Origin of the sequence: Nitrosomonas oligotropha (assembly GCF_009833085.1) — a bacterium.
GTDB lineage: Bacteria > Pseudomonadota > Gammaproteobacteria > Burkholderiales > Nitrosomonadaceae > Nitrosomonas > Nitrosomonas oligotropha.
On record NZ_QRBZ01000036.1, the window covers coordinates 1 to 57671 of the forward strand.

At 50.1% G+C, this 57671-nt stretch carries 48 protein-coding genes (1 of these 48 running past the window's edge); 37 read left to right on the top strand and 11 right to left on the bottom strand.

Going from position 1 to position 57671, the window contains the following annotated elements:
- The 7 genes from ABD07_RS11770 to ABD07_RS11800 all read left to right on the top strand — a co-directional run.
- On the top strand, window positions 1–957 hold a 957-nt coding region (locus ABD07_RS11770), incomplete at its 5' end, for a contractile injection system tape measure protein (protein WP_205010690.1).
- Between the two features lie 34 nt (window positions 958–991).
- Complete coding sequence (locus ABD07_RS11775; RefSeq protein ID WP_160818433.1) at window positions 992–2335, top strand: ATP-binding protein; 1344 nt, start codon at window positions 992–994, stop codon at window positions 2333–2335.
- Between the two features lie 7 nt (window positions 2336–2342).
- Entirely contained in the window at window positions 2343–4952 is a 2610-nt protein-coding gene (locus ABD07_RS11780) for a hypothetical protein (protein WP_160818434.1), read from the top strand.
- Window positions 4953–4997: 45 nt separating this feature from the next.
- Window positions 4998–5639: a class I SAM-dependent methyltransferase gene (locus ABD07_RS11785; protein WP_160818435.1), complete on the top strand. Its 642-nt coding sequence runs from the start codon at window positions 4998–5000 to the stop codon at window positions 5637–5639.
- Window positions 5640–5675: 36 nt separating this feature from the next.
- Window positions 5676–7985 (top strand): hypothetical protein, encoded by a 2310-nt coding sequence (locus tag ABD07_RS11790; RefSeq protein WP_160818436.1) that lies wholly within the window; start codon window positions 5676–5678, stop codon window positions 7983–7985.
- A gap of 83 nt (window positions 7986–8068) precedes the next feature.
- Window positions 8069–9448, top strand: coding sequence for an eCIS core domain-containing protein (locus ABD07_RS11795; RefSeq protein ID WP_205010691.1), 1380 nt, complete (start codon window positions 8069–8071; stop codon window positions 9446–9448).
- A 99-nt stretch (window positions 9449–9547) separates the two neighbouring features.
- Entirely contained in the window at window positions 9548–10255 is a 708-nt protein-coding gene (locus tag ABD07_RS11800) for an eCIS core domain-containing protein (RefSeq protein WP_205010692.1), read from the top strand.
- Between the two features lie 75 nt (window positions 10256–10330).
- On the opposite strand, the gene ABD07_RS11805 is transcribed toward ABD07_RS11800, so the two are convergent.
- Window positions 10331–11227: a DUF6279 family lipoprotein gene (locus tag ABD07_RS11805; protein ID WP_160818437.1), complete on the bottom strand. Its 897-nt coding sequence runs from the start codon at window positions 11225–11227 to the stop codon at window positions 10331–10333.
- Between the two features lie 137 nt (window positions 11228–11364).
- On the opposite strand from ABD07_RS11805, the gene ABD07_RS11810 reads away from it, so the two are divergent.
- Window positions 11365–12003, top strand: coding sequence for a DsbA family protein (locus tag ABD07_RS11810; RefSeq protein ID WP_160818438.1), 639 nt, complete (start codon window positions 11365–11367; stop codon window positions 12001–12003).
- A 125-nt stretch (window positions 12004–12128) separates the two neighbouring features.
- Entirely contained in the window at window positions 12129–13472 is a 1344-nt protein-coding gene (gene yjjJ / locus ABD07_RS11815) for a type II toxin-antitoxin system HipA family toxin YjjJ (RefSeq protein ID WP_160818439.1), read from the top strand.
- 19 nt (window positions 13473–13491) lie between these two features.
- Here yjjJ and ABD07_RS11820 read toward each other — a convergent pair whose 3' ends face one another.
- From ABD07_RS11820 to dapE, 3 genes are all read right to left on the bottom strand, one after another.
- Window positions 13492–13917 carry a hypothetical protein gene (locus ABD07_RS11820; RefSeq protein ID WP_160818440.1) on the bottom strand — a complete coding sequence of 142 codons (426 nt, stop codon included), beginning with the start codon at window positions 13915–13917 and terminating at the stop codon, window positions 13492–13494.
- An 80-nt stretch (window positions 13918–13997) separates the two neighbouring features.
- Entirely contained in the window at window positions 13998–15020 is a 1023-nt protein-coding gene (locus tag ABD07_RS11825) for a phospholipase D-like domain-containing protein (protein WP_160818441.1), read from the bottom strand.
- Window positions 15021–15187: 167 nt separating this feature from the next.
- Complete coding sequence (dapE, locus tag ABD07_RS11830) at window positions 15188–16390, bottom strand: succinyl-diaminopimelate desuccinylase (protein WP_160818442.1); 1203 nt, start codon at window positions 16388–16390, stop codon at window positions 15188–15190.
- A 241-nt stretch (window positions 16391–16631) separates the two neighbouring features.
- On the opposite strand from dapE, the gene ABD07_RS11835 reads away from it, so the two are divergent.
- The 4 genes from ABD07_RS11835 (at window position 16632) to ABD07_RS11850 (ending at window position 21960) form a co-directional block, all read left to right on the top strand.
- Window positions 16632–19121, top strand: coding sequence for an acyl-CoA dehydrogenase (locus tag ABD07_RS11835; RefSeq protein ID WP_160818443.1), 2490 nt, complete (start codon window positions 16632–16634; stop codon window positions 19119–19121).
- A 76-nt stretch (window positions 19122–19197) separates the two neighbouring features.
- Window positions 19198–21009 (top strand): AMP-dependent synthetase/ligase, encoded by a 1812-nt coding sequence (locus ABD07_RS11840; protein ID WP_240142538.1) that lies wholly within the window; start codon window positions 19198–19200, stop codon window positions 21007–21009.
- A gap of 48 nt (window positions 21010–21057) precedes the next feature.
- Entirely contained in the window at window positions 21058–21417 is a 360-nt protein-coding gene (locus ABD07_RS11845; protein WP_108698088.1) for a YajD family HNH nuclease, read from the top strand.
- A 117-nt stretch (window positions 21418–21534) separates the two neighbouring features.
- Window positions 21535–21960, top strand: coding sequence for a helix-hairpin-helix domain-containing protein (locus tag ABD07_RS11850; protein ID WP_160818445.1), 426 nt, complete (start codon window positions 21535–21537; stop codon window positions 21958–21960).
- On the opposite strand, the gene sixA is transcribed toward ABD07_RS11850, so the two are convergent.
- Window positions 21955–22485, bottom strand: coding sequence for a phosphohistidine phosphatase SixA (gene sixA / locus ABD07_RS11855; protein WP_240142539.1), 531 nt, complete (start codon window positions 22483–22485; stop codon window positions 21955–21957). The two genes, ABD07_RS11850 and sixA, sit on opposite strands and share 6 nt — an antisense overlap.
- Before the next feature lie 40 nt (window positions 22486–22525).
- On the opposite strand from sixA, the gene ppx reads away from it, so the two are divergent.
- From ppx to ABD07_RS11870, 3 genes are all read left to right on the top strand, one after another.
- Window positions 22526–24010 (top strand): exopolyphosphatase, encoded by a 1485-nt coding sequence (gene ppx / locus ABD07_RS11860; protein ID WP_160818446.1) that lies wholly within the window; start codon window positions 22526–22528, stop codon window positions 24008–24010.
- A gap of 161 nt (window positions 24011–24171) precedes the next feature.
- Complete coding sequence (locus tag ABD07_RS11865) at window positions 24172–25821, top strand: FecR domain-containing protein (RefSeq protein WP_160818447.1); 1650 nt, start codon at window positions 24172–24174, stop codon at window positions 25819–25821.
- Entirely contained in the window at window positions 25776–28664 is a 2889-nt protein-coding gene (locus ABD07_RS11870) for an EAL domain-containing protein (RefSeq protein ID WP_160818448.1), read from the top strand. The genes ABD07_RS11865 and ABD07_RS11870 overlap by 46 nt, the downstream gene beginning before the upstream one ends.
- Here the strand turns inward: ABD07_RS11870 and ppk1 are convergent.
- The 3 genes from ppk1 to ABD07_RS11885 all read right to left on the bottom strand — a co-directional run bounded on the left by ppk1 (window position 28646) and on the right by ABD07_RS11885 (window position 34170).
- On the bottom strand, window positions 28646–30730 hold the full coding sequence (gene ppk1 / locus ABD07_RS11875) for a polyphosphate kinase 1 (RefSeq protein WP_160818449.1): 2085 nt from the start codon (window positions 30728–30730) through the stop codon (window positions 28646–28648). The genes ABD07_RS11870 and ppk1 overlap by 19 nt on opposite strands.
- 136 nt (window positions 30731–30866) lie before the next feature.
- Window positions 30867–31979 (bottom strand): PQQ-dependent sugar dehydrogenase, encoded by a 1113-nt coding sequence (locus tag ABD07_RS11880; RefSeq protein WP_160818450.1) that lies wholly within the window; start codon window positions 31977–31979, stop codon window positions 30867–30869.
- Between the two features lie 76 nt (window positions 31980–32055).
- Window positions 32056–34170 (bottom strand): TonB-dependent receptor family protein, encoded by a 2115-nt coding sequence (locus ABD07_RS11885; protein ID WP_160818451.1) that lies wholly within the window; start codon window positions 34168–34170, stop codon window positions 32056–32058.
- A 115-nt stretch (window positions 34171–34285) separates the two neighbouring features.
- Here ABD07_RS11885 and ABD07_RS11890 point away from each other — a divergent pair, with 115 nt between their 5' ends.
- The 4 genes from ABD07_RS11890 to ABD07_RS11905 all read left to right on the top strand — a co-directional run bounded on the left by ABD07_RS11890 (window position 34286) and on the right by ABD07_RS11905 (window position 37642).
- Window positions 34286–34702, top strand: coding sequence for a TA system antitoxin ParD family protein (locus ABD07_RS11890; protein WP_160818452.1), 417 nt, complete (start codon window positions 34286–34288; stop codon window positions 34700–34702).
- Window positions 34699–35292, top strand: a complete 594-nt coding sequence (locus ABD07_RS11895; protein WP_160818453.1) for an ATPase — start codon at window positions 34699–34701, stop codon at window positions 35290–35292. The genes ABD07_RS11890 and ABD07_RS11895 overlap by 4 nt, the downstream gene beginning before the upstream one ends.
- A 30-nt stretch (window positions 35293–35322) precedes the next feature.
- Window positions 35323–36780, top strand: coding sequence for a KAP family P-loop NTPase fold protein (locus ABD07_RS11900; RefSeq protein WP_160818454.1), 1458 nt, complete (start codon window positions 35323–35325; stop codon window positions 36778–36780).
- A 73-nt stretch (window positions 36781–36853) separates the two neighbouring features.
- Window positions 36854–37642: a hypothetical protein gene (locus ABD07_RS11905; RefSeq protein WP_160818455.1), complete on the top strand. Its 789-nt coding sequence runs from the start codon at window positions 36854–36856 to the stop codon at window positions 37640–37642.
- A gap of 31 nt (window positions 37643–37673) precedes the next feature.
- Here the strand turns inward: ABD07_RS11905 and ABD07_RS11910 are convergent, their stop codons facing one another.
- On the bottom strand, window positions 37674–38576 hold the full coding sequence (locus ABD07_RS11910) for a hypothetical protein (RefSeq protein ID WP_160818456.1): 903 nt from the start codon (window positions 38574–38576) through the stop codon (window positions 37674–37676).
- A gap of 257 nt (window positions 38577–38833) precedes the next feature.
- On the opposite strand from ABD07_RS11910, the gene fabF reads away from it, so the two are divergent.
- The 7 genes from fabF to ABD07_RS11945 all read left to right on the top strand — a co-directional run bounded on the left by fabF (window position 38834) and on the right by ABD07_RS11945 (window position 43880).
- Window positions 38834–40051, top strand: a complete 1218-nt coding sequence (gene fabF / locus ABD07_RS11915) for a beta-ketoacyl-ACP synthase II (protein WP_160818457.1) — start codon at window positions 38834–38836, stop codon at window positions 40049–40051.
- A 15-nt stretch (window positions 40052–40066) separates the two neighbouring features.
- Window positions 40067–40321, top strand: coding sequence for an acyl carrier protein (locus tag ABD07_RS11920; RefSeq protein ID WP_108698075.1), 255 nt, complete (start codon window positions 40067–40069; stop codon window positions 40319–40321).
- Window positions 40322–40437: 116 nt separating this feature from the next.
- A complete protein-coding gene (locus tag ABD07_RS11925) occupies window positions 40438–41241 on the top strand; it encodes a DUF2971 domain-containing protein (RefSeq protein WP_160818458.1) in 804 nt (267 codons plus the stop codon).
- Window positions 41242–41493: 252 nt separating this feature from the next.
- Window positions 41494–41748 carry an AbrB/MazE/SpoVT family DNA-binding domain-containing protein gene (locus tag ABD07_RS11930; RefSeq protein WP_160818459.1) on the top strand — a complete coding sequence of 85 codons (255 nt, stop codon included), beginning with the start codon at window positions 41494–41496 and terminating at the stop codon, window positions 41746–41748.
- Window positions 41748–42071 (top strand): type II toxin-antitoxin system PemK/MazF family toxin, encoded by a 324-nt coding sequence (locus ABD07_RS11935; protein ID WP_193566059.1) that lies wholly within the window; start codon window positions 41748–41750, stop codon window positions 42069–42071. The genes ABD07_RS11930 and ABD07_RS11935 overlap by 1 nt, the downstream gene beginning before the upstream one ends.
- 99 nt (window positions 42072–42170) lie before the next feature.
- Window positions 42171–42617: an SRPBCC family protein gene (locus ABD07_RS11940; protein WP_160818461.1), complete on the top strand. Its 447-nt coding sequence runs from the start codon at window positions 42171–42173 to the stop codon at window positions 42615–42617.
- Window positions 42618–42680: 63 nt separating this feature from the next.
- Window positions 42681–43880 carry an alpha/beta fold hydrolase gene (locus tag ABD07_RS11945; RefSeq protein WP_160818462.1) on the top strand — a complete coding sequence of 400 codons (1200 nt, stop codon included), beginning with the start codon at window positions 42681–42683 and terminating at the stop codon, window positions 43878–43880.
- 132 nt (window positions 43881–44012) lie between these two features.
- Here ABD07_RS11945 and ABD07_RS11950 read toward each other — a convergent pair whose 3' ends face one another.
- Both ABD07_RS11950 and ABD07_RS11955 read right to left on the bottom strand, forming a co-directional pair.
- The gene (locus ABD07_RS11950) at window positions 44013–45737 is read right to left on the bottom strand and encodes a methyl-accepting chemotaxis protein (RefSeq protein WP_160818463.1); all 1725 of its coding nucleotides are present in this window, start codon (window positions 45735–45737) and stop codon (window positions 44013–44015) included.
- A gap of 42 nt (window positions 45738–45779) precedes the next feature.
- Window positions 45780–46292 (bottom strand): chemotaxis protein CheW, encoded by a 513-nt coding sequence (locus ABD07_RS11955; protein ID WP_420813533.1) that lies wholly within the window; start codon window positions 46290–46292, stop codon window positions 45780–45782.
- Between the two features lie 717 nt (window positions 46293–47009).
- Here ABD07_RS11955 and ABD07_RS11960 point away from each other — a divergent pair.
- The 10 genes from ABD07_RS11960 to ABD07_RS12005 all read left to right on the top strand — a co-directional run.
- Window positions 47010–48098 carry a response regulator transcription factor gene (locus tag ABD07_RS11960; RefSeq protein ID WP_160818464.1) on the top strand — a complete coding sequence of 363 codons (1089 nt, stop codon included), beginning with the start codon at window positions 47010–47012 and terminating at the stop codon, window positions 48096–48098.
- A gap of 21 nt (window positions 48099–48119) precedes the next feature.
- A complete protein-coding gene (locus ABD07_RS11965) occupies window positions 48120–48494 on the top strand; it encodes a hypothetical protein (RefSeq protein WP_160818465.1) in 375 nt (124 codons plus the stop codon).
- Window positions 48495–48560: 66 nt separating this feature from the next.
- Window positions 48561–49934, top strand: a complete 1374-nt coding sequence (locus ABD07_RS11970) for a hypothetical protein (RefSeq protein ID WP_160818466.1) — start codon at window positions 48561–48563, stop codon at window positions 49932–49934.
- A gap of 95 nt (window positions 49935–50029) precedes the next feature.
- Window positions 50030–51139 carry a S8 family serine peptidase gene (locus ABD07_RS11975; protein WP_160818467.1) on the top strand — a complete coding sequence of 370 codons (1110 nt, stop codon included), beginning with the start codon at window positions 50030–50032 and terminating at the stop codon, window positions 51137–51139.
- 67 nt (window positions 51140–51206) lie between these two features.
- A protein-coding gene (locus ABD07_RS11980; RefSeq protein WP_193566060.1) for an IS5 family transposase occupies window positions 51207–51955 on the top strand; the annotation gives its coding sequence in 2 pieces (ribosomal slippage) (window positions 51207–51450 and window positions 51450–51955; 750 coding nt in all).
- A 151-nt stretch (window positions 51956–52106) separates the two neighbouring features.
- A complete protein-coding gene (locus ABD07_RS11985; RefSeq protein ID WP_160818469.1) occupies window positions 52107–52466 on the top strand; it encodes a cupin domain-containing protein in 360 nt (119 codons plus the stop codon).
- A 6-nt stretch (window positions 52467–52472) separates the two neighbouring features.
- Window positions 52473–52826 carry an arsenate reductase family protein gene (locus ABD07_RS11990; protein WP_160818470.1) on the top strand — a complete coding sequence of 118 codons (354 nt, stop codon included), beginning with the start codon at window positions 52473–52475 and terminating at the stop codon, window positions 52824–52826.
- 140 nt (window positions 52827–52966) lie between these two features.
- Window positions 52967–55495 (top strand): 3-hydroxyacyl-CoA dehydrogenase NAD-binding domain-containing protein, encoded by a 2529-nt coding sequence (locus ABD07_RS11995; protein ID WP_160818471.1) that lies wholly within the window; start codon window positions 52967–52969, stop codon window positions 55493–55495.
- A 23-nt stretch (window positions 55496–55518) separates the two neighbouring features.
- Window positions 55519–56718: an acetyl-CoA C-acyltransferase gene (locus ABD07_RS12000; RefSeq protein ID WP_160818472.1), complete on the top strand. Its 1200-nt coding sequence runs from the start codon at window positions 55519–55521 to the stop codon at window positions 56716–56718.
- A gap of 420 nt (window positions 56719–57138) precedes the next feature.
- Window positions 57139–57671: the 5' portion of an EAL domain-containing protein gene (locus ABD07_RS12005; protein ID WP_160818473.1), read on the top strand. 1108 nt of this gene lie beyond the right edge of the window; the window shows 533 of its 1641 coding nt (coding positions 1–533); its start codon is at window positions 57139–57141; its stop codon lies beyond the right edge, outside the window.

Sequence of the window (57671 nt, forward strand, 5' to 3'; positions counted from 1 at the left end):
GCTTACCTGCTGGCACCGCAAGTAGCGGTGCTGAATGAACATCTGCTGGCGCAGACAGATAAGTTATGCCGGGTAACCGGACTAGCCGGACAAAGCAACCGGCAGCAATGGCAACAGCGCTTATGGGCTGCCAGTCTACGGTATTTGTTGACCCTGAACACCGCCGAGATTACCCCGACGGCTTACTTGCGGGCACTCGCACGCAATGTATCGGACGAGACTGATGCGCAGATCACGCTACGGGCTTGGCATGAAGCGCTGGCGGGAATTAAAACTGCCGCTGCGATTCGTTTATTGTTACAGGCAGTGATCGAGACCCCGGTTGAATCGCTGCACAGCGAGAAGGAAAATCCACTGGTGAAAACCGGAACTAATCCTTCGTTGCCGCTTGAGCAAGCAGCGGCCATCGATTGGGATGCCTTGCTGAATAGAGCTGAGTCGACCGGTGTCACCGAGGAGATTTATATCGAAAATGCCGGACAGGTGCTGGCGGCACCGTATTTGTCACGGCTTTTCAGCGTGCTGAAACTGGTCGAGGAAGGCGCTTTTGTCGATCGCCAAGCAGCGGAGCGTGCGGTGCACTTGCTGCAGTTTATGGTCAATGAGCAAACGCAATCGCCGGAATTCCAGCTGACACTGAACAAAATTCTTTGCGGGGTATCGACCGGCATTCCGATCTGCCGCGAAATCACTATTAGCGTGCAGGAACAGGAAACGATCGAAGGGTTGATCCGCGGCATGATTCAGAACTGGACAACCATCGGTAATACCTCCATCAGCGGTTTGCGCGAGACATTCCTGCGGCGTAAAGGGAAGTTGCAATTAAAAGAGGATGGCATGTGGTATTTGACGGTCGAACCTGGCGTGTTTGATATGCTGCTGGATAGCTTACCGTGGAGTTTTTCCGTCATCAAGCATAGCTGGATGGAACGGGCGGTGCATGTCACCTGGCGCTAATCGGATCAATTTTATAGGGGAAGCATAGTCAGCGATGGAAAGTAGTGTAAACGCAGCTGCGCTGGAAAAGGAAATAGCCTGGTTCAAGGCGGTGCTGACGGCACGCTGTGACATTTATTTCTGCCGGGAAGGTGCTATTGAAGATATTCATCAGTTACCACCACCGGATGTGACCGTGGAGCAGTCCGAATATGCGCAGCTGGTGCGGGAATATGCCATGGGATTCGATGAGCGCCTGGTGATTATTCTGGCGCTGCTGCCGCATATTCAGCCGCATGTGCTGGACACTTTTTTATTGAGCAACCAAGAGACCGCGCGAGGGTTTACCGAATTTGGCGGATGGAAAGGCAAAGGACACAGCGGATTTTTACCTACTTGCGAGACGGCTGTTTTCATTCTGGCGGGAGACGATCTGGCAAAACGTTTTGACGTGATGCGCTTGTTTCAGCCTGATCATTATTTATCCAAACAGCAAATTATCAAGGTGGAACATATCGCCAGCGGCGAGCCCTTTTTGAGCGCCATGCTGATGATGTCGGTGGAGTATTTGAACCGGTTGACGCTGGGGCGTCACGACAAACCCGATTACGGTATTCATTTCCCGGCCAAGCTGATTAGCACCTCGTTGACGTGGGATGATCTGGTGCTCGATCCGGAAGTGATGGATGAAATCGACAATATCAACACCTGGCTGCGGCATTCGCACACCATTTTGCAGCAATGGAATCTAGGCAGGAATATCAAGCCGGGTTACCGCGCGTTATTTTATGGTCCGCCCGGCACGGGAAAAACGTTGACGGCGACTTTGATCGGATCGAGCATCGGCGTCGATGTGTACCGCATCGATCTGTCGATGGTGGTATCCAAATATATCGGCGAGACCGAAAAGAATCTGGCGAATGTGTTCGATCAAGCGGTAAACAAGAATTGGATTCTTTTTTTCGATGAGGCGGATGCGTTATTCGGTAAACGAACGCAAACCAGCAGCTCGAATGACCGCTACGCGAACCAGGAAGTATCGTATTTATTGCAGCGCGTCGAGGATTATCCCGGTGTGGTGATTCTGGCGACCAACTTGAAAACCAACATCGACGAGGCGTTTGCCCGGCGTTTCCAGACCTCGGTGCATTTCGCGATGCCGGATGCCGACCAGCGATTAAGATTGTGGCAAGGTATGTTTGCCATCAGCCGCTTACTGGCGGCGGATGCCGATTTGGCAAAACTGGCGGAGAGCTATGAGCTTTCGGGCGGCGCTATTACCAACGCGGTGCGCTATGCCGCCATTCAGGCGATACGGATGAAACGCGATGTGATTATTCAGGATGATCTGATCAAAGGCGTGATAAAAGAATTGCTAAAAGAAGGCCGAACACTGTGAGTATGCGATGAAAAAATATTTCCTTTGCTGGATGGTATGCGTTTTTTTAAGCTGCTGCGTTTCCGCTGCGCTGGCAGTGGATGCGCAGTACGATCGCCTGCTCGATCAAGAAAAATTCAAACGGCTGGATAAACCCACCGTCACTCGCATACAGCGCAATCTGGCGTTGATTTATCAAGGTGACCGGGACTGGAGCAAAGATGTTGCGCTGAGCCAGCGTCCGCTGACAGACGGATTGATGGGGCCGGTGACGCTGTACTGGCTGCAACGGTTTATTCACGATTTCAAGATAGAGCCTATTGGTCACTATGTGAATGAAACCAAAAACCGCCTGGAGCGTTTCGCGTCTTTCACGAATATGTTCCCGGAGGAAGCGAAAGTACTGATCAGCGCGGATTTTGCGTTGTGGAATGACGATCAGCCGGAAGCGCAGAAGAATAGTTATTACAAGGTGCGGCGCAGCGGAACCGATCAAGCACTGCTCGATCTCGTGTACCTCTATCTACAGGTGTTTGATCCGCAGCCGGAAACGATAACGGTGAGCAAAAATCAGCCGATGATCAATTTCTATCAGCTGGCAGCGGAAGATTTCAAAATACTGCAAGGTAAAGGCCAGATCTATGCGCAATTGTCCAAACTGGTGAATAAGAAATTCGATAACGTAGCGGCTTTGCAAGCGGCCATCGCGGAGGCGCTTAAGGATTATCCCGATCTGGTGGATAAATTGACGCCGGTGATCCAGCAATATTACCGTTATGCCGATGCCGTCATCAGCCAGAGCTTCCTCGATGTGCTGATGGGCGATGCGTTGTTTACTTCACTCAACGACGTTCTCATTGCGTTGTTGGATAAATCGATAAAAGGTGTCGTCTATCCCGATAAACATCTGTTTGAGCGGGCGGCAAAGTCGAAAATTTATGCAGGCATCGGTGCCTGCCAGGATATCAATAAGCAGAACGCTTATATTGCCGGTTTAAAAATCAGCGATGACAATTTTAAAAAATTGACCGAGGACTTGCTGACCGGTCCCTATCAGGGAATGCGCGATTTTTCTCAGCAATTGAAGGAGATTGATTTATTGCGCTTGCATCCGAAAGAGGATTGCGAAGACCACGACTTGGCATTGATTGATGAATTTGTCGCCGGTTTGTATGCGCAAGTGGTTCAGCCTGCCATCGCACCGTTGTACAAGAAAAGCCCGGTTTATCGCGCGGCATCGCCCGTTCAATGGGATGGCAGCGGCTGCGGTTGTGTGCTGGATGATTTATCCGGCACGGTGTACGGTTTTTATCCGTTCTGGCTGGCTGGGGAGAAACAAACGGTCAATTTCAGCGTGTTGTCCAGAGTCGCTTATTACGGGCTTTCTTTCGATGAAGACGGTGTTATCAAGCACGCGAATAATGTGCATAACGAAAGCACGATATTATCGCCGGGTGATGCGGGCCGGGATGCGCAAACTGCATTTATCCAGACTGCCCGCAAACACAACAGCAAAGTCGATTGGGTCATCCGCAATGATAAATCCTACTGGGAGCGCTGGAAGAAGCTGACCAATCCGTCCAAAGCATCGGTTTTTGAAACGTTGACGGAAAACATTGTGAATCTGCTCACCAGTCAATTAACCGATCGTTTCACCACAATACGGCAGAATATAACCTTCGGCATGATTCCGCCGCCCGCGCTGGGCGATGGCGTTACGCTGTATTTCGATGGTTTCCCGGATGATCGCGAGTCGGTTGAATTGTTCAACCGCTTCTTTACCGAGTTGCAGAAAAGATTGTTTATGCAGGGAGGCGACTATTTTGTCAATATCCTGGTGCCGCAATCCGCACTCGGCGGCGGTATTTACCGTTATGCCAACTTATTTGCCTGGGTTGATAATACCAAGCCTTCCAGCAGCGCGGATACATCGTTTGCAACCGATGCGCGGACTGACGTGAGAACCAAGATTCTGATTCTCATTGAGGAACCGACCACGGACTCCAAGAAGAAATTGAGATTGGATATCGAAAATGGCGAATTGCATGGCATCGAACGCGGCATATTGCTGAGACATATCGTGCCGGTCATCGAATTCGACGGCAGGGATTGGAAGCAACTGGAAGACGATATTGTGTACTTTAAAAATAACTTCGGCGGAATCGGGTTCTGGCCTTTATGGGCCAACGAGCCGGAGGTGGTCGAGGAAATGCCGTTCCGTTGCGATGAGATTAATTTTGTCAGCGGTTGCTTGGTGCGATATTTTCAGAATACCACCTGGCATGGCGAACCGGAGTCGATGCTGGAAAAAATGGTCTGCGAAAATCGCGTGTACTTCCGGTTGGCATGGGTTGCGCTGACTTTCCTGTGTTTGTTATTCACCATCCTGTATCTGTATTCATGCCGTATCCATAAGAAAATCAGTAACTTTTATGTGATTTACCTGCTGATTATTCTATTACCCACAGTGATTGTCGCATTGCTGTTGTTAACCTACGATCCTGTGCTGGAGCCCGTTTCCGCGGGCAATTTACCGCTGATCCTGGTGGTTTCCGGCGGTATCGCAGTCAGTATCATTGCTTATCAGCGGCGGAAAAAACAAATGCGCAAGCCATCCCGGCCTCGAATCAGCGACTAGACCGGATACTGATTTCGTGCGTAAAAAATTGGAGTTCTAAAGGAAATGACTACAATGGATCTGATTGAAAAAGCGACAGTCATGCATTACCACCGTCATCGTATTGCCGAATTCCAACACGGCTCGGTTGAATCACTGGGATGGCGCGGGGAGCATAGTCAGCAAGTCCGCTACCAAGTGCTCGCTAAAGTGGGTAACTTGAGCGGTAAGACGATACTCGATGCCGGGTGCGGGTATGGCGATTTGAAAGCATTCCTGGACCGGCATTTTTCCGGTTTCGATTATATCGGCATCGATCAAATGCCGGAATTTATCGCCGAAGCCCGGAAGCGCTACGAAGGCATCGAACGGACAGTTTTTTATCAAACCGACTTCAGCACCGCCGAGTTACCGCAGGTCGATTACGTCATCGCCAGCGGCGTATTGGGATACCGCTGTAAAGATGATAGTTTTTATACCGGCATGATCGGCAAACTGTATAACAGCGCCCGGATCGCGCTGGCTTTTAATATGCTGGATAAAAGCCGTTTCCCGCAGCATGATTTACTGGTGGGGCATGATCGCGATGAAATTCTGTCGCTTTGCCGGGTGCTGTCGCCGCGCGTAAAATGTTTCAATGATTATTTGGAAGATGATTTTACGGTGATGATGTATCGGGATGGGAATGATGATCAGTTGCTTGCATAAAGGTTGGAGAATAAATCCAGTAAAACGGAGGATTGCGTGAAACAAACTTTGCCAGCTGAACCGGAACAACAAGTAAGTCAAGCGCGAGCTGCTGATGGCAAGTGCTGTGCAAATCGCACACAAAGTATTGTGGATAACCGCCAGAGCACGATTGCACAACGGCAGTTGATAGAAAATATGCATTCCAGTCCGAAAGCCATTGCGCAGCGCCGGATGGCGCAATTATTCGAAAATAATGCCCGAAGGAGTGAGCAAAGGTTTGTGCCGCCTTTATTCGAGCCTAGTGTCAGTGCTAGTACTTATCGTAGTGGGGCATTGCTACAAAAGGCTGGTGTGAAGGGGGAAAAAGCCGGGCAACTCAAAAATGTTGTGCGAAACAATGCAACTACTCCAATTCAGCGAAAAATATTTTTTATGGATAGTGCTACCGAGCTATTGAAACCTAAAGATAAAGGAGAGGGCAAGAAGCAAGCTGATATATTTAAGCTGCTTTGGAATAACGAATTTACCCAGAATGAACTAACTTATCATAAAGAACGCTTTGTACTTGAAGCTGAGTTTAAAAAAGCGATCATGGATGCTCTTAGTGGCGAGAATGACTCATTGCTGGTTAAAGATGAGACGAGTGAAAACCCCAGCTTATTGAATATGGAAGCCTTTGTTCTTTCGGCCATTCGGAACTTAGGACCTAACCCTGCAAATTTCAAAGTTAAGCCACCGGCACCAGGCTCTATCGGAGTGCGCGGACTTAATTCAAAATTTGCCTTTAAATATGTTCCTGAGAATAAGGACGAAAAGAAACCAGGTTATGTCGCTAATATTGCATCCTATTATGCAGAAGGCGGCGTTAAAAAAATCGCTAAAAAGTATTTTGATGAAGCGATTTCCGGTAGCGATGACAGTAAAGCCAATAAACTAGCTGTCACTATTGGTTTGAATTCATTCAGTCCGATTATTCAGGAGGATTACAATGCGCGAAGAAACGCTGTGGAAAATGCTGTTGATGGTTTAGAGATACCGTCCTATCCGATCAACTTTAGAGGCTTTGGTTTTTTGTGGGAACCTAACTGGCATTTTAAGGAAGAAAAGGTAGATATCCAGAAATTACGGAATGTGCTCACTTATGGCAGTGACGCCGGCAATCGCAAAGAAAAATTTAAAGAAGTGCAAAAGACTTTATCCGAGAATTATCCTTACGGTGTATTTCGTGAAACCGTGATGGGAAGTACTCACACGCAAGATTTGGTCGATCGTTTAAAGCCATACAATAACCCGGTCTATATTCACTCAGGCGACGGCGATGCAGTTGGTTTGAAAGTGACTAATGATAGGGATACCGGTGTTTCCGATAAAGGTGTGTTGGATAAATTCACCGAACATCTGGAAAACAAAGGAACCGGGGCGCAAATAGTGATCGGTGGTTACAATCTTTACAACCTGAATCAAACATTGCTGCTTACCGAGATTGTGAAAGCAGATAACCGCTTTGATAATTATCTGAATGGCGAAAAAATCAATAAACAGAAACCTTCTGCCAAACTTGAAGATTATAAGGAAGAACATCAAGTTTTCTTGAAACAAAAAATTGCGCAAATTGAGCACAACTCGCAAGTTGGTAATCGCTATGATCGCATTATTCGTGATGCCATCAGCGATGTTTACCCGAAAATGCTCTACCCGACAGAACCGAACATGCTGATAAAGGCCTATGATACGAAAGACGGTACTGATTTCTTCAGCATCAGTTTATTTGAGAATAAGAAGTTAAAGAATCAAGGTGGTTTGTGGGGTGTGGGAGCATCAGAAGGACGTATCTTCAAGGAAAATCTTGAGAAGGAATACGAAGAAACCGGGGGTGACGGCAAAGGTTTTGTCGATTGGGCGCAAGGCGCATCATTACCAACGGATCCGCGTGGCTTTAGCCGTCATTTATTAGTATCCGGCTATGAAAAATTTCCAGGTCAGAAGGCGGATTGGCCTCCATTTGCGGAATACGAGAAGAGTAAGGAGAACACCGATATTCCACTGCTGGATGCCACAGTACAACAAGCACAGTCTTATACCAGCGCTTACCGGCTTTCCGAATTGTATGCGCAGGCCAGCGTGCCATCAGGACTGTCAAAAGAAAGCTATCGGAAAAAACTGGGTGAGATAAAAGAAAAAGCCAGGATTGCTTTTAATACAGTAGAGACCGTAGTGAAAAAAATGATGGATGGCAGTGCAAACTTGCAATTCTTACAGGAAGAAGCAAATAGAAGTACAGGTTCTGAAAAGCACGATGAGATCGCAAAACGTATTCGCCAGGAATTGCTTGCCAAGTTTAAATTCTATAACGATATCAAATGACTCATAAAGTTGAGGCCAATGTAAGTTTTGATATGTATTGAAAAGTAACGCTGAATTGTTTGATGAATATACAAGGGGGTATTATGAAGCAATCGCTGTCGAGGGATACAGGGCAACAAGCACGCTATGCTTCTGATTCGATAAACAAGGTTTCATTTGCCAATCAGACCTTTGCAGACAATCGTGAATCGATAGCGGCACAACGGCAATTGATCACCGCCATGACTAATTCACCCCAAGCCATCGCGCAGCGGAAAATCAGTCAACAAATGCACAGCAGCTCGCGCATGCTGGCGCAACGCAAGTTGTTATCCGGTGAATCCGTACAGCGCATCGAGGAGGACGAGTCGCTGCAAAAGAAATCCGAACCGATCCAACGGGTCGAAGAGGAAGAGTTGCAGAAAAAAGCGGCCACGGATGCTCCCATGCAATTGAAAGAACAATCCCCCGGTAAACCAAATAACACCGGCCTGCCGGATCACCTTAAGTCCGGTATCGAGTCGTTGTCCGGCATGTCGATGGATTCCGTCCGGGTGCATTACAACTCATCGCAACCGGCGCAACTCAACGCGCTTGCCTATGCGCAGGGCACCGATATTCATGTGGCGCCAGGGCAGGAGCAACATTTGCCGCATGAAGCCTGGCATGTGGTGCAGCAGGCGCAAGGCCGGGTGCAACCGACGATGCAGATGAAGGAAGGTATTCCAATTAATGATGACCGTGGGTTAGAGCACGAAGCGGATGTGATGGGCGCGAAGGCGAGTAGAATGCCGCTTACTGTTTCGCAGACCGCCAGGATTGATTCGACAAACAACTCTATACCCTTGCTCCAGTTAAAACCAAATGATATTGACGCGACATATCCGATAAATATTGGTCTTGATGGAAAATCAACAAATCCTAAAGGAACAAGAAAGAATACAAGCCATGCATCGGCGATCAATAAATTAGTCGAAAAATCTACTATCTCCCCCGCTGTAGAATTAATTGGGGGACATTTGCATAAAAGAGAGTATGGGGGCGAAGATAACGATCAAAATGTTGTGCCTTGGAGTGCAACTTGTGAAAGTTCTTATTCGACTGATTTTGAGCAAAAGTATGAGGCTAAATTTGATGCACACAAGGGCTCCGCTCTGACTTTTATCGCTAAAGCTAAATTTGCCAATAAAGATTTGGGGCTTACTGGGTCAGCAGAGTGGGAGAATGAACAAGACAAAGAGATTCCTTCTCGGAAAAAGATTCTGTTAGAAAAAAAACTTGATCCGATTAGGGAAGTATTAGAAAGAATTCCGACTGAAGTAGAGACTAGTTGTGCAGATGTCGATTTCAAGAAGAGCGGAACGGATATTGCGCCAGTGTACGCACTTCCTAAAGAGGCTAAGGATGTTTTGCTTGAGACTGTTGATAAGTCCTATGGATTTGTGCATAGAGACAAAGCTGATACGCACAAACACAAACGATAAAAATTAAATTGTGCAGTGTTCATTTTGTGGCTGGGGCAAGAACTATATCAGCCACATGAAATTGATGTGATTGATACTAAAATATAGAGGAGAGGTAATATGAAACGATCATTACCGGTTGAACCAGAGCGGCAACAAGCGCGCAATCCTGCTGCCGTGGCAGCTACTTCAGCTGTTCATCAAGCTTTTCTGGATAATCGCGAATCAACAGCTGCCCAAAGACAGATGATCACCGCCATGACCCATTCCCCGCAAGCCATAGCCCAGCGGAAAGTCAGTCAACTGATGAATAACAGTCCGCAACTGCTGGCGCAACGCAAAATTCTTTCCGGTGAATCCGTGCAACGTGTCGAAGAGGACGAATCGCTGCAAAAGAAATCCGAACCGATCCAGCGAGTTGAAGAGGAAGAGTTACAGAAAAAGGCAGCCACGGATTCTCCCGCGCAATTGAAAGAGCAGTCTTCTGCGCAAACGAACGGCACCGCGAACAACACCGGCCTGCCGGATAACCTTAAATCCGGTATCGAATCGTTGTCCGGACTGTCGATGGATTCAGTCCGGGTGCATTACAACTCATCGCAACCGGCGCAACTCAACGCGCTTGCCTATGCGCAAGGCACCGACATCCATGTCGCACCGGGGCAGGAGCAGCATTTGCCGCATGAAGCTTGGCATGTGGTGCAGCAGGCGCAAGGCCGCGTGCAGCCGACGATGCAGATGAAGGAAGGTATTCCAATCAATGATGACCGTGGATTAGAGCACGAAGCAGATGTGATGGGTGCGAAAGCATTGGGAAATGCCGTGTAACTTTAATAGAAGTTAACCGGCGGGATGGGTATTGAATCCGGCCGGATCCTGGATTTATTCAGTGTGCCCAACTCGCTACTCCAACGCAGTCTGCATGCGGTTATCTATCATCAATGCACGAAAATCCGTCTCCCAGCCTTTGAGTTTATCGTGCGCATGCTGGCGTTGTACTGGCGTGGTGCTGTTGTGCATGCGTGCGATAAAGCCGCAGGTGTGTTCGGCTAATTTCAATTGGTAAGCCCGGTAGTCCGGGTCGTCGGATCGGTGCGTGTGCTCAATCAGTTTCCGTAATGAAGCCGTGGCTTGTTCAGGTACGGCGGATTCGGCGGCGAGCTGGCGCAGGGTTCGCAGGGTTTCTTGTTGCCGCCGCTGGCGTTCGGTTAGCCATGCCTCCGGGTTGAAAGGGGAAGCTTCAAGGCTGGCGATGATGAAGCGCCGTTGGGCTTTATCGATATCGCCGTAAAGATTCTCGATGCGTTTGACAGTCCGCTTAATGGATGCGCGCAGCCGGTCCTCGGGATCGGGTTGCAGGAAATCCTCGCGCAGCTCTTGGTTACTCTTGGCGTAGCGTTTTTCGAGATGACGCCATTGCGTTTCATTCAAGCGCAAGGCCACCGGTGTGCCGAGGTGCACGGCGTGATCGAAAGCGGGCGCGATGATATTTTGCAGCTCGTCGGACCAACTACAGACTTGCGTGGGGGTCAACTCGCCGTCGATCCGGCTGCGTATCGCGGCCAACCAATCCGCGTATTCCGGCAGCTGGGTGGCGCGGTGCCAGCCAAACCATTGATGAATGGCGTGTTTGGCGTGCGGTGCTTGTTCCCGGCTGAAATCGACATACCCGTCGAGCCACCACCAAGCCAGTTGCGGCCCGTTATCATAACTCAGACGCAGCATGCTGCAACCGCTGAACAGCAACAGTGCAGCGATCAGCGCGATTCTTGTGAGTGATTTTCGTAGAGCGTGCGGCATAATGACGGGTATCAATTCAAACGTGAGCAAAAGGGAATTTTACAGCAATCGCGGATGTTTTTTCTTAAGTGACGATTGCTAGGATTTCCGTGCTTTTGACGATAACATGGCAGAACTTTTTACTTTAAACGCTTGCAATGAGTGCTCCGCAAATTTTTTACATTCATGATCCCATGTGCAGCTGGTGTTACGCCTTCAGCCAAAGCTGGGCCGCGTTGCAACAGGATCTGCCGCGCGATATGGAGATTGTTTATCTCGTTGGCGGCCTGGCGCCGGATACCACCGAGCCGATGCCGCTCGCAACGCAGAAAATGGTGCAACAAGCCTGGCAACGCATCGAGCAAACCGTTCCCGGCATTTACTTCAACTGGGACTTCTGGTCGCGTAATACGCCGATCCGCTCAACTTATCCGGCTTGCCGGGCCGTTCTGGCAGCCAAAAAGCAGCGCGCCGAAGCTGAACCGGAAATGATACGCGCCATTCAGACCGCTTATTATCAACAAGCCAAGAATCCCTCGCTGCCGGAAACCTTGCAAGCTTGCGCTCAAAAGATTGGATTGAACGCGGAAACCTTTAGCGACGATTTGAAAAGCGCAACGATAGAAGCTGAACTACAGCGTCAGATGCAACGAGCAAGAGGCATGGACGGCTATTCCTACCCATCTTTACGGCTGGTCATTAACAATGCTATTTTCCCGATTGCAATCGATTATTTGGATCATCGCACCATGCTGAATGAGATAAGAGCAATCGAATCTGTAGCGCCTCACACCTGATCATGCGTTTCATTGATTGACTGAGGGCGGTTTATATCGTCCAAAGCCGTACTATTTTTCTCGAATGACTTCCAGATCGCTTATACTATCTATTCACAAATATATTCATATATTAATTCAAATGTATGTCACTGCACGCTGAGACGATTCGGACGCGACTATTTGGCGGGCCGCTATCTGCACGCCAACTATCTGAAATTATTGGTGTCAGTCAACCAACGCTCTCCCGCGCTCTGACCGAACTTGGCGATGAAATCGTTCGGATTGGCGCTGCCCGATCTATTCAGTACACGCTACGCGATGCCACACGCGGATTGCCGGATTTCCCGGTCTACCGGGTCGATGCAGAAGGCCGGATACGTCAACTGGGAATGTTGATTCCAGTGCGCCCGGCAGGGTTCGTTATGTGCGAAGAGAACGGAACCGCTCTCCATAGCCACGGTTTGCCATGGTGGTTGTTTGACATGCGTCCCCAAGGGTATCTCGGCCGGGCATACGCTGCTTGTTACGGCGCTGAACTGGGGCTTCCGGAACGGCTCACGGATTGGGCCGATACCCACGCCTTGCGGGCGCTGCTTGCGCATGGTCATGATGTGGTAGGGAATCTACTGCTGGGCGATATTGCGCGGGATCGTTTTCTCGCCGCTTCCGTTCCCGATCCAATCGAGGAGAGGCAAAAGGCCGAAGCATATACTCGGTTGGCAATAGAAGCTGCTCGCGGTGAAAAACCTGGATCGTCAGCCGGAGGCGAGCAACCAAAGTTCACCACCTTCGCCATAACGCCCGATGGGCCTCGGCACGTCATCGTGAAGTTCAGCGAGATGGAGGAAAGTCCAGTGAGTGAACGCTGGCGCGATCTTTTGTTAGCCGAACATCTCGCGCTGGATACGCTACGCGAGGCTGGTATCCCCGCTGCCAAGACGCGGATAGTGGACATCGGCAGCGAGCGTTTCCTTGAGGCGGAACGTTTTGACCGTATCGGCAACTTGGGCCGGCGTGCATTATTCTCCCTGGAAGCACTGGATGCCGAATTCGTCGGCGCAGGAACAGGTGGTTGGCCCATCATCGCCCGCCGCCTGGCGGTTGACGGTCAGATTCGTCGAGAAGCGGCGGATCGCGTAGATCTTTTGTGGGCTTTTGGCACCCTGATCGGTAATGCCGACATGCACAGCGGCAATCTGTCATTCGTCTCCGGACAGGGTCTCCCTTATGATATTGCACCGGCTTACGACATGTCGCCGATGGCCTTTGCGCCCCGCAGTGGCGGCGGGCTGCAGGATACCCTATCCAGAGCAAGCATTTGCGCGAGCGTGACCAATGAAACCTGGCGATATGCCGGACAACTGGCTTGCGTGTTTCTTGCTCAGATGAAGGCGAGCGCAGGATTCAGCCACCGGTTCGGATCGTGTATCGCCGCACTTGAGGACCACATCAGGACGGCCAGTGCTAAGATTGATCGGCTAGGATGAATTTGGCTAGGGTTCAGATCTAATTGATTGATGTCATTATCTTTGCTCCAGTCGCAATTATTGTTAATCGTAGAGCTTCGTTCATCTCATTGCGTATAACTGCACCGACAACTATTGTAGTATCTTCTGGTACAGTGTTATTAAGGAGATTTAAAGCCTCATAAACCTCCCGCATTCTTAATGACTGATTTGCAGCAATGCTAATTAAAATACCTTGAACATTAGATAGGAGGTTATTTTTCTTAAGGAAATTAGCAACTGCTTGTTGAGTTGCTGCGGTTGCCCTATCTATGCCAACTGCTTGCGTTGAATATACTGTCGCATTCCCAAGACTCAGAATAATTTCAACGTCTTTGTCATCGACGCCGATTAAATCAGAGTCCAAGACTTCTTTTATTCCTGAAATTAATGCGGCTGACATTCCATCTCTAAAAATAGAATCCATAATCCTTTTCACTCACACAAAAAGCGATATTACAAGATTGGTAAATCCTTTTTACTTTTCTGAACCCCAATTCGTTAGGGTTATCGCGCTTGTGACGAGTGGTTGGTCACAATACGTAGCGCATTTGCGTAGGAGATGTATTTTCCTTCCTCATCACCTATTGCATATGGGCTACCCCATATGGTTTCAATATGTGGTTTTAATGCTTTTGCGAAAGCGGCCATTTCTGTGGTATTGCAGGGTAAGCCCAAAATCTGTGACTCCTTCTTGCAAATGCATAGATGACCTTTGCTGCCATCTTTGTATTTGAACTTCATTTCATGGGTTCTTGTGTAAACACCATGGCAACTAACACCTCCTCGTTTGCCGTAGAAGATATCTATGAGTTGAGCACTCTCTGGCAGCTCCGGCCAACCTTCATAGAATGGTATTGTGCTCGACTTTTGTGATGTTGATTTTTCTGTGAGATTTTGCACGTAATTCTTATAGGCTAAGCGCGCTTCATCTGAGGCTTCCTCCCTATAAATTACGATATATATATCCCTATCCTCCATCTCTTTTGGGTTAAAGCTTGCAAGGGTAAATGATTTGCGTGCTCCTCTTGTTCGGGTTGTATTGGTTGGGCGCAATCCTCTTCTTTGCTTCCATTTTTGTCGACTCGCTTCAATATCTTCATCTGAAATTGAAGAAGAGGCATCCCACATACGCGAGTACCATTCACTAATTTTTTTTAATTGCTCTGGGTCACTTACACGATAACCAGCTTCCTCCCAACCGTGAAGCTCGGATCCTTCTAAACTTAGTCCGTTGGTTGATAGATTCGCGGATCCGATAATTGCTGAATCTTCTCCAATCAGAACCTTTGCATGCAGGTTATCGAGTTGTCTCACATGAGTGTTTGGTATATTTCTGATATGCTCAATGACCTCTGGATTTGTTCCGCCTGATGTTAAGTTACATATCACTTTCACTTCATGATTAAAGTATTCAGACAGCAGAGCTTCTGCTCCCTTTCCCCAAAAGGCCACTGCGAGATATTTTTCACCTTTTTTAGAAAGTAACTCTCGAACAGCTTTCTCATATTTGTTTGTATCAATGAACACTGTGCCTTCGCTATTAAGATTGAAACAATATATGACACCAAAAATGATGCATACTTTAGAAAGGAGAGTTGCATGACATAATTAAGTTTTTTTAACTCACTATCTGTCACTCTATAGAATTAGAAACTCCCAATATTAGAGTATGCAGTCACTATTTGGGTTTTCTCTCACCCAAAAGAAAAATACTTCTTCAATTTATCCCAAAAACCATCGGTATCTGTGGCGGCTGCCACAGTTTTATCGACCAGCAAATTTTCCATGATCAACTGGTAAATCCGGGATAGTTTCTCGAGATCGTCCACGGCGACGTGTTCATTCAATTTGTGGATGGTGGCGTTACGCGGGCCGAATTCGATGACTTGCGTGCAGATGTCGGCGATAAAACGGCCATCCGACGTGCCGCCGGAGGTGGAGAGTTGCGGTTCGATGCCGGTGACTTCGACGATAGCGGCATGCATAGCGTCGGCCAGTTCCGCCTTGGGTGTGAGAAACGGTTTGCCCGACAGTTCCCATTGCAAGTCATAGTCCAGACCATGTTTGCTAAGAATTTCATACACGCGATTTTGCAGCGATTCGACCGTGCTGGCGGTCGAGAAACGAAAATTGAATAATAAATTCAACGTGCCGGGGATGACGTTGGTCGCGCCGGTGCCGCCGTGAATGTTGGAGATGTGCCAGGTGGTCGGCGGGAAATATTCGTTGCCTTGATCCCATCCGGTTTGCGCCAATTCCGCAATCGCTGGAGCGGCCAGATGAATCGGGTTTTTCGCCAGATGCGGGTAAGCGATATGGCCTTGTATGCCTTTGATCGTCAGATTGCCGGACAGAGAACCGCGTCGGCCGTTTTTGATGGTATCGCCCAGTGTATCGGTACAGGTCGGTTCGCCGACGATGCAGTAATCCAGCAATTCGCCGCGCGCTTTGAGCGCTTCAACCACTTTGACCGTGCCGTCGACCGCAATGCCTTCCTCGTCGGAGGTGATCAACAGGGCGATCGACCCTTGATGGTTGGCATGTTGTGCGGCAAAAGCTTCGATGGCGGTGATAAAAGCGGCCAGCGACGATTTCATGTCGGCAGCACCGCGTCCGTATAACTTGCCATCGCGGATGGTTGGGGTGAATGGATCGCTGTCCCATTGTTCCAGCGGGCCGGTTGGCACGACATCGGTATGCCCGGCAAAACACAGTACCGGCGCAGTAGTGCCACGGCGCGCCCAGAGATTATCGACTTCGCCGAAGGGCATTCTTTCGATGTGGAAACCGAGTTTTTCCAGCCGCTCGATCAGAATTTCCTGGCAGCCGTCGTCGGCAGGTGTCAGTGAACGGCGGGCTATCAGTGTTTGCGCAAGCGTCAGTGTGTCATTGGACATTATTTTTTCCTGAATTTAACAAGTTAAAGATTGGCGGCGGCCCGGGTGTATGAAAACCACAACAAACGCGTCATAATACTTCGGCGTTACAGTAGGGATTTGAGCGATTATCATGTAAATTGGGGACTGTAAGCTTTTTAAGAAGATGCTGGATTTTACACGTCTGATTCAGGTCTTGTACAACGTTGAATCATCATGTACTTAGCTTGAACGGGCTTAACTCACTACGAGGAAGATCACCATGCTCCTGTTTCTCTTCTATGTCATCTTGTTTATCGTTGCTGTCGTCGGCGTGATTTTGGCTGTTCCATTCATTCGGCGCAATTTGGTTTCCAATCCGGTACTGAAGATTTTCCGCAAGATGCTGCCGCAGATATCGCAAACCGAGCAGGAGGCGCTGGATGCCGGTACGGTCTGGTGGGAAGGTGATTTGTTCAGCGGCAAACCGGACTGGAAAAAACTGCTGGCGTATCCCAAACCGCAATTGACCCCGGACGAGCAAGCGTTTCTCAATGGCCCGGTGGAGCAGTTATGCGCCATGCTGGACGAATGGAAAATCACGCATGAATTGAAGGATCTGCCGCCGGAAGTGTGGCAATTCATCAAGGACAATGGTTTCTTCGGCTTGATCATTCCCAAGCAATACGGCGGCTATGGCTTTTCCGCGCTGGCGCATTCCGAAGTGGTGATGAAAATCGGTTCTCGCAGCGGCACAGCCGCAGTGACGGTGATGGTGCCGAATTCTCTGGGACCGGCTGAACTGCTGCTGCATTACGGTACCGAGCAGCAGAAAGAATATTATTTGCCGCGCTTGGCCAAGGGGCTGGAAGTGCCTTGTTTTGCGCTGACTTCACCGGAAGCGGGTTCCGATGCCGGGGCGATGCCGGATTTCGGTATCGTTTGCCGCGGCGAGTACGACGGTAAATCCGATGTGCTGGGCATGCGGGTAACCTGGGAGAAACGCTATATCACGCTGGGGCCGGTTGCGACCATCTTGGGTTTGGCGTTCAAGCTGTACGATCCGGATCGCTTGCTGGGCAAGGATGAAGATCTCGGTATTACGCTGGCGCTTATTCCCACCAACACGCCGGGTGTCAACATCGGGCGGCGGCATTATCCGCTCAACGGCGCATTCCAGAACGGCCCGAACTGGGGCAAGGAAGTGTTCATTCCGATGGAATGGATTATCGGCGGGCAAGAGGGCGTCGGGCAGGGGTGGCGCATGTTGATGAATTGCTTGTCGGTCGGACGCGCCATTTCGTTACCGGCCACCAGCGTGGGGGCGGCCAAATTGGCGGCTCGAACCGCCGGTGCGTATGGCCGGGTGCGCACGCAATTCAAAACGCCGATCGGTTATTTTGAAGGTATCGAGGAAGCATTGGCGCGCATCGGCGGCAATACCTACATGATGGACGCCGCGCGCGTGCTGACGGCCACTGCGGTCGATCTGGGTGAGAAACCGTCGGTGGCGTCGGCCATCGTCAAATATCATCTGACCGAAAGGGGACGCCAGGCGGTCAACGACGCGATGGATATTCACGGCGGCAAGGGGATTTGCATCGGGCCGAGAAACTATCTGGGACGCACCTATCAGCAGATTCCCGTCAGTATCACAGTGGAAGGCGCGAACATTCTGACGCGCAGCATGATTATTTTCGGTCAGGGCGCGATCCGTTGCCATCCCTACCTGCTGAAAGAGGTCAATGCAACGCACGATAACAATCCGGATCGGGCATTGCGCGCGTTTGACGAAGCCTTGATCGGGCACGCGCAATTTACCCTGCGGAACACGGCAAACGCTTTGGTTTATGCGCTATTCGGCGACTATATCAAAGACAACGCGCCGGAAAACAGCACCTCGGAAACCGCCGTTTATTACCGCAAGCTGGCGCGTTTCTCCGCCAGTTTCGCTTGTATCGCCGATATCGGATTGATGCGCCTTGGTGGTTCGTTGAAGCGCAGAGAAAGATTATCCGCCAGACTGGGCGATATCCTGAGTATGCTGTATTTATGCTCGGCCACGCTGAAGCGGTTTGAGGACGATGGCCGTCCCAGTTCCGATTTGCCGTTGCTGCATTGGGCTATGCAGGATGCATTGTATCGATTGGAGCAAGCGTTCGATGAATTTCTGACCAATTTCCCGGGACATATTGCCTTGATCTGGGTGCTGAAAGCCTTGGTCTTCCCGCTCGGAAAACGCTGCAAACCACCCACTGATACACTGGCGCATGAAGTCGCCAGATTGATGATGGAACCAGGCGCGGTGCGCGATCGATTGACCTCCGGCATTTTTGTTCCTACAGCTGATGGTGAACCGATGGCGGATTTGGAGCAAGCTTTGCAATGCGTCATTCAATGCAGCGCCATCGAGGCCAAACTGCGTGAAGCCGTCAAGCAACATAAAATTACCGATCATGGTGACGGACAAATTGCTCAAGCGTTGCAATTGAACATCATTACCGCGGAAGAAGCGGGTCTTCTGAACAAGTTGAGAGATTTGCGCGGCCGGGTGGTTAAGGTGGACGATTTTCCGCGTGATTTCGGTCACGAAACAAGTAAAGACACGGGAATTGCCGGAACAATCGATCATGTGGCGAGCGCCGCCGGTGCCGGCGCTGCTGGTTTTGTTGCAGTGGTGAGTGCTGCGGCCGCTGCGGCTGCCGAAGTAATGGAAAGTATTTCTTTAGACGAAGGCGGTGGCGAAGTAGAACAGGAACAGGACAGGGAATGACGTGTACTGAAAATATAGGGACACTGACAGAAATCCCGGTATAAAAAGGAACGCTATGCAAATCGAGCAAGACGGAATGACAAACATTATTCCGGTAGAAGAAGCGAAAACACTGGATGGTCTTTTCAAGGCGCGCGTGCAGCGTACGCCGCAGAAAGTGGCCTACCGCTATTTCAACGCCGTCAGCGAGGAATGGGCGAACTACACCTGGGAACAGATGAATCAATGGGTGGCGCGCTGGCAAGCCGCGTTGATGAAAGAATCGCTTGCGGCCGGTGACCGGGTCGCGGTGATGATGAAAAATTGCCCGGAATGGGTGATGTTCGAGCAGGCGGCGCTCGGCCTCGGGCTGGTGGTGATTCCCTTGTACACCGATGACCGGGTTGAAAATGCGGCTTACGTCATCAACGATGCCAACGTTAAATTATTGTTGCTGGATAACTCGCATCAATGGCAGCAATTTTTGACCATCCACAATGAACTAGAGGGATTGCAGCGGGTGCTCATCCTCCGGCCCTTTGAGCCGGATAGTATCGATGCCTGCGATAATGTCCGCGTCGTCGCGGCGATGGATTGGCTGTCATCGGTGCATGCCGCTGAGGTGCAGCATATCCCCAGTGATCCGCATGCCCTGGCCACGATCATTTACACTTCCGGCACCTCCGGCCGCCCCAAGGGTGTGATGCTCAGTCATCACAATATCTTGAGTAATGTGGCCAGTTGCTTGCAGGTCATTCCGGTGCAACCGGACGATTTGTTACTGTCATTTTTACCGTTGTCGCATACTTTTGAACGGACATCGGGGTATTACGTGCCGATGATGGCTGGCGCCACGATTGCGTACGCACGTTCGATTCCGCAGTTGCAGGAAGATCTGCTGACGATCCGCCCGACGTTGTTGATTTCGGTGCCGCGTATCTATGAACGGGTTTATGCGGGCATACGGGCAAAACTGGCCGAGGGATCGGGTTTTGCGCGCTGGCTGTTCAATTTTGCGGTGGAAACCGGGTACAGCCAGTTTGAGTGCCAGCAAAGAAGGGGATTCCGGCGCTTGTCGCATGTGTTGTGGCCAATTTTTAAGGCGCTGGTGGCCGATAAGGTGCTGGATAAGCTGGGCGGGCGTCTGCGGATGGCGATGAGCGGCGGCGCGGCCTTACCGGCTGAAGTTTCGCGCATCTTTATCGGTCTTGGATTGCCGGTGTTGCAAGGCTACGGGATGACGGAAAGCAGCCCGGTCGTGTGTGCTAACCGGGTTGAGGATAATATGCCGGCCAGTGTCGGCTTGCCGATTCCCGGCGTGGAAGTCAAACTGGGGGAAAACAATGCCTTGCTGGTGCGCGGGCCGAATGTGATGCTGGGATACTGGAACAACCCGGAAGCGACCAAAGCGGTGATTTCGCCCGATGGCTGGTTGAATACCGGCGATATCGCATCGATCGATGCGCAAGGCCATGTCACGATCACCGGGCGGTTGAAAGAGATCATCGTTTTGTCGACCGGTGAGAAAGTACCGCCGGGTGATATGGAAGCGGCGATTCTGCGTGATCCGCTGTTTGATCAGGTGATGCTGATCGGCGAAGCACGGTCTTATTTAAGTGTTCTGGCGGTACTGAATCCGGCCCGGTGGCAGGATCTTATCGCGCATTACGGCCTGGATGACCGCTTGGATAGCGAGCAGCAGAAACATCAGCTGGAGAAAATTTTACTGGAAAAAATAACGCACCAAACCAGTGAGTTTCCAGGCTACGCCAAGATACGCCGCGTTGCCGTCATTCAAGAACCTTGGACTATTGAAAACGGGCTGTTAACACCCACGCTCAAATTAAAGCGCACGAAGGTGCTGGAAAAATATAAGGCTGAAGTCGACAAACTATATATCGGGCATTAAGCGAGGATATTGCCCCATTGAATCTTTTCGAGAGAAGGAAACAAGCCGATGGCAAAAGATACGAGTAAGCTGGATAAGGTGGTTCTGGAAGCACGCCGGAATGCCGAAAAACGCGCGCAAGGATACCGTGAACAGGCGCTTAAATTATTTCCATGGGTATGCGGGCGTTGCGCACGCACGTTCGATCATAAGAATTTACAGTTATTGGAAGTGCATCACAAAAACAGCAATCACGACGATAATCCGCCCGATGGCAGTAACTGGGAGCTTCTCTGCACCTACTGCCACGAAAACGAGCATTCCAAGCTTAAGGATGCCATGGGCCGGACGGATAGCGGACAAACTGGAAACACGGCGACGTTCAATCCTTTTGCCAATCTGAAAGATATGCTGAAGAACAAGCCCTAATCCGGATTACGCTGGTTGGATTGAATTCAGATCAATGATGGAATTCCGGGCTGATGTGCGTTGTATTAAACGGGCAGGAGGTTATAATGATTTTTTCTAGCGCAGAGGAGTCAGGTCATGGTGAAGTTAACGGATATCAAAGGAATCGGTCCGGCTACAATCAAAGTGTTGCAAGAACGCAAAATAAAAACGGTTGAGGCGCTGGCTTCGATGAGTTTGGAAGAGCTGCGGAAAATACCGGGTTTCAAAGGCGAGTTGCGGGCGCGTGCGGTCAAACAAGCTGCGGCGGATAGTCTGCGAGACAAGCCAATCAAACCAACAAAACCGGCCGTTACGGTGGATAGCAGCCCGCAGACTGTGATCAAGAAGACAATAACCGATCAGACAGTAAGTCCGCTCAAAGCGGATAAAGAAAAAGACGAAGATAAAGACAAGAAAAAAGCCCGGAAAGACGACAAGAAAGCGGATAAAGACAAAGACAAGAAAAAGAAGAATAAAGATAAGAAGAAAAACGCCAAGAAAAAAGACAAAAAGAAATCATAGCTCCTTGGGTCTGATCAGGCGCTGCAGGCGTGCTTGATGCGCTTTTGCCGAAATGGGCGCGGTACCGTAATCCAGCACAGCGGTTGCAGCGGTGGTCAGTAATTTACCGGAATCGTTAACAGGTGGCGGTTCATTGCACAGGTGGCAAAGTAATTGATCCAGGCTGGGATTATGGCCGACGATCAGCAAGGTGTGAGCGCCTGCGCCGTATTGATCGACCAGCGTAATCAGGTCATTGAGCGATGCTTCATAGATTCTGTCTTCCCATAGCACATGCTGTTGAGCAAAATCCAACTGCGCCGCGGCCAACAGGCAGGTTTGCTTTGCCCGCCGCGCGGGTGAACAGAGCATCCGGTCGATGCGGTACTGTTTCTGTTTTAACCATTGCCCCATTTGTTTTGCAGCTTTCTTGCCGCGCGCGGTCAGAGGGCGGTCGAAGTCGGATCTGCTCGCATCGCTCCAATCCGATTTGGCGTGCCGCATGATGATCAGCTGATTTTTTTGCATCGCTTGAATAGAAAACATATTCACCAATCAACATACTATCACCCTTATGGCGCCGAACATGGATGAATCCTACGCAGCAGTGGATCTAGGTTCAAACAGCTTTCATATGATTGTGGCGAATTGGGCGGATGGCCGCTTGCAGATCATCGACCGCATGAAAGAAATGGTGCGATTGGCTTCCGGCCTGAATGATAAGCAGGAACTGTCGAGCGAATCGATGCAGCAGGCGCTGGAATGCCTGCAACGGTTCGGTCAGCGCATCCGGGAAATTCCACATGTGAATGTGCGCGCCGTCGGTACCAATACGCTGCGGCAAGCCCGGAATGGCGGCGATTTCATGCTGCATGCGCATCATGCATTGGGTCATCCAATCGAGATTATTGCCGGCCGTGAAGAAGCGCGGCTGATTTATTCCGGTGTGGCGCATACGTTGTACGATGAAGTCAATAAGCGGCTGGTGATCGATATCGGCGGCGGCAGCACGGAGCTGATCATCGGCCGGGGGTATGACACATATCAGACGGAAAGCTTGTACATGGGTTGCGTCAATATGGAGCAGCGGTTTTTTGACGACGGTAAGATAAAAGCCAAAAAAATGCGCAAGGCCATCTTGTTCGCAATGCAGGAATTGGAATCGCTGGAAACGGCGTATAAGAAAACGGGCTGGGATTATGCCCTGGGTTCTTCCGGCACCATCATTGCCATTCGCGATGTGGTGCAAGTGCAAGGCTGGTGCGATTCGGGCATCACAGCCCTTGCGCTGACGCAATTGATGGACGAGCTGATCACGATCGGTGACAGTGCGCTCATCAATTTTCCTGGTTTGTCGGAACGCAGAAAGCCGGTTTTTGCCAGCGGTGTGGCGATATTGTACGGGGTGTTTGAAGCGCTCAACCTGAAGAAGATCGATGTATCCGAGGGCGCGTTACGTGAAGGTCTGCTGTATGACCTGATCGGCCGGGTGCACGATGAGGATGTCAGGGATAAGACGGTCATGGCGGTGGCGCAACGCTACAATGCCGATTTGGAACAAGCCGTCCGGGTAAAAGAAACGGCTGAAAATTTTTTCCGGCAAGTGAAAGCAGCCTGGGAATTGGATGAAAAAACCGACCTGAAATTACTGCTGTGGGGCGCTTACATTCATGAAATCGGCTTATCGGTTGCGCATAACCAATATCACCGGCATGGCGCTTATCTGACGGCCAATTCGGACTTGGCCGGTTTTTCGCGTCAGGAACAAATGAAACTGGCGATGCTGGTGCGTAGCCATCGGCGCAAGTTTCCGGTGGAGGAATTTGAATCAATCGCTGTTTCCATGCGCACGTCCATTATCAAATTATGTATCTTGCTCAGACTGGCCGTGGTGATGCACAGAAGCCGCTCGAACATCAACCTGCCGGAAATACTGGTGTACGTGAATAAGAACCGCGTGAGCTTGGATTTTCCACCCGGTTGGCTCGATAAGCACCCCTTAACGCTGGTTGATCTCATTACCGAGCAGGGTTTTTTGCAGATCGCGGATATCAAACTGTCTTTTCATTAGATAGTTGCAGCGGCTTGCTTGAGATTACATGCAGAATTCATTGCAAGCTATTGAACTTATAGGTTACGAGCGCTAGACTGCTGCATTTCCCGATATTGGAAAAGCGCATTTTTTGTGTTCAAAGTTTTACCCAATGATGTTCCAATGAGAAAGGGGATGGCATGCGATTAGGAAAACTTGCGCACCGGTCTGGCGGAATTTTCGGCATAGCATTGTTTTTGATCCTGATTCTACCGGCTTCTGCGGTGGCTGAAGAGTGGATTTATACCGTCCGGCCGGGCGATAATCTGTGGAATCTGACCGAGCGGCATCTGAAAAGCATGGAATACGTGCAGCCGTTGCAGCAGCTCAATCAAGTACGGAATCCCTACGTGATACCGCCCGGCACCGCGCTGCGAATCCCAGTGGCCTGGACAAAACAGCAAGATATCTTCGCGCAGGCGGTCAGTGTCTACGGTACCGCCACGTTGCAGCGCAAGGACCAGGAGCGCGTACCGCTTGAGCAGGGCATGCAATTGCTGATGGGCGATGAAATCCAAAGCGGAAACGACGCATTTGTGACCGTCGAATTCGCCGATGGATCGCAAATGCGCGTGCAGGAAAATACGCAGCTACGCCTGGAAAATATGCGGATGTTCGGCGATTATGGTTTGATCGATACGCTGGTGGATGTGCGTCAGGGACGCACGGAGAATTCCGTGCCGAAAAAATCCGAAAAAGCCACCCGGTTCAAAATCAAAACGCCATCCGCAATCAGCTCGGTGCGCGGCACGGATTTCCGTGTCGGGGTGATCGAAACGCAATCCGGCACCAGCAGCGAGGTGCTGACCGGCAGCGTGGAAGTCAATGGCGAGAAAAAACAAGTCAAAGTACCGGCGGGTTATGGCACGGTAACCATCGACGGCAAGCCGCCGGTCTCTCCGGTCAAATTGCTGCCGCCGCCGGATTTATCCGGAGCGGCGCATTATTATCAAAATTTGCCGCTGGTGATTAAATTCAGTCCGCTGGCGGGAGCGCACGGATACCGGGCGCAGATTGCCGCCGACCGGGACTTTAAAAACTTGCGCTCGGAATTTACCGCGGCGAATTTACCTTTCCGCGACGGCGCTATCCCCGATGGCGATTATTGGCTCAGAGTGCGCGGTATCGATGGTTTATCGATCGAAGGCAAGGATGCGGTCATTGCGTTCGCGCTGAATGCCTACCCGGAAGCGCCTTTTATTCTTGCGCCACTTCCAGGCGGCATGGCGGAACCGGAAAAGCAGCAATTCAAATGGGCGGCGCAAGCGGATGTGTCCCACTACGCCATCATGATCAGCAAGGATGCCGATTTCTCGTCGTCTCTGTACTTTAATCCCGAAGTGAAAGAAAACAGTGTGACATTGACCGAATCGCTGACGCCCGGTCACTATTTCTGGCGTATTTTCGCCGTATCCGCCCGCGAAGGCGCGGGACCGTTCAGCGATACCATGGCGTTCCGCGTGCCCTATCCCGCACCGGCGGTGGGAGAGGCGAAGCTGGACGACGACAAAATGACGTTCGCCTGGCGGGCCGCTGCGGAAGGACAGAGCTTTCAGTTTCAATTCGCGCGCGATAAAGAATTCAGCCAAATTATTCACGATGAGTCGACCAGCGCTTCACAACTGACGATCGCAAAACCGGATAGCGGCACTTATTATCTGCGGATCAAAACAATCGAAGCGGACGGTTTCCAAGGCCCGTGGGGATCGCCGCAAGCGATTGAAGTGCCTTTCGGTATCTCATATTGGTTCATGCTATTGATGCTGCTGCCATTGCTCGTATTGATATGATCCTGGCGGGCCGGTCGTGGAAGCATTATTCATTTGCTGTGCGTATCGTCATCTTGCTGGCCGGGGTTGCTGGCATCGCTTATACGGAAGTGCTGGAGCGTTTTGATTTTGTTTTTTATGACAAAATAGCCGTCCTGCAGCAATATCCGCAAGACCCGGATATCGTGATCGTTGCCATCGACGATGAGAGTTTTAAAGTGTTAGGCCGCTGGCCCTGGTCCAGGGGGGTGCATGCGGAATTAATCAACCGGCTGAGCTCAATCGATAACAAAGCGCTGGCCCTGGATTTACTGCTGTCCGAGCCGCAGGAAAACGATCCCTATGCCGATCACTTACTGGCTCAAGCCATTGCCGCTCACGGTAATGTCATTTTTCCCGTAGCGCCGGTATTCGACGCCCATATGGAATCGCTGATGCTGGTGCAACCGCTGCCGTTGTTTACCCAGCAGGCGGTATTGGGTCATGTCGATATCGAGCTGGATAGCGATGGCGTGGCCCGGCGGGTTTATCTGTCCGCGGGGATCAATGCACCCGAATGGCCTGCGCTCGGATTGGCGCTGACCAATCCGGCGGCGGCAAGAGCCATGCAGCAGCAAGGCCATGAAACAATGTCCGGCCAGCCGGAACATTGGGAGAGAGAGCAAGAAGCGCTGATACCGTATGCCGGCGAATCCGGCAGTTTCCGCAAAATATCGTACGCCCGGGTGTTGTTCGACGATGCCGTCCTGGCCGGTTTAAGGAACAAAACGGTGCTGGTCGGTATGACGGCCACCGGGATGGGAACACGCTTTGCCACACCGCTATCGCCGCTCAACCATCAACCCATGACAGGCGTGGAATGGCACGCCAATGTTTTCTCCATGCTGACGTCCAATCGCATGATTTACCCGGCGCCGGGAACGATAACAGCCGCGCTCTCGGTTGTATGGGTCAGCGCGATTCTGGTTATTCTCGCTGGGATTGGAAAGAATCTTACTATCCCGCTATTACTCGCGTTCATGGCCGCCGGACTGTTTCTCTCCGGTTTGATTCTGGAATTGAACCGTGTCTGGATTCCTCCGGGGGCGGCTTTGTTAGGCACATTGTCGCTGTATCCGCTGTGGAATTGGCGGCGCATCAATGAATTCCTGCGGACGCTCTGGATAAGCAAAGCGCATTCCAATGTGGCGCTGGAATCGATCGGCGACGGCGTCATTATCACCGACGCTGCCGATCAAGTGGTGTATATCAACACAGGCGCGGAAAAAATTCTGCGCACCCGGCTGGAGCAAATCAAGGGAAAACCTTTGGCGGCAGTTCTAGGGTTCGATACGAATGCAAACGATGCAGTGCTGGATCAAACCGGGAAAGATATTGCGGGCGGCAGCGTGAATAAACCCGGCATGGTTGAATGTGTGCTCAGAACCGCGCAGGGCAATGAACGGACGGTTCGCATCACGCGCAACCAGTTACTGGACGAACAAAAAGCCACCATGGGCTCGGTGATCGCCATGACGGATATTACCGACCGGATCGAACTGGCGCAGCAGGTCGCGCATCAGCAGAGCTACGATGCGCTGACCAAGCTGCCGAACCGCTCGAGGCTGCTGGCGCAATTCGATTCCCTGATTCAGGAAATCCCCAATAGCGGAAAAATCATCACGGTATTTTTTGTCACTCTGGATAATTTTAAAAAAATTAACGACGCCATGGGGCATCATGCCGGAGACAAGCTGCTCAAAATGGTGTCCGGCCGTTTGTTTGACGTGGTAGCACCGGAGGATGTACTGGCGCGCTGGGGTGGCGACGAGTTTGTATTGTTATCCAGCCGTCTGATCAAGGAAGATTCCGCGCCAGGAATGGCGCAGAAAATTCTCGATGCGATCCGGCAGCGTTTTGAGATCGACGGTCTGGAAGTGTTCGTTTCCGCCAGCATCGGCGTGAGTTTTTACCCGGATGACGGACTGACCAGCGAAACGGTGCTGGAGCGCGCCGGTACCGCGATGTACCGGGTCAAAAAGGATGGCGGCAATCACTTCGGTTTATATTCGGCCGAGTCCTCGGTGGTCTGGACACGCGATCAGCTCGAACTGGAAAGGGAATTACGCGCGGCGATCAAGAATGACGAATTGCAAGTGCTGTTTCAGCCGATCGTCCATGCGCAATCGCATCACATCGCCCGCATCGAAGCGCTGGTACGCTGGCTGCACCCGAAGCGGGGATATTTGTCGCCGAGCGAATTCATTCCACTGGCGGAAGATATCGGCCAGATCGGGCAGTTGGGCGAAATCGTACTGAGAACTTCCTGTACTGCGGCGTATAACCTCTTGCAATTGGGCTACCCGGTGAATGTTTCGGTCAATGTGCATCCGCGGCAATTATTGAACCGGGACTTTCCGCAAACGATTCTTCAAGTGCTGCACGATACCGGACTGCCCGCGCAATCCTTGATACTGGAAATCACCGAAAGCGCCATTGTTAACGACATGGAACGGGTCAGCAAGGTGCTCGAGGAAATCAGACGTTTGAATATTTTGATCGCGCTGGACGATTTCGGCACCGGTTATTCCTCGCTGACGCTGCTGCGGGAATTGCCGATCGATATCCTGAAAATTGATAAATCCTTCGTGCGCACGCTGGATCAGAACCGCAACGATCTGAAAATCGTGCAAGCCATTATCGGTCTGGGGAAGAATCTCGGTTTGACCGTGATTGCGGAAGGTGTGGAAACGGAACGGCAAGTGAAGTTATTACTTCAGCACGCCTGTTATTACCATCAGGGCTATTTTTTCAGCAGGCCGATTCCTTATGAAGCGCTGTACGAATTAATGCAGCACAAGCTGCATCAAGCCGGGCCGCAATAATGTTCCAGCAGCAGCTGCTGCGCTGAGCGCGGTTTGGCGGTGCCGGGCTTCGAGCGTTTGTACGAACCGTCGCTTTGCAGCAACCAGGCTTGCGTGTTGTCGGACAGGTAGCTGAGCAATCCCTGATCGATGACATTGTCGCTGGTGCGCTTCTCCTCAACAGGGAAACACACTTCGACGCGGTAGTGTAAGTTGCGCGTCATCCAGTCCGCGCTGGAACAAAACACCAGCTCCTCGCCGATTCCGCCGCCGTTGTGAAAATAATAAACCCGGGTATGCTCGAGAAAACGCCCGACGATGGAACGCACGCTGATATTTTCCGATACCCCTTTAACGCCGGGGCGCAAGCAGCAGATGCCGCGGATGATCAAATCGATTTTGACGCCCGCTTGCGATGCTTTGTACAACGCGGCGATGATTTCCGGATCGACCAGCGCGTTCATCTTGGCGATGATCCAGGCTTTCTTCCCGGCGGCTGCGGCGCTGATTTCCTTTTCGATATAACTCAGGATGCCTTTGTGCAGCGTGAACGGCGATTGCAAAAGCTTTTTAAGCTTACCCGCGCGGCCCAGGCCGGTCAGCTGGTGAAACAGTTTATTGACATCCTCGCCGATGGCCTTGTCGCAAGTCAGCAGGCCGTAATCGGTATACAAACGCGCGGTGCGGGCGTGGTAGTTGCCGGTTCCCAAATGCACATAGCGGCGCAAGGCACGTCCTTCCCGCCGCACCACCAGAATCATTTTCGCGTGGGTTTTGTAATTGACCACGCCGTACACGACATGCGCGCCCACTTGTTGCAATTCGCTGGCCAGTTCGATATTGGCTTCCTCATCGAAGCGCGCGCGCAATTCGATCACTACCGTGACTTCCTTACCCGCACGGGCCGCTACCTTGAGCGCTTCAACCACGGCGGAATCCGCGCCGGTGCGATACAGGGTCTGCTTGATCGACAGCACATTGGGATCGGCGGCGGCCTGACGCAGAAAGTCGATGACCGGAGCGAACGATTGAAACGGATGATGCAGCAGTATGTCGCCGTTATGCAGCGCATCAAAAATATTGGTGTTTTTCAGCAGACGCTTGGGAATGTCGGGCGTGAAGCCGACGAATTTCAGTTCCGGCCGGTCGATCAGATCGCAAATCGCCAGCAAACGGCCCAGATTGACAGGCCCGGTGACCTGATACAGATCGTTTTGCTGTAACTCAAACTGGCGTAACAGAAAACGGCTCAGATTATCCGGGCAATTATCCGCGACTTCCAGGCGCACGGCGTCACTGAATTTGCGCGATGGCAATTCGCCTTCCAGCGCGCGCAGCAAATCGTCGATCTCTTCGTCGTCGATCAATAAGTCACTATCGCGCGTCACTTTGAATTGATAACACCCGGTCACGCTCATGCCGGGAAACAAATCCCCCACATGCGCATGAATGATCGAAGACAACATGACGAAATCGTGATTACCCTCGCTATACTTTGCCGGGATCGGAACCACCCGGGGTAAGGAACGCGGCGCTTGCACGATGGCCAGCCCGGAATCCCGTCCGAAGGCATCCTTGCCTTCCAGCGAGATGATGAAATACAAATTTTTGTTCAATACCTTCGGGAACGGGTGCGCGGGGTCCAAACCGATCGGGCTGAGTACCGGCAATACTTCATCCTTAAAGTAGCGATGGATCCAGCGGCCGAGCAGGGGTTTCCACTGTGCGCGGCGCAACAAACGTATTTTGTCCTTGGCCAACGCCGGAATGATCAAATCATTCCACACGCTGTATTGCTCCTGCACAAACTGATGCGCGGTTTCGCTGACGCGCGCCAGCACTTCGGCTGGGGATAGATTGTCCGGGCCGGTTTGCGTCGAGCCGTATTTGACCTGCTGTTTCAAACCGGCCACTCGGATTTCAAAGAATTCGTCCAGATTGGTGCTGGCGATGCATAAGAAGCGCAGTCTTTCCAGCAGCGGCAGGCTTTCATCCTTGGCCTGCTCGATGACGCGCCGGTTGAATTCCAGCAGGCTCAGTTCGCGGTTGATATACAGCGTCGGGGTTTTTAGATCAATGATATCCATGCAAACCAAATGCTCAGAAAATTTTGAATCGGTTAATTTTGTATCGGTGCGAACCGGTCAATCACCGGCTAAGGCCGGTCGGCAGGGAAATATGCCATGGGCTTCATTCTAGCGTAGTTTGCGCCAGTTTGAGATTTTACTTCGGCGTCAGCTTCAGCAGTTTGCCGTTGTCTTCGTCCGTCAATAAATACAACGCGCCGTCCGGGCCTTGTTCCACATCGCGGAATCGCAGCGTGTTGGTCAATAACCGCTCTTCGCTGAGAATTTTCTTGTCGTCGGTTGTCAGGCGGACTAATTGCCGTCCGGCCAAAGCGCCGACAAACAAGTTGCCGCGCCACGCCGGAAACAATTTACCGGTATAGAACACCATGCCGGAGGGTGCAATCGACGGCACCCAGTAGTGAATCGGCTCTTCAAAGCCTTGCTCGGCGTGCTCGTTTTTTATCGGCGCGCCATTGTAATGCGTGCCATAGTTGGCCTTGGGCCAGCCGTAATTTTTACCGGGCTGCGGGATATTGATCTCGTCGCCGCCTTTGGGTCCATGTTCATGAATCCACAATGCGCCGGTTTTCGGATGGATCGTAGCGCCCTGCACGCTGCGGTGACCGTACGACCAGATTTCCGGTTTGGCCTGCGGATTATTGACGAACGGATTGTCAGCAGGCACTGAGCCGTCGGGCTTGATGCGGATGATCTTGCCGATATGGTTGCCCAGATTCTGCGCTTCTTCCATGTAATCGCCACGATCGCCCAGCGTGATGAACAGATTGCCGTTGGGCGCGAACGCCAAACGGGAACCGAAATGCACCGATCCCGATACTTTCGGTATTTGGCGGAAGATCACTTGCAGATTTTCCAAGCTGCCATCCTTCAATTCGGCCCGGGCGACCGCCGTACCCGCTCGCGATCCTTCCGGTTCGGCGTACGACAGATAAATCAGCCGGTTTTTGGTAAATTCCGGATCCAATGCGACATCCAGCAAACCGCCTTGCTGCTGGAAAAAAACCACTGGAACGCCTTTGATGGGTTCCGATACCTTGCCATCCGGTGTGATGATACGTAACCGGCCAACCTTCTCTGTCACCAGCACATTGCCATCCGGCATGAACACCATGCCCCAGGGGAATTGCAATCCTTCGGCCACTAGGCGGACATCGAATTCGGTTTGAAGACGTTGCGCTTGTAGTGTGGAGGAGAAGAAAAAACTGCACGCGAGAAGGATGATAAAGGTTCTAAGCTGTCGTCTCATTGTCTGGGGTCATGCTGCATGATTGGTCGGCAGCCAACTGTACCATTCCTGCCAGCCGGTCTCAATATACGCCGGATCAAAACACGACGATGCGCATGCGCACACCGCCAAATACATTGAGCGGCGGCCCCGGTTCGTAGTAGCGCCCAAGCGCGGCGTTAATGCGCGTGTTGGCGTTGTATTGTGCGTCAAACAGGTTGTTGACGCCAAAAAACACCGAGCCTTCGATATTGTGGTGCTTCTTTTCCCATCCCAACAGCAATTGCCCCAGGGTATACGCCGGGTTGGCCGCGGTATTGATGTCGTTGACGAAAAACTCGCCGACGCGCTGCACGTGCACTTGTCCGAAGAAACCGAAGGGATGGGCGTAGCGCAGCAATCCTTCCCAGCGGTGCCGGGGGATGCCGGGGAAAATGTTGCCTTTCAGATTCGCGTCGTTGACCAAGTATTTCTCAAACTCAAAATCCGAAAACGTGTAACTCACTTCGCCGCGCAGGCCTTTCCATTCCGGTGTCGCCAGCCGTGTTTCCACGCCGATGCGGCGCGATTGTCCGGCGTTGCGGAAAAACGCCCGGCCCGGCGATGTCGCCAGCTCGAACGGCGTGATTTCATTCCAGGTGCGGATAAAAAACACCGCCGTGTCGTACTGGAACCCGGCGGTATTGCCACGAAAGCCGAGTTCGTTGCTGAGCGATGTTTGCGCGTTCAGGTGCGGATTAAAGCCGCCTTTCCCGGCGGGGTTGTTGATCAATTCGGTCGTGGTCGGCGCTTCAAAAACCGAAGCTACATGCGCGTAAATCTGCTGCTGGGGGGTGAGGTGATACACCAGTCCGGTTGTGCCGCTGGCTTGCGATACCGTGCGTGAACCGGATTGACTGCCGTCGCTTTTGAATTGATCTTTGACTTCGTAACGCAACCAATCCCAGCGTCCGCCAAACACCAGATCGAGCTTGTCCGCCATGCGCCATTCGTTACGGAAAAACGGTCCAACACTTTGCACGCGCTCGGTTTGACTCAAATTCAACGCGCCACGTGCGCCGAAATTGTTGTTGAAGCGCTGCCGGTCGTCGTTTTGTATGCCGTAATCGATGCCAATCAGAAAACGGTTGGGCCGGTTGAATAACATGTGATCGTTGACAAACTGCATCATCAATCCGCCCACCTGCCGGTCAAACTGCACCTGCCCGCCGTCGAAAAACTGCTGGCGGCTTTGAAAATCCCGCTGCAACCAATGCCCCGTCACGCTGAATTCCTTGCCGGCGGACGGTCTCTGGCGAAAGCGGATACCCATTTCCTCCTGGCGGATTTCCTCACCGGCGTTGTACTGCACATTGCGTGCGGAAGCTTGCCGCGAATCGGCTTGCACTTCCGCGCGAGTCAAAGCGCCGGGATCTTTCGATAGTGGTGAATAAAATTCGCGAAACACCAGCATCAAGGCGGAATTGTCACTGGTTTGAAAATTCAGCTTGGCCTGAGAAAACGTGTTCTGCATCGCACTGTGATCACGCCAGCCATCCTGTTGCGTGTGCGAGCCATACAAACTGTAACCGAAATTTCCATTACGCCCGCCCATGAACAATTCGGATTTCAGGTAACCATACTGGCCGAATACCTGGCGCGGCATCACGACGAACTTCTCCGGCGGCGCTTCGCGCGTGGTGATATCGATCATGCCGCCGGAGGCATTGCCGTACAGCGATGCGGAAGGCCCGCGCAGAATATCCATGCGCTCGATCAACGACGGGTCGATCGAATCCAATTGCGTCTGCCCGTCCGGCAATGTCGCCGGAATGCCGTCGACGCGCATCTGAATGCCACGTACCCCGAACGGCGAACGCGCGCCAAAGCCGCGAATCGCGATGCGCAAATCCTGCGTGAAATTGAACTGATTCTGAAAGAAAACCCCCGGTGTGCCGCGCGCGAATTCGTCCAGCGTCGCGCCGGGCTGGTAGTTTTGCTGCGGGTAGCGCGTGATCTGTGTGATGCTATTGGGAATCTGTTCCGGTGAGCGTTCGCTGCGTGTGGCGGTGATGTTGATCGGATTGAGGATGACGGATTGTGGAGTTTCCGGTTTTTGGGTCTGGGCGGGAGATACGCCTGCAATAAAACCAGCCAGAACCATGACAAAATGAATCACCCAGCGCATGCGGTAAGGGTTAAAACAGAAATGGGCGGCAGGAGTAAAAAACATGGCGAAGTGTACCATTCCGCTGCGTGGCGTTAAATTTTGCCGCTGATTTACGTTAATATATTAAATTGTAGCAATCTGCTACAATTTAATTCTGAATTTTTTAATGGAACCTATCATGGCAAAAGCAGCTTCTCCAATCCGCTTGCAGGATGAGTTAATGCAAGCTGCGGCGTTGACCGCGGAGCGGTTTCATCGCAGCACCGCCGAGCAAATCGAATATTGGGCGGAAATGGGGCGCAACGTCGATCACATGCTGAATCCGGACGATTTGCTGGCGATCTCGACGGGATTGGCGAAACTTACCGTCGAGCCGGTTAGTAGCGAGTCGGTCGATCCTGCGAGTATATTTCAATCGCTGGAAAACGATCGCGCCAGCGGCATGCTGCCACAAACGTTGACCGGCAGTGCGATCCGCTATCAGGCATCAGATACACAGCCCGGTTACCTGGAACAAATTCACCCCGACGGCCGGATTCAAACGGGGAAATTTCAAGGCGGTGAGTTCATCGCAATCGATGCAGCGCAGCTTTGAACCAGAAAAAACAGCTTTGGCTGTTGGCCGGAGGCAACGGCGCGGGTAAGAGCACCTTTTACCGCACCCGGCTCGCACCCAGCGGCTTATCGTTTGTGAATGCGGATATCATCGCTAAGCTGCTGTATCCGCAAGCACCGGAAGCGCACAGCTATCGCGCCGCCAAACTGGCGGAACACCTGCGCCTGCAACTGCTGCGGCAAGGCCGTAGCTTCTGTTTTGAAACCGTATTCTCGCATCCGTCGAAAATCGATTTCGTTGCTCACGCCAAAGCACTCGGTTATGAAATCATTCTGGTGTTCATTCACCTGTGCGACCCGGCGCTCAACCAGGCGCGTATCGCGCAGCGCGTCAGCGAAGGCGGTCACCACGTACCGGATGACAAAGTCATTAGCCGGATTCCAAGGACGCTCAAGCTGATCAAAAAGACACTACCGCTGTGCGATCAAGTGTATATCCTGGACAATTCCCGCGCGGATAACCCATTTCAGCAATTGGTTGTGATTCGTAATGCTCGCGTTACTTTCCGGCATGATGTCATGCCGGATTGGGGTGGAGAATTACTGGCGGATTATGGGATGGAGAAATAGAATCTCAAATAAATTTGGAGATCAAGAATAATGCATGAGAAAACGAATGAGTGGGCCGGCGATGTATTGCAACGAAAGAAATATGCTGATTTTCTTACGCAATACTTAGTCGCAAAAAAAGACCCATTCGTAATCAATATCAATGCACCCTGGGGATCCGGTAAAACCTTTTTTATTGAACATTGGTACGATGATCTGAAGAAGGAACACCCATGCGTGCTGTTCAATGCATGGGAAAATGATTTTTCCAATGATCCTTTATTGTCAGTTATTTCTTGTATTGAAAAAGATTTATCACCGTTGTTATCCGTTACCGATAAAGAAAATAACGAGATAAAGAGCAGATTTTCAACGGTTGGTGAATATTTAAAAAGCATCGCGCCAATTTTAGTAAGAGCAGTAGTTTCTAAAGCGATTGGCAAAGATGGACTGGAAGAACTGCAACAACTCAATGAAAAAGATGAGAAAGCAGCTACTGAAATTGTAGAAAAAGTTACTGAAAAATTGATTCAAAATAACAAAACTGTAGAGAAAGCTATAGAAAGTTTTGAAAAATCTTTGGAAGAATTAATAGAAAAATTGACTTGTAATCAAAAGTGCTTAAAAAAGCCACTGTTCATTTTTATTGATGAACTTGATCGATGCCGCCCACTATATGCAATCGAATTATTAGAGAGAATCAAACATTTGTTCGGTGTGCCAGGAATCGTTTTCGTTATCGCGACGGATACAGAACAACTAAAGCATTCCGTCAATGCAATTTACGGTAGCGGATTCGATTCAAATACTTATTTAAGAAGATTCTTTGACCAAAGCTATACCCTTACTTTGCCTGATTATATTGAATACGCCAAGTTATTATTTCAAGAATTTGGCTCTGATTCAGTCGATAGATTCGTTCAAATTGGTATTTCTACATCAGGAGATAAAAAAAGCTTCTGGTTGCGTAATGGCGATGACAGAAATGAATATAGCGAAAGCAACGAGTACACACTGACGATAGAGCAAAATAACCAAGCTGAATTGGTATTGCTATTTTCCCTTTTCTCAGCTTTCTTCAAACTTGATTTGCGAACTCAAAAGCAGTGTTACGAAAAATTATTGGCAATTACTTCCTCTGTTCTATTAGGAGAAAAATTACATTTTGCTTACCTGATTTTCTTGGTTATGCTCGAGGCGAAAGATCCGACTTTGTTTAAAGAGTATTTTTCAATTAACAAAAATCAGGCGCGTGAAAAGAAAGAATTAATTAGAGGTAAATTCAGTTCTTTGTGTAATGTCAGGATAGGAGAACGCTTATATTGTGCGATTGACTTTGTTGGTTTTTATTCAGAGTACGCTTATGCTGAGATTAGAAAAATATCAGATGCTTTAGATACAAAAAAGAGTGCAAGTGCCGAAGTAAAACTGTTAAGAAGTATCCTAAATAATTATGGAAATATTAAACGGTACGAAGAATGGGTATTGCTAGCCTGTAATTTAGATTAACAAACCGGTAAATAGCTAGTCGCTAGATTATTTTTGCTTACAAGAAAACTAATGGATTCCTCAGTTCGTCAGCGTGCCTAATGATCGTTCTCCCCAACCCCGTCTCATCCTGCTCGGCGCGAGTAATCTGACGTTATCGCTGCGTCTGGTCATCGATCTGATGCAGCGGCGGATCGGCGCGCCGGGTGAGGTTTTGGTGGCGGTGGGGCATGGGCGGGCGTACGGTGTTTTCAGTCAGGTCGTATGGCGCGGGTTGCCGGGGATTGCGGATTGCGGGGTGTGGCGGCAGCTGAGTGCGATGGAATCGCGTTCAACCTATGCGTTGCTGACCGATATCGGCAACGATATTGTGTATGAATTGACGCCGGAGCAGGTTTTGCGCTCGGTGGAGCGGTGTATTGAACAGTTGCAGCGGCAGTCCGCGCAGATTGTCGTAACCAATTTGCCGATGGCGTCGATTGAACGATTATCCCAGCGGCGTTACACCTTTTTCCGCAATCTTTTTTATCCATCCTGCCGGTTGCCCCGGGATGAAACACTTAGCCGTGCGCGGGCGGTGCACGCTGGATTGATGGATATGGCCGTGCGCCGTCAATTCATGCTGGTTGAGCAGGAGCCGCGCTGGTTTGGGCCGGACGGTATTCATGTGAATTACTGGCAGCGTGAAGCGTTTTACCGGGATATCGTGCGGCGGTTTGCAGATTCCGGCGCTAAACCGGAGCTTCCGGGTAGTAATCAAGCTTTTTCACTATCCTGGCAGCGGCGGCCGGTATTTGCTTTCAAGACGGTGCTGGGCCGCGCGATTCACTGTCCGCAGCCAAGCGGTCGGCTGGCGGACGGCTCGAGTGTCGGCAAGTATTGATGGCCGGGCGCAGTCGTTTTTCAGCGTTTTCCTAATTCCGGTCGCGGTACATGACCACCGTAAAGCGCACGCCTTGATCGGTACGATAGGCTTCCAGATCGAACGGATAGGCATTGTGTTTCTCAAGTTTGCTGCCGACGGTATCGCCATCGATATCGTCGTACCAAGCCCATTTTCCAACATCGAGACGTTCCGCAACTGCCGTAAAGTAGCGCACGCCATTTTCAGAAAAACCGCGGATTCGCAGCGGTGTAACGTTGTGTTTGCGTAATTGGGCGTCCAATTCTTCTGCCGTTACACGGGTCAGGATTATTGAAGGTCCTGGACGATCCTCGGCAATCGCTGCGTATTTGCGCACACCGCCATCGACGTAGGTGGTGAAGTCAGCAATCCGCTGCTGGTCCTTGGCTAACTGGCTGAGTCCAGCTTCGTCCAGACCGGTCAGCACCCTGGTTTTGGGTTCCGGGTTTTTTTGCAAAGCCAGCGAAAAACGGGGTTGACCATCGATTTCAGCGGTGGTGATCGATATGGGACGGGCGGCCATGCCGGCAATTTTGTCATCAAGCTCCGCCGCCGGAACATCGCGCAGATAATGCCCTTCAACCCCGGATTCGCGGTAAACGATTGCGGCAAAACGGTGGTTTTTACCTGTGCCATAGCTGGAAAGGCGCGCCAAGTGCATGCCCGGCATGAGCACGTCGTCGATATATTCCGGCGCAATGTCGTGCGACCAGAGCCAGCTTTCTGGCGGTTTGATAGAGAATTTCATCGCTTCTCCTTGCTGTAAGGATTCCGTTGCGGTTGTCTGGTTATTGTCCTGCTTGCCGGGCGGATTGGCTTTGAGATTATTATCCGTGGTGCATCCGATGATGAGCATTCCCATTACAACAGAAACCACCCGTTTTAAGAAAGTGATGCGCGTTATGCTTTCCATAGTGTTTGTCTCCATCGAGCCGGTGAGTTAAAAGCCCTGCAAAACTACCGCGCTTGGCCATCGCTCGCTACCTTTCTCAAAGTATGCTTAAACAACGCGGATACCTGAGTTTGGATGATACCGCAAGGTCAAAAAATCACGGCGTTTTTCCATTCACGGCGTGTTTGACAGTCTACCCGGCATTCAGTATATTCAGCGCTGAAAAAACTCGTTTAATTTTACGATATCCTGCTTTAAAACCCTCTTAGAATCTTTGTATGCGCATCGTTGTCACTGGAATGGGGATTGTTTCACCGATCGGCGCGAGCGTTGATCAATTCTGGAAAAATGCAGTGGCCGGTGTGAGTGGAATCGGCGGTATTCAGAGTTTCGATACTACCAAACAACGCTCTAAAATTGCCGGTGAAGTGACCGGTTTTGATCCCACTGCTTTCTTATCCACCAAGCAAATCGAACAAACCGACCGGTTCACCCAACTCGCTTTACACGCGGCACAACAAGCGCTGGAAGATGCGCAAGGTCTTGAAGGCTACCAACCGCGGCGTTTAGCCGTGTGTTTGGGATCGGGCATGGGGGGATTTTCAACCTTTGAATTCTCGGCCACCCGCAGGCTGCAAAACAAATCCGTTCCGCCTTTTTCCGTTCCCCGCATTATGGCCAATTCCGCCGCTGCCTGGATAGCGACCAGATACGGTCTTAAAGGCCCGAATCTGACGTGCAGCACGGCGTGCTCCTCGGCTGCCAATGCGATTGGCATGGCGCTGGATTTGTTGCGCACGGGAAAAGCCGACGCTGTTGTTACGGGCGGCGCGGAAGCGTGCGTATTGCCGCTTACGATGACGGGTTTCGAAGCATTGTTCGCACTGTCCACCGGTTTTAATGCCGATCCGGCGCATGCTTCCCGGCCCTTCGCCAAAGGCCGCGACGGTTTTGTCATGGGCGAAGGTGCGGGCATTCTGGTGCTGGAAACGGAGGAAGCGGCTCTGAAGCGCGGCGCGAAAATCTATGCACGCCTGGCCGGTTACGGCTGTGCCTGCGATGCCACGCATATCGTCGCGCCGGATGTCGACGGGCAAGTCGCCGCGATGCAGGCCTCGCTGGACGATGCCGGTATGACATCCGGTCAAGTGGACTACATCAATGCGCACGCCACTTCCACACCCATCGGCGACGTGATCGAAACCAAAGCGATCAAACAATTATTCGGTGAACGCGCGCCGGAAATCCCGATCAGCGCCACCAAATCGATGATCGGCCACAGCATCGGCGCTTCCGCAGCCATCGGCAGTATTGCCGCCATCATGACCTTGCAAACGGGCACGATACATCCCACGATCAATTTGCTGGAAGCCGATCCCGAGTGCGACTTAAACTACACGCCCAATAGCGCAGTAGAGAAAAAAGTGCAGACCGCTCTGTGCAATGCATTCGGATTCGGCGGCAACAACGTCAGCATCGTTTTTACAACTCTTTAAAAGGTGTCAACAGACATGGATACAGCAGAACTCGAAGCGAAGGTCATCGAATTTATCGCGTCAAAAGTTGAAAATATCGACACATCCACCATCACCACCGCATCCAAATTCGAAGAACTCGGGCTCGACTCAATGGACACCGTGCAACTGCTGTTCGACGCGGAAGACGCTTTCGGTGTGACGTTCGACGGTGAGGAGGTGAAAAATCTTCGCAGTGTAGGGGATATTATTACTTATATTAGTGAGCATCCGCCGGAGGGGAAGGGTTAAAGTTAGGAATTAATAAAATGATATGCCTTGATAATGTTAGATATTGCATTATTTCGGATGTCGAATTGTAGTTATCCAACCATGCAAGCAGTTTGCCTTGTAAACAAAATCAGAAAATGGTTCGAGACGAGCTTCTATACCATTACACAAGTATCGATGGCCTCAACGGTATCATTAGCTCCCGCAGTGTTTGGGCGAGTGACTGCCGTTATCTCAATGATCAAAAGGAATTGGTTCATGCGATCGAACTCTTTCTCAGCAGATTTGAGGGGGATACCAAAGAGACACTTTCGTTTGCTCTGAAGTTGTACAATTTCTCACGGGCTCATTGTGTTTTCTCCTTGTCTCATTCTCCACATGTTCTTAGCCAGTGGCGTGCATATGGAGATAGTGGGTGTGGAGCAGCTATAGGTTTCGTGCGCAATCGCCTGTTGGGAATTGGTGAATCTTCTACTCACATACTGGTTGATTGTATCTACCATGATCATGAAAGCTTCCTAGATGGCGTGGTTGAAGAACGTAGCGAAGAAATAGAAGCGTTACTCAAGATGTATTCTAATTCTCGTGGTGCTTTAGATTTATTTGTAAGTCTGATAAACGAGAATCCCAAACCCCTAATGTGTCTTTTTAGTGAGCTCCTTAAGGTTAAGAATCCTGCATTTAAAGAAGAGCAAGAGGTTCGGCTAGTGATCAGTGTCCCCATCAGGCAAGTTCAAACTAGGGTGGCGAACAAACTTATTATTCCTTTTGTAGAGCATTCTTTTGTAGATAATGGTAATGAGGAAAACTTATGGTGCGTTGCGCCTGAAATATGGTTTGGGCCGAGGTGCGACAAAAGGAACATGCAAGCACTGTTGGTGTTTGGGCAATTTGGATGGAGTGTTGACGGTATTCATCATTACGATTGCGGATACATTTGAACTTGCGTAAGGCAGAAGCTGAAAGCGTTCCGCCAGAATGGTCCCCATTGATTTCACTGAACGAAAGCGATGATCACTTGAGGTGATCATTGATGTTGGTTTTGATTTTGGTGGATCACCTTTTGGGCATTCTCTCTACGGAACCTACGGTTGGCCGAAAGCCTATGGAGAAAAATAAGTTAAGGGATTGCTTGTATGTCCAAAGTAATTACATTATAGTTGTGCCGGTATCGTAATCTATTCACGTTTCTCATGACCCATCTCATCAAAATCGGAAATTCCCAAGGTATTCGTATTCCCAAGCCGCTCATTGAGCAGGCTGACTTGGAAGGTAAGGATTTGCAATTGCAAGTCGTGGAGGGCGGTTTGTTGATTTCACCTAAGAAACCGGCGCGGGAGGGATGGCGGGAATCCATTAAAAATACACTGGAAAATCGCGGTGCTGAGTCGCTAGACCAGGAATGGCTGAATGCACCTTTAGTGACTGATGATGATTGGGCTTGGTAATGCCGAAGGTTTCGCGGTTCCAGGTTTGGCTGGTGCAGCTCGACCCGACGCAAGGCTCGGAAATCAATAAAACAAGACCTTGTGTTGTTATTTCCCCGGATGAGCTTTCTGCTTTATCCACCGTGCTCATGGCGCCGATGACCAGCCGTGGTTTTGAATTTCCCTGCAGGGTTGCTTGCAGTTTCAAGGAAAAACAGGGTTTGATTTTGCTGGATCAGATCCGCGCTGTCGATAAAACCCGCTTGGTCAGCAAACTCGGGGTTATTGACGAAGCAACGCAAATCGAATTGTGCCAGCGATTGCAAGAGATGTTCGCTTACTGACAGGCTATTGAGAAACTACCGGTGTTGCCGCTGCGGTAAACAAGATCTGCTTACTTGCATAACTTTCAAGAATAACCCGCTACCGAAAGGAGAATAACCATGTCCACAAACACTATCCGCCTTCATCGTGTGCTGCACGCGCCACCGGAGAGAATTTACCGGGCGTTTCTGGATGCCGATGCGCTGGTTAAGTGGCTGCCGCCGCACGGTTTTACCGCGAAGGTTCATCACATGGAGGCTAAAACCGGCGGCAGTTTCAAGATGTCCTTTACGAACTTCAGCAGTGGGCATAGCCATTCGTTTGGCGGTGAATATCTGGAGCTGGTGCCGTTTGAGCGTATCCGCTATACCGACAAGTTCGATGATCCGAATTTACCCGGAGAGATGCACGTCACGATAGCGTTAAAACAGGTTTCCTGCGGGACCGAGTTAAACATCGTGCAAGAAGGTGTGCCGTCAGTAATCCCAGCTGAGGCCTGCTACCTTGGTTGGCAGGAATCGCTCACGTTGCTGGCAAGGCTCGTCGAAGCCGAGATTCCGGGCTGATTTCCATGCGGTTGGCAGCGTTCTAGTTTCACTAGCTTTTGCGAGCATCATCGCATCGTGGCAATGGCTCACAAAGATCATTCAATAGCAGTAGTTGCTTTTTTTCTCCTGCTGATAGTACTTTCCGGCTGTGTTCACCGTCCGTATGTAACGGCTCCCTATCCCCGTTGGGGAAATGAGATTGCAATCGAGCAGAGTGGTGAGGAGCCGTTGATTCTGCGCACTTTACCGCCGCAATCCGCTCAAGCAAGCGCGTGTGTGTTGCTGGTGCACGGCATGAACGAGCATATCGGGCGTTATGGCGAAGTGGCGCGGTATTTTTCTCAACGCTATTTTGTTGCCGGGTTCGATCATTACGCGCATGGCCTTTCCAATCCGGTGCTACGCCGTGCGGATAAGGCGCTCGCGGAGGGAGTCGGCCGGGCCGATGTCAGCGACGCGTATCTGGCGCAATCGGCTTTGTACGATCTGGAGCCGCTGCGGCAGACGCTTGACCGGGTGTTAAAAGCCTTCATGGCGCAATGCGATGCGCAAACCCATCCGCAGCGGCCGGTGTTCATCGTGGCGCACAGTTTGGGCGGGCTGGTGATCGCGTCGTATTTGCTCAAGCAGCGCAACGAATTCGAATTGCTCAAACGGATACGGGGTGTGGTTTTTCTTGCTCCGGCTTTTGCCGTGAGCGAACCGCCCGGATGGCGCGGCTGGCTGGCGAATCCACTGATCAAACTGTCTTTCCATGCGGAAACGCATTTTTTGCATCCGGAGCATGAACCGCTGCCGTTGCTGCTGTTCAATCAATTACTTTCACTCGTCACGGTGCCGGTTCTGGATGGTTTGTTCGAAGTATTTTCCTGGCCGGGACTGCGCAACTTTGCGACGCCAACCTCACCGGCTTGGGTGACGGATTATTTGACCGATAGCGAAGAACAGAAAGCGCAGCTGCGCGCCGACGGCTGGATCGTGCGCCGTAGCCTGTTGCGCTATGTGAAAGGGATTGAAGCGGAAGTTGTGGATTTCCGCCGCCACATGGCGGATTTTTCGATACCGTACTACCTGATTTATTCCGAAATGGATCCGATCACCCCCGCCTGGGGCGACGAAGATTTTGCCCGCGTGACACTGCAACATGATCCCGCTAACGAAGTTTTGAAACTACCCGGTCTGCCGTATCACCAGCATGTATTTTTGCAAGAACCCATACGAACCGGATTGCTGCAAAAAATAGAACACTGGATGGATCATCGGTTACGTGCAGTGCAATGACGGCTTGTGTGAGGTGTGCTGCCAAGGGGTGATAGTCGGTTGGGTGAGAGTACTACCGTTCTGCTTTACCCGGTAGTACTCTCTTTTCAGCGGATTTGACTGACTCAATCGAAGCGTATGATCGAGGAATGATTAAAACTCTTCCCAGCCATTACTCCCACCCGCGGCTGTTTTGCGCGATTGTGTTGTGGCGGATGCGGTTTCATGGCTTAAATTAACCAGGGCTTTTTTCGGAGCAGGGCCACGATTGGGTAGGTTGGAAACCGTCGCAGGGCGATTGTTTCTTTTTACAGTTGAAGAGGTTGAATGCGCACCTGCCAATTTGAAAGTACTCACTGCATGCGTCAGGGCTTGAGCTTGCTCCTTCATGGATTCGGCGGCAGCGGCGGCTTGTTCCACTAAGGCTGCGTTTTGCTGCGTGGCTTCGTCCATTTGGGTGACCGCTTGATTTACTTGTTCGATACCTGAGCTTTGTTCCTGAGAAGCTGCAGAAATTTCACTCATGATGTCGGTGACTCGTTTAACCGCCGTGACAATTTCATCCATCGTGACACCCGCTTCATCAACCAAGCGTGTTCCTTCATCGACTTTGGATACCGAGTCGTTGATCAGTTCCTTGATCTCTTTCGCAGCTGCTGCGGAACGTTGTGCCAGTGTGCGCACTTCTGTGGCTACTACCGCAAATCCCCGGCCTTGTTCACCGGCACGTGCGGCTTCGACGGCAGCATTCAACGCCAGAATGTTGGTTTGGAAAGCGATGCCATCAATGACACTGATGATGTCGACAATTTTATGCGAGCTTTCATTGATGGATCTCATGGTATCCACTACTTGACCCACGACTGCGCCGCCTTTGACCGCAACTTCCGATGCACCGGTGGCTAGTTGGTTGGCTTGACGGGCATTGTCGGCATTTTGTTTCACGGTGGAGGTCAATTCTTCCATCGAAGAAGCGGTTTCTTCCAAGCTGGATGCTTGTTCTTCGGTGCGCTGGCTCAAGTCTGAGTTGCCGGAAGCGATTTCACTCGATGCGGTTGTGATTTGATCGGTACCCATGCGCACTTTACCCACCAAGTCGATTAAATTGTCGTTCATTTCTTTGAGCGCTAGAAGCAAACGGCCGGTGGATGATTTGGTAGAGGTTACGGTGATACTCGATGTCAGGTCACCTGCGGCTACCTTATGCGCTATTTCTATCGCTTCATCCAACGGCGCAACAATCGATCTTAACAATAGATAACCGAAAATGGCTGCCAAGAGAAATCCTGCGATGATGGCCATTGCAGAAGCTGTAAAAATACTTTCATAGTTGGTTTGTGCATGGTCATATTCTTGTGCCGAAGCCGATCTTTGCAGATCGAACAGAGCAAATACGGTTTCGCGCAACGCGCTGAATTTTGCTATGGTATCCGTTGATACATGTTGTGCGGCCGCTTCAGATTTACCCGACGCTGCGAGCTGAAAAGCGTGGTTCATCGATTGCACATATTGGGCATGCTGCTCGGTTTTGATTTTACTCAGCCTCACTTCTTCGGGTATTAATTCGGTTGCCTGGAATTGCGCCCATAACCCTTCATTTTTTTGAACCAGTTGTTGCGCGTCTGCGCTCAGTGTTTTTGCCACATCGGGGTTGCTTAAAGTGGTGGTGGCAACAACTTTGGCCTGCACTTGATACCAGCCATCCAGAATCGTTCCCAAGTGTATGGATGGCTCCAGGCGGTCTTCATATAAGGTTTTCATTCCAGTATTCGATTGATTGAAACCATACAGACCCAGTGCACCAATTCCAAGCATCAGTGCCGATAGGATGCTCATTACAAACATTAATCTGAATTTAATAGAAGTATTTGTGAACATTTGCATTTCCTAATAATTTAAACAAGATGAAGTAAATATATTTTAGTTAAGGTTTTGATCAATCAAGCCCATATCGTTTCTACTCAGCAACTTTTCGATATCGATTAGTATCAACATTCTTTCGTCCACGGTCCCTAATCCCATGATGTATTCCGTATCGATGACTGAGCCCAGACCAGGCGTAGGGCGCATTTGTTCTTCAGCCAGATTAATCACATCGGATACGCTGTCGACCACCATGCCCACGACGCGTCCGGCTACGTTGATAATGATCACTACAGTGAATTGATCGTAATTTTCATTACCAAGGCGGAATTTGATGCGCAAATCTACGATTGGAACAATGATTCCGCGCAAATTGACCACACCCTTGATGAATTCCGGCGCATTCGCAATTTGTGTGATGGCATCGTAATTACGAATTTCTTGTACCTTGAGTATTTCAATTCCATATTCTTCGTTTCCTAATCGAAAAGTCAGAAACTCATTGGTTGTCGTATTAGCCGCCGGATTTACCGACTCAGGCGCACTGCTGGCTGTATGTTCTTGCATCACGATTGACTCTCCTTCCCTATATAAAGATTGCAAACCAATAAAATCCAATGACTGTTATTTCTTCCTGGAAATATTCATACTAACCATTAATATTCAATATGATATTTAAACTTGTTGTGGAGCTGCTGCTGCTGATGGAGGGGTACTATAGGGCAAAAAAATAATGGGAATGTGGAGAGAATGTAAACTCTTTGTAAATTAAAAGACAAATTTATGAAAATCGGTATTTTGAGGGGGCTATGGGGACAGCGAATTGTTCCTGATAGTTGAACTGCTGATTAAGCGATTCTTTCCGATTCTTCTGTTTCCGCTACATATAGATTCGGACTTTTGTGCAGGCCGGATCGCCGGTTGTCGATGCCGGATTGATCGTTCCAATAGCGCAAACGACAATCACGGCATATCGTCGTTACCAGCAGCTAATCTTAATCTCCATTGTTGTGATAATACCCACAATACTTTGATATTTATTCTAGTATACTGTTATTAAGTAACGGTTTTTATTGGTTGTATTGAAAGTATGGCTGACTGAATTAAGAACGTATGAGGATATTCTGAGCGCTACGTGGTGAAGTGCAAATAACGCAATGAAGAGAGTTGTTTCTCATTATCCGGGACTCAAGACTTTATAGGCGATGTTTGTTTTTCATCAGTGCAATTTTGGTTCTTCTCGTTTAAGTTTCTTACAAAAAATAAAAAGAAAATAGAGGTGAAGAAATGAATAGGGAAAATATTCCGGATCAATTTCAAAACAGCGATCACCAGCAAACATTAGCAACGATAAAATGGTTGAATAATTGCCAAACCTGGGACGAATTTAACCAAGCGGTTAAAGCGGCGTTGCTGCCCTTGTTGAAGTGCAATGGCGCATTCTACGGGCGGCTCATGGGAGAGCAAAATGCGCTGCAATTACTGGGCAACATTAATCAATCGACCTGCTGTCAGCATGGTTGGAAACAGTTATTAAATATCGCCTCGCAGGAATTGGTTATAGCGGATTCCATGGATAGTCACGCGGTTGAGCCATTACCAATCAGTGCCGTGAGCGATGTGCAGTGTTTCGAGGAAAATGGCGGTCATTATCGTTCTTTTGATTTGGCTTGGCAGCAATCGCATCGTAACTGCACCGTGGTTAAAGTTTTTGACGATCACCATCAATTGGCGTTTCAGTTTTATTTTTGCCGTTTAAGTAATCAGCAACAGATATTCAGCCAAAGGGATATTGAACTGCTGAAAATACTGAAGCCTATTTTGCTGCAAACGCTGAGGCTCATATTGTTCCGGCAGGAAACGTTTAGTTCCTGGTTAACAAAAAGCTTCTGGTCTAGTTATACCGACCCGATAATCGTATATCGCAGCGACGGTCAGGTCATTTTCCAAAGCTGTGAATTTGACCGGGTTTTTGCGCAAGAAAAGCAAGCATTCCTCTCTTCCATGCTTGCGCTCATCAATTTTCTTCAAAGTAATAAGATCAATGGGTACAGCTTTCTATCGCAATTGGGTAAGCGTCTTTATGAAATCAAACTGACCCTGATTCATGCGGATGAAGATTCTTGCCACTGTACCTATTTATTGCATCCCTCCCGCATTACTCACAAATTTGGAAAAGTCTTCAATCAACTCGATAAGACCCGGTTAACCCATCGTGAAATGGAAATAACGGTACTGATATGCCAAGGAAAAGCTGCCCGGGAAATCGCTGAGGAGATTCATCTCAGTTATCACACTGTGCGGAATCACATTAAAAGCATCTACAGTAAATTAGGAGTCTCGACACGAAGCGAATTGCTGTCGCGCATTGAGTGAAATCTGTGCGGTCATTAACAATTGCAAGAAATTCAAAATGACTCAATTGGGCTATTTTTAGAAAAAGGGGAATGTTATATAAATAGCATTAACGGGATGATAACCATGTATTTATCAAGTGAAAATAATATCAAGCGTTTGGCTGTGGTTTTATTACCGGCTTTATTAGCTTTATTGCTGACCACACTGTTAATCGGGTGCACCATCAACGATAAAGGTTTTACACAATTGCGTTACTTTGAAAACGCTACCAGTTATATGACGAAACAAAACACTTGGGGCGGTTTTATCAGCACGCACTCCAGTGATCGTGGTTTGACGCTCGGGCATACTGAAAGAATCAAGGTATATCCCAAAATGACAAAAAATGCGCAACTACCTCTCGTTGGTAATTAAATGTAAAGCAAGTAATTAAAATTAGTGGTTTATAAGAGATAAAATTAATGTGAAGGAGAAACTGAAATGAAATTTATATTTGGCAATGTTACCTTTTTGTTTTTCATTAGTGTCTTGGTGCTGAGTGGCTGCGGAACAATAAAATCGACTAGTAGCAATCCAGGAGCTGTCAGTATTCCCGGCGTTTCTTATTATCTGCCAGCTCAACGCGCAAAAGCAGAGCTCTACAGAAACAAGAGTTCTGATGGAAATCCCAAATATATGTTGCAAATAAGTTCAGGAGTTACCTATCCGGATACAAGTAAGAAATACACCATAGATTACAAACCCAGTGCATTTAATGATGAGCATCTATGTATAGGACGTACAACCGAAGGCTTGCTCAGTACGGTTCAATTTTCATCGACCAATCGCACGGGTGATATTTTGATTAGAGTAGCTGAAACGGCTGCTATGGTTGCTCTTGCCGCAGGTGGAGTGCCAGCACCTACTCCATCACCTATGGGAGCAGCAGTAGCTCCGGAAAAAGAAGAATTGGAGTTGCTGCGAAATTTGATTCGATTTACAGAAACTAAACCAGATAGTAGTCAATTTGATCTTATTTATACCGGTATTTTCGATATTCAGGTAGAAGTTGAGATAAAAGCGGTTGAGGAACAGATCACTGAAATTCTTAAGAATGAATTGGAATTTAGAGAATTGAAGAGAGTAGCGCAAATTAGCGAATGGGAACAATCGAAAAGAAGGGATCGGAATCTTTCAGATCCACGTCCTAAAAAATTGAAGTTTAACAGGGATGTTTTAAAGATTTCTTTCTCTAAAATAGGCTCTGATTCTGGTAGCGCTAGTGCAAATGACAAAGCTTGCGAAACCGCAAATGATAATAAGGACGGGGGTGTAATTTACTATAGAACATTAACCACACAACCCGTAAAAATCTCTTTAAAACATGAGTATGAAACGGGTGAAGTTCCACTGGGAAATATTATCATTCCGGCAATAGATCAAAGTACCGATCAATGTATCAATGTTGAACGTGCATTATTGGTAAGAAAAGTTAATCGTTTAGATTTCACAAACGGATTACTTACTGGAACTTCGATCAATACGCCTAGCGTAGCACTAGCTGCAGCAGAACTACCGCTAAGAATTGGCAGTGCTGTTATTGAAATGCCTGCTTCGTTTTTTACCGCAATTGGCAGGTCTTTTGCCGCGCAAACGGCCGTAGCTGGGCGTGAAATAGAGCTTATTAATGCGCTTGAAAGATTAAGGTTGACGAAAGACAAACCTGATACGGCAACGAATATAACTGTTCAAGCTCCAAGCGGAAATCCACCTTCAATAGGCGTAACATTGTCATCTCCCGATCCTTATAAGCCATTAGGAGGTTCGAACTTGTTTTTAACTTGCTGGGATGGTAAAGCTAACGACAATAGATGATAGCGATCCTACGGACTAGGATAAGCTGGATAATAATGCGCCAACTTTAAGTTTTAAAATTTAGGCATTCGTAAATTCTCAGAAAGGTTATTACCATGACAAAAAGTTTCAATATACCAAGCCCGGATTCGCCAAAATCGATCAATCCAAATTTATTTTCCACAGTTGATCTCGAAATAGATAGATTGTTAGAAGCTCCCAGGGCAAGAACAAATTTCAATGTCGATGGTAGTGGGCTTGCTGTAGCAGTTCTTGATACTGGATTGCGTGTAACTCATAAATGTTTTACTGATCGAATCATCGCTACCCGCAACTTTACTAGTGAAGATGGTGGTGATAGTGAGAAAGTTACTGATTCCAATGGACATGGAACGAATGTCACCGGAATTATTGCTGCAGGTACATCGGATGAACGGCGTGGTATCGCCCCAAGGGCCAATATCGTAGCGTTGAAAGTCCTACCTGCACCTTCACTCGACCCAATTTTACAGGCTTTACAATGGGTTTATGACAATACTGAGCGACTAAACATTACCGCCACAAACCTATCGTTAGGCGTACCAGGCATAAACTACAAAGATGACAATCAAGCAAGAAGCGACTTTCCCGAGCTTGCGAAGCTTCTCGAAGGATTGATGGCAAAGCGAGTTGCAGTAGTTGTCGCCGCAGGTAATGGTTATTTTGAACATCAGGATGAAGGTATGAGTTTGCCTGCAATTTATCGCCAAACAATAGCAGTTGGTGCTGTTTATGATGCATCATTTGGCTCGCGCTCTTATGGAAATGGTGCAGTAGCGAATTCTACACACGCTGATCAGATAACACCTTTTTCTCAGCGGCTTTCAAGAGAATCCAGCCCCGATTGTTATACCGATGTATTTGCCCCCGGGGGCGCGGCAACTTCCGCAGGCGCTGCACACGACAATGATACATCGGTACAGGATGGCACTAGCCAAGCAGCGCCGACAGTAGCAGGGGCTATCTTGTTAATGCAGCAATACTACATAAGGCTTAAAGGGGTTCGTCCGCCGATACCTTTACTCCAAGATCTTCTTAGAGCGACATCTACTTGGATTGTCGATGGCGATGACGAAGACGACAATGTTTCACATACAAACAAAAAATACCCCAGAATTAATGTCTTTCAGTCCATCACGGCATTACACAAGGCAATACAACTAGGGTCTGTTGACATTTTGAGATAAGTATTTCATAGGAAGAAGCAAACTCGTACTATTGGGTTTTCTATACCACCAATGAAACGAGTTTGCGATGCCCCGATTGATGCTCAGTGATGAGTTTTGGTCGAAGTTAGAGAAAATTTTGCTTCAAGAAGCGATTTATAACAAGCGCAATCTGCGCATGACAGTAGAGGGCATGCTGTATCGAATGCGGGTTGGTTGCCCGTGGAGAGATCTGCCCGAAGCGTTCGGCTGCTGGAATTCTATCTATAAAAGATTCAATGCGTGGTCATTAAGCAGCGAATGGTTAAGGATTTTCAAGGCATTGGCTATTGCCCGGATTGGGAATGGGAATTCATTGATGGCAGCTATGTTAAAGCACATCAGCATAGTGCGGGAGCGGTAAGTCAACAATCGCAAGCCATAGGGAAAAGCCGTGCAGGTAATACCACAAAGATCCATTTGGCGGTCGATGGTTATGGTTTGCCAGTCGAGTTTGAAATCACCGGTGGAGAAGTCAATGACTGTTTCGCAGCACCTGATTTGATTTCCAAGTTGCCTGACGCGAAAGCGATTGTTGCGGACAAGGGCTATGACAGCGAAAGTATACGGGAACAAATAGCAAAGAGGGGAGCTCAAGCTGTGATACCGAGAAAGCGCAATTCGTTGAAGGGTAAAGAAGATATGGATTGGGGCTTATATAGATACCGGCATTTGGTGGAGAATGCTTTTGCCCGGCTAAAGCAGTATCGGGCAGTAGCGACACGATACGACAAACTGAAACGAAATTTTGAGAGTATGGTAGCCATGGCATGCGGATATCTGTGGTTACCTATGTGAAATGTCAACAGGCCCTAGTCAAGTTGCTATTTCTTAATCAAAACCTTCATCATCATAATTTTCTGTGATGTTACAATCCAGTCCCTGTGTTGAGTAAGTGCAATTAGATCGTTTATAAAGGCATTTAATTAAAACAAAAAAGGTGGCAAAAATGCTGAAAGCAACCCTCACGGATCTCATGCAACGCATACCCGGCAAGGCGAGTCTGGAATGGCCGATGGGTGAGCCCTTTGCGTTGGCGTTTGTGCATGGCACGATGTCGGTTGAAGTGTATGCGCCCAGAGGTTCCGATATTCAAACGCCGCACGATCAGGATGAGTTGTATTTCATTCATACCGGCCGGGGGGAGATCGTCATTGCCGGTGAGCGCCATGCGTTTGAGCCCGGCATGGTGTTTTTTGTTGCGGCGCATGTCGAGCACCGCTTTGAGAATTTTTCACCGGATTTTACGACTTGGGTGGTGTTCTGGGGACCTAAGGGAGGCGAGAAAAGCTCGGGAACAGCAGATTGACGGGTCATGCTTAAATTCTATGGTTATAAACAGTGCGGCACGTGCCGCAAGGCGGAGCAATTTTTTCAGCAGGTGAGTGCTGCCTATGAATTTATTGACATCACGCTGAATCCGCCCGGCGCGGAAGAGCTCGCTGCGATTGTCGAGCGCGCCAATGTTCCACTGAACAAACTTTTCAACACCAGCGGCGTGCAATATCGTGAATTGAAAATCAAGGAACGGCTGCCTGCACTATCAGGGCCGGAGATATTGACTTTGCTTGCGGGCAATGGCCGTTTGATCAAACGGCCGCTGGTTACCGATGGAAAACGCGCCACCGTGGGTTTCAATGCGGAACAGTTTGCCGCGGTATGGGGTTGATGCCCCTCAGTAAAGTTTTGGTTCCCGCCTAGCCGCATAAACAAACAAGCTTGCGCTTTGGGCCTCATGCTTGTACTCTTGCAGCACAGTTCGATGCGAACAGTGTCTTATTCCATAACCGGATCAAGCAGGAGGCGAAATTGAGCGGGCAACGTTTTTTGGTGCGTAAAGCGGCGGTACTCGGGGCTGGTGTGATGGGGGCGCAGATTGCGGCGCATTTGGTGAATGCCAATATCGAAACATTGCTGTTTGAGCTGCCGGGCGATGGCGGTAATCCCAACGCCAACGTGATCAAAGCCGTAGAGAAGCTGAAAAAGCAAGAACCCGCGCCACTCTCGGTTAAAACCAAGGCGACCTGTATCCAAGCGGCGAATTACGAGCAGCATCTCGAATTGCTGAAAGACTGTGATCTGGTGATCGAAGCCATTGCCGAGCGCATGGACTGGAAGCGCGAGCTGTACGTCAAAGTGGCGCCACATTTGGGTGAACACACGATTTTCGCCAGCAATACTTCCGGTTTATCGATCAACCAACTGGCCGAAGCGTTTCCGGAAACGTTACGTCATCGATTCTGTGGCATCCATTTCTTCAACCCGCCGCGCTATATGCATTTGGTCGAATTGATCCCTTGTCAGACCAGCGATGGGGATATGCTCGATCACCTGGAAGAATTTCTCGTCACAAATCTGGGCAAGGGCGTGATCCGCGCCAAAGATACACCGAATTTCATAGCCAACCGGATTGGTGTGTTTTCGCTGCTGGCGACTATGCATCATGGCCGCGCGTTCGATTTTGGTTTCGATCTGGTCGACGCATTGACCGGTGCGCTGATCGGCCGTCCCAAAAGCGCTACGTTCCGTACCGCCGATGTGGTGGGTCTGGATACGCTGACGCATGTCATCAATACCATGCGCGACACGTTGCCGGACGATCCATGGCATCGCTATTTTGCTGCGCCGGATTGGCTGCAAGGCCTGATTCAGACCGGTGCGCTGGGTGAGAAAGTCAAGCGCGGGGTGTATCAAAAAATCAAGAATGAAATCCATGTATTTGATCTCGCGGCGCAGACGTACCGGCTTTCAGGTGCGGAAGTGGACGACGATCTGAAGCGTTTGTTGAAATACAGCAGTCCGGCCGAGAAGTTTGCCGCGTTGCGCAATAGTGATCAGCCGCAAGCGCAGTTTTTATGGTCGATATTCCGCGATTTGTTCCATTACTGCGCGGTGCAGCTGGAAACCATTGCCGATAATGCCCGTGACTTGGATCTGGCGGTGCGCTGGGGATTCGGCTGGAATCAAGGACCTTTTGAAATCTGGCAAGCCGCCGGATGGAAACAGATCGCCGATTGGATCCAGGAAGACATCGCCGCCGGTAAAAGCATCAGCCTGGCGCCGTTGCCGCACTGGGTCAGGACAATCGCCGAAAGTGAATCACAAAGCGTACATTCCGCGCAAGGCTCGTTTGCCCCAGCTTCCGGAAAACCGCAACTACGCTCGACATTGCCGGTGTACCAGCGCCAGCTGTACCCTGACCGGCTGATCGGCGAACCGGCAGCCTACGGGGAAACCATCTTTGAAACGGATGCAGTCAGGTTATGGCATACCGGCGATAAGATTGCCATTCTGAGTTTCAAAAGCAAGATGCATACGATCGGTATCGATGTGTTGGAAGGGGTGCAACAAGCGATTCAGGAAGCCGAGCAGAACTGGCGCGCCTTGGTGATCTGGCAAACCGAACCGCCGTTTTCCGCCGGCGCCAATTTGCAGAAAGCTACCGAGAAACCCAAAGTGGATACGCAACAAAGCAATGCACCGCCAGCACCACCAAAACCGCGGACAGCGTTTCAGTCGTTCCTGAAGAAATTGCGCAAATCGACGCAGGAAACTGTCTTGCATGTGGCGCGTGAATTGGATCTGGCCGATGTACTGATGGCCAAGAAACTGGCCGAAGTGGAAGGCATGATCAAGCAATTTCAGCAAACGTCGCAGAGGCTGCGCTATTCGATGATTCCGACCGTGGCCGCTGTGGATGGTCTGGCGTTGGGTGGCGGATGCGAATTTGTTATGCACTGCGACCAGGCTGTGGCTACGCTGGAAAGTTATATTGGCCTGGTCGAAACCGGGGTAGGGTTGTTGCCGGCAGGCGGCGGCTGTAAGGAGTTTGCCATGCGGGCGGCGCAAAATGCCAAGGACGGCGATCCTTTTCCGCAATTGAAATATTATTTTCAGACCGTGGCGATGGCGGAGCTGGGGAAAAGCGCCGAACAAGCGAAAGAGCTCGGTTACCTGCGTAGTGCCGATACCGTGGTGATGCATCGTTTCGAATTGCTGCACGTGGCCAAGGCGCAAGCGCTGGCGTTAGCGGAGGCTGGTTATCGTCCTCCATTACGGATGCGGGAAATTCCGGTGGCGGGTAACACCGGCATTGCAACGATCCAAAGCCAACTGGTGAACATGCGCGAAGGCGGTTTCATTTCCGAGCACGATAATTTGATCGCGAATAAAGTAGCGCATGTGATGTGCGGCGGCGATTTGACGCCAGGTAGTCTGGTCGATGAAGACTGGTTCCTGGAATTGGAGCGCGCAGCTTTTATGGAATTACTGGCGACGGAAAAAACCCAGGCGCGTATCGAATACACGCTGAGAACCGGCAAACCGCTGAGAAACTGATTTCACGATTCACGGAGAATCCTATGACCAAGCAAACGCAAGAAGCCTATATCGTCGCCGCCGCACGTACACCGGTTGGAAAAGCGCCGCGCGGTATGTTCAAGAATGTGCGTCCCGACGACATGCTGGTGCATGTGCTGCACGCAGTGATGAAACAGTGTGAAGGACTTGATCCAGCCGCGATTGACGATGTCATCGTCGGTTGCGCCATGCCGGAAGCCGAGCAAGGCATCAATGTCGCTCGCGTGGCGTTGTTACTGGCCGGTTTGCCGAACAGTGTCGCGGGGATGACGGTGAACCGGTTTTGCGCATCCGGCCTGCAATCGGTTGCGCTGGCGGCGGACCGTATCCGCCTCGGCGAAGCCGATGTGATGATCGCCGGCGGTACCGAGAGCATGAGCATGGTGCCGATGATGGGTAACAAAGTTTCCATGAATCCGGCCATGTTCCAGCATGAGGAAAATGTCGCGATTGCTTACGGCATGGGTATGACCGCAGAGAAAGTAGCTGAGCAATGGAAGGTCTCGCGCGAGGATCAAGATGAATTCGCTTTGACCAGCCATCAGCGGGCGATAAAGGCAATCGCCTCCAGTGAGTTCAAAGATGAGATTGCAGCCTATACCGTCGACGAAAAACGTCCGGACTTGATTGCGCATACGGTGCACGAAGAAATCTCCGTTAAAGACACCGACGAAGGGCCGCGTGCTGACACCAATGCCGAGGCTTTGGCGAAATTGAGACCGGTGTTCGCGGCAAAAGGATCGGTAACCGCGGGCAATAGCTCGCAAATGTCAGACGGTGCGGGTGCCGTCGTACTGATGAGCGAAGCCGCATTGAAACGTTTTAACCTGTCGCCGCTCGGCCGGTTTATCGGTTTTTCGGTCGCCGGCGTGCCGCCGGAGATCATGGGCGTCGGGCCGATCAAAGCCATCCCCAAAGTATTGGCGCAAACCGGCATCAAGCAGGAAGATCTGGATTGGATCGAACTGAACGAAGCCTTCGCGGCGCAAAGTCTGGCCGTTATTCGCGATCTGGGATTGGATCGCAGCAAGGTGAATCCGCTGGGTGGCGCGATTGCCTTGGGCCATCCGCTCGGAGCGACCGGTTCTATCCGGGTGGCCACATTGCTTCATGGGCTACGCCGTCATAAACTGAAATATGGCATGGTAACCATGTGCATAGGCAGCGGCATGGGTGCGGCCGGTGTGTTTGAAGCGCTTTAATTCCGGTGATAACAGCAAGCGGCTTATCATCGCTTATGCCGTAGATCGATTTTCGTAAAAACCTGCGCAAGGGACGGTAGCGGTTCACACGGATCGCTATGCCAGCGCAGGTTGTGATTTTTTCTTAGTCCGGGGTAACCGGAGCTGCGTGATCCTTGTTGTTTTTTCCTCAAAGCAGGTCGTAATTGCTTATTCCACGATGTATTCTTTTCTCGATTAACGCCTGCGCATTCCTGCGAAACCTCAAGTAAGCCATTAGTAAGCCGTAACAATCAGTTCACTGCATGGGTATTCCGGTTGTTTTCTGAAAACTTGGGGATACGCATGCGTTTTGTAACAGTCAGCAATTGATGAACGATTGCACAATAGAGTTTCCGTACTAAATAAATCAGATTATCGCCATTTGGAGGTTGTTTTATAGTGAATCCGCATGCCTCTTTCGATTTGCTTTCCTGTATCAGTGACTTTGCAGTGTGCATAAATGCGCGTGGTGTCATTGAGCAAGCGTCCAAAGCTTCACAGGCGTTTTTGCAATTACAGGAAGAGTTATTGCAAGAGCCGATTGAATCATTCATTCAACCTGAAGATATGGCATTGTTTGCTGAAGCGCGGGAAAAAGCGAAGCAGAGCGGTGAGAAACAAACTTTTATCTGCCGGCTTCTTCGGCAGCGCGTACTGCCGGTGTGGGTTGATTGCTACATGCATGTGTTGCCGGAAGATAAATATCTTATCGCTGCGTTTGATGCCACGCACTGGAAGGATAACGAAAGCCGCTTGGTTTACCTCTCCACGCACGATGCCTTGACCGGATTGCCGGGTAAAGTATTGCTCGACGATCGGATTGCCATGAACATTCAAACGGCACAGCGGGAAAAGAATGTTTTATCGTTGATTGTGTTGAGCTTGGATGGCTATAGAAAAATTAACGATTTGCTGGGACACGGTATCGGTGA

What these genes read in the sequence shown, in the direction of transcription:
- ABD07_RS11935 (WP_193566059.1), top strand. Translation starts at nt 41,748, where the DNA reads ATGCCGAAGGTTTCGCGGTTCCAGGTTTGGCTGGTGCAGCTCGACCCG.
- fabF (WP_160818457.1), top strand. Translation starts at nt 38,834, where the DNA reads ATGCGCATCGTTGTCACTGGAATGGGGATTGTTTCACCGATCGGCGCG.
- ABD07_RS11835 (WP_160818443.1), top strand. Translation starts at nt 16,632, where the DNA reads ATGCTCCTGTTTCTCTTCTATGTCATCTTGTTTATCGTTGCTGTCGTC.
- ABD07_RS11960 (WP_160818464.1), top strand. Translation starts at nt 47,010, where the DNA reads ATGAATAGGGAAAATATTCCGGATCAATTTCAAAACAGCGATCACCAG.
- ABD07_RS11930 (WP_160818459.1), top strand. Translation starts at nt 41,494, where the DNA reads ATGACCCATCTCATCAAAATCGGAAATTCCCAAGGTATTCGTATTCCC.
- ABD07_RS11785 (WP_160818435.1), top strand. Translation starts at nt 4,998, where the DNA reads ATGACTACAATGGATCTGATTGAAAAAGCGACAGTCATGCATTACCAC.
- ABD07_RS11925 (WP_160818458.1), top strand. Translation starts at nt 40,438, where the DNA reads ATGGTTCGAGACGAGCTTCTATACCATTACACAAGTATCGATGGCCTC.
- ABD07_RS11985 (WP_160818469.1), top strand. Translation starts at nt 52,107, where the DNA reads ATGCTGAAAGCAACCCTCACGGATCTCATGCAACGCATACCCGGCAAG.
- ABD07_RS11775 (WP_160818433.1), top strand. Translation starts at nt 992, where the DNA reads ATGGAAAGTAGTGTAAACGCAGCTGCGCTGGAAAAGGAAATAGCCTGG.
- ABD07_RS12000 (WP_160818472.1), top strand. Translation starts at nt 55,519, where the DNA reads ATGACCAAGCAAACGCAAGAAGCCTATATCGTCGCCGCCGCACGTACA.
- ABD07_RS11820 (WP_160818440.1), bottom strand. Translation starts at nt 13,917, where the DNA reads ATGGATTCTATTTTTAGAGATGGAATGTCAGCCGCATTAATTTCAGGA.
- ABD07_RS11940 (WP_160818461.1), top strand. Translation starts at nt 42,171, where the DNA reads ATGTCCACAAACACTATCCGCCTTCATCGTGTGCTGCACGCGCCACCG.
- ABD07_RS11945 (WP_160818462.1), top strand. Translation starts at nt 42,681, where the DNA reads ATGGCTCACAAAGATCATTCAATAGCAGTAGTTGCTTTTTTTCTCCTG.
- ppk1 (WP_160818449.1), bottom strand. Translation starts at nt 30,730, where the DNA reads ATGGATATCATTGATCTAAAAACCCCGACGCTGTATATCAACCGCGAA.
- ABD07_RS11890 (WP_160818452.1), top strand. Translation starts at nt 34,286, where the DNA reads ATGGCAAAAGCAGCTTCTCCAATCCGCTTGCAGGATGAGTTAATGCAA.
- ABD07_RS11800 (WP_205010692.1), top strand. Translation starts at nt 9,548, where the DNA reads ATGAAACGATCATTACCGGTTGAACCAGAGCGGCAACAAGCGCGCAAT.
- ABD07_RS11805 (WP_160818437.1), bottom strand. Translation starts at nt 11,227, where the DNA reads ATGCCGCACGCTCTACGAAAATCACTCACAAGAATCGCGCTGATCGCT.
- ABD07_RS11900 (WP_160818454.1), top strand. Translation starts at nt 35,323, where the DNA reads ATGCATGAGAAAACGAATGAGTGGGCCGGCGATGTATTGCAACGAAAG.
- ABD07_RS11850 (WP_160818445.1), top strand. Translation starts at nt 21,535, where the DNA reads ATGGTGAAGTTAACGGATATCAAAGGAATCGGTCCGGCTACAATCAAA.
- ABD07_RS11845 (WP_108698088.1), top strand. Translation starts at nt 21,058, where the DNA reads ATGGCAAAAGATACGAGTAAGCTGGATAAGGTGGTTCTGGAAGCACGC.
- ABD07_RS11910 (WP_160818456.1), bottom strand. Translation starts at nt 38,576, where the DNA reads ATGGAAAGCATAACGCGCATCACTTTCTTAAAACGGGTGGTTTCTGTT.
- ABD07_RS11865 (WP_160818447.1), top strand. Translation starts at nt 24,172, where the DNA reads ATGCGATTAGGAAAACTTGCGCACCGGTCTGGCGGAATTTTCGGCATA.
- ABD07_RS11990 (WP_160818470.1), top strand. Translation starts at nt 52,473, where the DNA reads ATGCTTAAATTCTATGGTTATAAACAGTGCGGCACGTGCCGCAAGGCG.
- ABD07_RS11810 (WP_160818438.1), top strand. Translation starts at nt 11,365, where the DNA reads ATGAGTGCTCCGCAAATTTTTTACATTCATGATCCCATGTGCAGCTGG.
- ppx (WP_160818446.1), top strand. Translation starts at nt 22,526, where the DNA reads ATGGATGAATCCTACGCAGCAGTGGATCTAGGTTCAAACAGCTTTCAT.
- ABD07_RS11880 (WP_160818450.1), bottom strand. Translation starts at nt 31,979, where the DNA reads ATGAGACGACAGCTTAGAACCTTTATCATCCTTCTCGCGTGCAGTTTT.
- ABD07_RS11970 (WP_160818466.1), top strand. Translation starts at nt 48,561, where the DNA reads ATGAAATTTATATTTGGCAATGTTACCTTTTTGTTTTTCATTAGTGTC.
- sixA (WP_240142539.1), bottom strand. Translation starts at nt 22,485, where the DNA reads ATGTTTTCTATTCAAGCGATGCAAAAAAATCAGCTGATCATCATGCGG.
- ABD07_RS11795 (WP_205010691.1), top strand. Translation starts at nt 8,069, where the DNA reads ATGAAGCAATCGCTGTCGAGGGATACAGGGCAACAAGCACGCTATGCT.
- ABD07_RS11920 (WP_108698075.1), top strand. Translation starts at nt 40,067, where the DNA reads ATGGATACAGCAGAACTCGAAGCGAAGGTCATCGAATTTATCGCGTCA.
- ABD07_RS11950 (WP_160818463.1), bottom strand. Translation starts at nt 45,737, where the DNA reads ATGTTCACAAATACTTCTATTAAATTCAGATTAATGTTTGTAATGAGC.
- ABD07_RS11780 (WP_160818434.1), top strand. Translation starts at nt 2,343, where the DNA reads ATGAAAAAATATTTCCTTTGCTGGATGGTATGCGTTTTTTTAAGCTGC.
- ABD07_RS11840 (WP_240142538.1), top strand. Translation starts at nt 19,198, where the DNA reads ATGACAAACATTATTCCGGTAGAAGAAGCGAAAACACTGGATGGTCTT.
- dapE (WP_160818442.1), bottom strand. Translation starts at nt 16,390, where the DNA reads ATGTCCAATGACACACTGACGCTTGCGCAAACACTGATAGCCCGCCGT.
- ABD07_RS11975 (WP_160818467.1), top strand. Translation starts at nt 50,030, where the DNA reads ATGACAAAAAGTTTCAATATACCAAGCCCGGATTCGCCAAAATCGATC.
- ABD07_RS11885 (WP_160818451.1), bottom strand. Translation starts at nt 34,170, where the DNA reads ATGTTTTTTACTCCTGCCGCCCATTTCTGTTTTAACCCTTACCGCATG.
- yjjJ (WP_160818439.1), top strand. Translation starts at nt 12,129, where the DNA reads ATGTCACTGCACGCTGAGACGATTCGGACGCGACTATTTGGCGGGCCG.